At 68.0% G+C, this 55127-nt stretch carries 56 protein-coding genes, 1 tRNA gene and 2 pseudogenes (1 of these 59 running past the window's edge); 23 read left to right on the top strand and 36 right to left on the bottom strand.

Features of this window, described 5'->3' with window-relative positions; genetic code table 11:
- The 6 genes and pseudogenes from ribA to HB724_RS03605 all read right to left on the bottom strand — a co-directional run.
- Positions 1-420: the start of a GTP cyclohydrolase II gene (ribA, locus tag HB724_RS03630; protein ID WP_213979543.1), read on the bottom strand. Its footprint begins 639 nt before the window's first position; 420 of the gene's 1059 nt are visible here — the first part of the coding sequence; its start codon is at positions 418-420; the stop codon falls past the left edge of the window.
- Positions 417-1199, bottom strand: coding sequence for an exodeoxyribonuclease III (locus HB724_RS03625; protein ID WP_213979542.1), 783 nt, complete (start codon positions 1197-1199; stop codon positions 417-419). The genes ribA and HB724_RS03625 overlap by 4 nt, the downstream gene beginning before the upstream one ends.
- Before the next feature lie 39 nt (positions 1200-1238).
- Positions 1239-1667 (bottom strand): annotated as a pseudogene (locus tag HB724_RS03620) (ribosome-inactivating family protein); the annotation flags it as partial.
- Between the two features lie 15 nt (positions 1668-1682).
- Positions 1683-1847, bottom strand: coding sequence for a hypothetical protein (locus HB724_RS03615; protein WP_213979541.1), 165 nt, complete (start codon positions 1845-1847; stop codon positions 1683-1685).
- Positions 1848-2105: 258 nt separating this feature from the next.
- Positions 2106-2666 (bottom strand): outer membrane lipoprotein carrier protein LolA, encoded by a 561-nt coding sequence (locus HB724_RS03610; protein ID WP_213979642.1) that lies wholly within the window; start codon positions 2664-2666, stop codon positions 2106-2108.
- Positions 2667-2810: 144 nt separating this feature from the next.
- The gene (locus tag HB724_RS03605; RefSeq protein ID WP_213979540.1) at positions 2811-5117 is read right to left on the bottom strand and encodes a DNA translocase FtsK; all 2307 of its coding nucleotides are present in this window, start codon (positions 5115-5117) and stop codon (positions 2811-2813) included.
- Between the two features lie 128 nt (positions 5118-5245).
- On the opposite strand from HB724_RS03605, the gene HB724_RS03600 reads away from it, so the two are divergent.
- Positions 5246-6463: a UbiH/UbiF/VisC/COQ6 family ubiquinone biosynthesis hydroxylase gene (locus HB724_RS03600; protein ID WP_213979539.1), complete on the top strand. Its 1218-nt coding sequence runs from the start codon at positions 5246-5248 to the stop codon at positions 6461-6463.
- Between the two features lie 202 nt (positions 6464-6665).
- Here HB724_RS03600 and HB724_RS03595 read toward each other — a convergent pair whose 3' ends face one another.
- The gene (locus HB724_RS03595; RefSeq protein WP_213979538.1) at positions 6666-7286 is read right to left on the bottom strand and encodes an LON peptidase substrate-binding domain-containing protein; all 621 of its coding nucleotides are present in this window, start codon (positions 7284-7286) and stop codon (positions 6666-6668) included.
- Positions 7283-8179: a tetratricopeptide repeat protein gene (locus tag HB724_RS03590; RefSeq protein ID WP_213979641.1), complete on the bottom strand. Its 897-nt coding sequence runs from the start codon at positions 8177-8179 to the stop codon at positions 7283-7285. The genes HB724_RS03595 and HB724_RS03590 overlap by 4 nt, the downstream gene beginning before the upstream one ends.
- Positions 8180-8363: 184 nt before the next feature.
- Here HB724_RS03590 and HB724_RS03585 point away from each other — a divergent pair.
- Positions 8364-8438: transfer RNA gene (locus HB724_RS03585), tRNA-Gly, on the top strand.
- Between the two features lie 229 nt (positions 8439-8667).
- Here the strand turns inward: HB724_RS03585 and HB724_RS03580 are convergent.
- Positions 8668-9387, bottom strand: a complete 720-nt coding sequence (locus HB724_RS03580; RefSeq protein ID WP_213979537.1) for a FadR/GntR family transcriptional regulator — start codon at positions 9385-9387, stop codon at positions 8668-8670.
- 216 nt (positions 9388-9603) lie between these two features.
- On the opposite strand from HB724_RS03580, the gene HB724_RS03575 reads away from it, so the two are divergent.
- Together HB724_RS03575 and HB724_RS03570 are read left to right on the top strand one after the other, a co-directional pair.
- Entirely contained in the window at positions 9604-10005 is a 402-nt protein-coding gene (locus HB724_RS03575; protein ID WP_213979536.1) for a DUF2147 domain-containing protein, read from the top strand.
- On the top strand, positions 10002-10796 hold the full coding sequence (locus tag HB724_RS03570) for a DUF72 domain-containing protein (RefSeq protein WP_213979535.1): 795 nt from the start codon (positions 10002-10004) through the stop codon (positions 10794-10796). Before HB724_RS03575 ends, HB724_RS03570 begins: the two co-directional genes overlap by 4 nt.
- Here HB724_RS03570 and HB724_RS03565 read toward each other — a convergent pair.
- From HB724_RS03565 to hemC, 5 genes are read right to left on the bottom strand one after another with little or no spacing between them, the layout of a single operon-like run.
- Positions 10793-11311, bottom strand: a complete 519-nt coding sequence (locus tag HB724_RS03565) for a GNAT family N-acetyltransferase (RefSeq protein WP_213979534.1) — start codon at positions 11309-11311, stop codon at positions 10793-10795. The two genes, HB724_RS03570 and HB724_RS03565, sit on opposite strands and share 4 nt — an antisense overlap.
- Positions 11311-12495, bottom strand: a complete 1185-nt coding sequence (locus tag HB724_RS03560; RefSeq protein WP_213979533.1) for an acyl-CoA dehydrogenase — start codon at positions 12493-12495, stop codon at positions 11311-11313. Before HB724_RS03560 ends, HB724_RS03565 begins: the two co-directional genes overlap by 1 nt.
- A gap of 13 nt (positions 12496-12508) precedes the next feature.
- Positions 12509-13327, bottom strand: a complete 819-nt coding sequence (locus tag HB724_RS03555) for a hypothetical protein (RefSeq protein ID WP_213979532.1) — start codon at positions 13325-13327, stop codon at positions 12509-12511.
- A gap of 31 nt (positions 13328-13358) precedes the next feature.
- Positions 13359-14027 carry a uroporphyrinogen-III synthase gene (locus HB724_RS03550; RefSeq protein WP_213979531.1) on the bottom strand — a complete coding sequence of 223 codons (669 nt, stop codon included), beginning with the start codon at positions 14025-14027 and terminating at the stop codon, positions 13359-13361.
- Positions 14024-14929 carry a hydroxymethylbilane synthase gene (gene hemC / locus HB724_RS03545; RefSeq protein ID WP_213979530.1) on the bottom strand — a complete coding sequence of 302 codons (906 nt, stop codon included), beginning with the start codon at positions 14927-14929 and terminating at the stop codon, positions 14024-14026. The genes HB724_RS03550 and hemC overlap by 4 nt, the downstream gene beginning before the upstream one ends.
- 37 nt (positions 14930-14966) lie before the next feature.
- Between hemC and tsaD the strand changes: the two genes are divergently transcribed.
- From tsaD to HB724_RS03530, 3 genes are read left to right on the top strand one after another with little or no spacing between them, the layout of a single operon-like run.
- Entirely contained in the window at positions 14967-15992 is a 1026-nt protein-coding gene (gene tsaD / locus HB724_RS03540; protein ID WP_213979529.1) for a tRNA (adenosine(37)-N6)-threonylcarbamoyltransferase complex transferase subunit TsaD, read from the top strand.
- A complete protein-coding gene (locus HB724_RS03535; RefSeq protein WP_213979528.1) occupies positions 15989-16966 on the top strand; it encodes an NAD(P)H-dependent glycerol-3-phosphate dehydrogenase in 978 nt (325 codons plus the stop codon). The genes tsaD and HB724_RS03535 overlap by 4 nt, the downstream gene beginning before the upstream one ends.
- A complete protein-coding gene (locus HB724_RS03530) occupies positions 16963-17499 on the top strand; it encodes a DUF1697 domain-containing protein (protein ID WP_213979527.1) in 537 nt (178 codons plus the stop codon). The genes HB724_RS03535 and HB724_RS03530 overlap by 4 nt, the downstream gene beginning before the upstream one ends.
- A 3-nt stretch (positions 17500-17502) precedes the next feature.
- Here HB724_RS03530 and HB724_RS03525 read toward each other — a convergent pair whose 3' ends face one another.
- Positions 17503-18090 (bottom strand): TetR/AcrR family transcriptional regulator, encoded by a 588-nt coding sequence (locus HB724_RS03525; protein WP_213979526.1) that lies wholly within the window; start codon positions 18088-18090, stop codon positions 17503-17505.
- 139 nt (positions 18091-18229) lie between these two features.
- On the opposite strand from HB724_RS03525, the gene HB724_RS03520 reads away from it, so the two are divergent.
- On the top strand, positions 18230-19201 hold the full coding sequence (locus HB724_RS03520) for an SDR family NAD(P)-dependent oxidoreductase (RefSeq protein WP_213979525.1): 972 nt from the start codon (positions 18230-18232) through the stop codon (positions 19199-19201).
- 22 nt (positions 19202-19223) lie between these two features.
- On the opposite strand, the gene HB724_RS03515 is transcribed toward HB724_RS03520, so the two are convergent.
- Positions 19224-19382: a DUF1674 domain-containing protein gene (locus HB724_RS03515; protein WP_213979524.1), complete on the bottom strand. Its 159-nt coding sequence runs from the start codon at positions 19380-19382 to the stop codon at positions 19224-19226.
- 41 nt (positions 19383-19423) lie between these two features.
- On the opposite strand from HB724_RS03515, the gene HB724_RS03510 reads away from it, so the two are divergent.
- Genes HB724_RS03510 through purH form a run of 4 tightly spaced genes read left to right on the top strand, consistent with a single transcriptional unit; the run spans position 19424 to position 24761 of the window.
- Positions 19424-20704, top strand: coding sequence for an RsmB/NOP family class I SAM-dependent RNA methyltransferase (locus HB724_RS03510; protein WP_213979523.1), 1281 nt, complete (start codon positions 19424-19426; stop codon positions 20702-20704).
- A 48-nt stretch (positions 20705-20752) separates the two neighbouring features.
- Positions 20753-21412, top strand: coding sequence for a ribulose-phosphate 3-epimerase (gene rpe, locus HB724_RS03505; protein WP_213979522.1), 660 nt, complete (start codon positions 20753-20755; stop codon positions 21410-21412).
- A complete protein-coding gene (locus tag HB724_RS03500; RefSeq protein ID WP_256731302.1) occupies positions 21409-23142 on the top strand; it encodes a heparinase II/III family protein in 1734 nt (577 codons plus the stop codon). The genes rpe and HB724_RS03500 overlap by 4 nt, the downstream gene beginning before the upstream one ends.
- A 56-nt stretch (positions 23143-23198) precedes the next feature.
- Positions 23199-24761 carry a bifunctional phosphoribosylaminoimidazolecarboxamide formyltransferase/IMP cyclohydrolase gene (gene purH, locus HB724_RS03495; protein WP_213979521.1) on the top strand — a complete coding sequence of 521 codons (1563 nt, stop codon included), beginning with the start codon at positions 23199-23201 and terminating at the stop codon, positions 24759-24761.
- A 63-nt stretch (positions 24762-24824) separates the two neighbouring features.
- Here purH and HB724_RS03490 read toward each other — a convergent pair whose 3' ends face one another.
- From HB724_RS03490 to HB724_RS03470, 5 genes are all read right to left on the bottom strand, one after another.
- Positions 24825-26279 carry a lipopolysaccharide biosynthesis protein gene (locus tag HB724_RS03490; RefSeq protein ID WP_213979639.1) on the bottom strand — a complete coding sequence of 485 codons (1455 nt, stop codon included), beginning with the start codon at positions 26277-26279 and terminating at the stop codon, positions 24825-24827.
- A gap of 56 nt (positions 26280-26335) precedes the next feature.
- Positions 26336-29092, bottom strand: a complete 2757-nt coding sequence (gene polA, locus HB724_RS03485) for a DNA polymerase I (RefSeq protein ID WP_213979520.1) — start codon at positions 29090-29092, stop codon at positions 26336-26338.
- Positions 29093-29154: 62 nt separating this feature from the next.
- On the bottom strand, positions 29155-30267 hold the full coding sequence (locus HB724_RS03480; RefSeq protein ID WP_256731301.1) for a serine hydrolase: 1113 nt from the start codon (positions 30265-30267) through the stop codon (positions 29155-29157).
- A gap of 156 nt (positions 30268-30423) precedes the next feature.
- Positions 30424-32010, bottom strand: coding sequence for an L-aspartate oxidase (gene nadB, locus HB724_RS03475; protein ID WP_213979519.1), 1587 nt, complete (start codon positions 32008-32010; stop codon positions 30424-30426).
- Positions 32003-32926: an ABC transporter ATP-binding protein gene (locus tag HB724_RS03470; RefSeq protein WP_213979518.1), complete on the bottom strand. Its 924-nt coding sequence runs from the start codon at positions 32924-32926 to the stop codon at positions 32003-32005. Before HB724_RS03470 ends, nadB begins: the two co-directional genes overlap by 8 nt.
- Before the next feature lie 65 nt (positions 32927-32991).
- On the opposite strand from HB724_RS03470, the gene HB724_RS03465 reads away from it, so the two are divergent.
- The 6 genes from HB724_RS03465 to HB724_RS03440 all read left to right on the top strand — a co-directional run bounded on the left by HB724_RS03465 (position 32992) and on the right by HB724_RS03440 (position 37657).
- Positions 32992-33222, top strand: coding sequence for a zinc-finger domain-containing protein (locus HB724_RS03465; protein ID WP_213979517.1), 231 nt, complete (start codon positions 32992-32994; stop codon positions 33220-33222).
- Between the two features lie 54 nt (positions 33223-33276).
- Entirely contained in the window at positions 33277-34704 is a 1428-nt protein-coding gene (gene tldD, locus HB724_RS03460) for a metalloprotease TldD (protein ID WP_213979516.1), read from the top strand.
- Positions 34701-35630, top strand: a complete 930-nt coding sequence (locus HB724_RS03455) for a DUF5996 family protein (protein ID WP_213979515.1) — start codon at positions 34701-34703, stop codon at positions 35628-35630. Before tldD ends, HB724_RS03455 begins: the two co-directional genes overlap by 4 nt.
- Positions 35630-35833 carry a DUF2007 domain-containing protein gene (locus HB724_RS03450; RefSeq protein ID WP_213979514.1) on the top strand — a complete coding sequence of 68 codons (204 nt, stop codon included), beginning with the start codon at positions 35630-35632 and terminating at the stop codon, positions 35831-35833. The genes HB724_RS03455 and HB724_RS03450 overlap by 1 nt, the downstream gene beginning before the upstream one ends.
- 145 nt (positions 35834-35978) lie before the next feature.
- Positions 35979-36317 (top strand): P-II family nitrogen regulator, encoded by a 339-nt coding sequence (locus HB724_RS03445; protein ID WP_187730401.1) that lies wholly within the window; start codon positions 35979-35981, stop codon positions 36315-36317.
- A gap of 14 nt (positions 36318-36331) precedes the next feature.
- Positions 36332-37657 (top strand): ammonium transporter, encoded by a 1326-nt coding sequence (locus HB724_RS03440; protein ID WP_213979513.1) that lies wholly within the window; start codon positions 36332-36334, stop codon positions 37655-37657.
- A gap of 128 nt (positions 37658-37785) precedes the next feature.
- On the opposite strand, the gene HB724_RS03435 is transcribed toward HB724_RS03440, so the two are convergent.
- The 5 genes from HB724_RS03435 to recQ all read right to left on the bottom strand — a co-directional run bounded on the left by HB724_RS03435 (position 37786) and on the right by recQ (position 42933).
- Positions 37786-39366 (bottom strand): GMC family oxidoreductase N-terminal domain-containing protein, encoded by a 1581-nt coding sequence (locus HB724_RS03435; RefSeq protein WP_213979512.1) that lies wholly within the window; start codon positions 39364-39366, stop codon positions 37786-37788.
- On the bottom strand, positions 39300-40262 hold the full coding sequence (locus HB724_RS03430) for a sterol desaturase family protein (protein WP_213979511.1): 963 nt from the start codon (positions 40260-40262) through the stop codon (positions 39300-39302). The genes HB724_RS03435 and HB724_RS03430 overlap by 67 nt, the downstream gene beginning before the upstream one ends.
- Complete coding sequence (locus HB724_RS03425) at positions 40255-40662, bottom strand: hypothetical protein (protein ID WP_213979510.1); 408 nt, start codon at positions 40660-40662, stop codon at positions 40255-40257. The genes HB724_RS03430 and HB724_RS03425 overlap by 8 nt, the downstream gene beginning before the upstream one ends.
- Positions 40659-41087, bottom strand: coding sequence for a TIGR01244 family sulfur transferase (locus HB724_RS03420; RefSeq protein ID WP_213979509.1), 429 nt, complete (start codon positions 41085-41087; stop codon positions 40659-40661). The genes HB724_RS03425 and HB724_RS03420 overlap by 4 nt, the downstream gene beginning before the upstream one ends.
- A 76-nt stretch (positions 41088-41163) precedes the next feature.
- Positions 41164-42933 carry a DNA helicase RecQ gene (gene recQ / locus HB724_RS03415; RefSeq protein WP_213979508.1) on the bottom strand — a complete coding sequence of 590 codons (1770 nt, stop codon included), beginning with the start codon at positions 42931-42933 and terminating at the stop codon, positions 41164-41166.
- Positions 42934-43010: 77 nt separating this feature from the next.
- On the opposite strand from recQ, the gene HB724_RS03410 reads away from it, so the two are divergent.
- Both HB724_RS03410 and HB724_RS03405 read left to right on the top strand, forming a co-directional pair.
- Entirely contained in the window at positions 43011-44369 is a 1359-nt protein-coding gene (locus tag HB724_RS03410; RefSeq protein WP_213979507.1) for a glycoside hydrolase family 47 protein, read from the top strand.
- A 53-nt stretch (positions 44370-44422) separates the two neighbouring features.
- Positions 44423-45883: pseudogene (locus HB724_RS03405) on the top strand (ATP-binding protein); the annotation flags it as partial.
- On the opposite strand, the gene HB724_RS03400 reads toward HB724_RS03405, so the two are convergent.
- The 3 genes from HB724_RS03400 to HB724_RS03390 all read right to left on the bottom strand — a co-directional run bounded on the left by HB724_RS03400 (position 45880) and on the right by HB724_RS03390 (position 49654).
- Complete coding sequence (locus tag HB724_RS03400; RefSeq protein WP_213979505.1) at positions 45880-46812, bottom strand: alpha/beta fold hydrolase; 933 nt, start codon at positions 46810-46812, stop codon at positions 45880-45882. The pseudogene HB724_RS03405 and the gene HB724_RS03400 overlap by 4 nt on opposite strands.
- A 16-nt stretch (positions 46813-46828) precedes the next feature.
- A complete protein-coding gene (locus tag HB724_RS03395) occupies positions 46829-47674 on the bottom strand; it encodes a hypothetical protein (RefSeq protein ID WP_213979504.1) in 846 nt (281 codons plus the stop codon).
- A gap of 159 nt (positions 47675-47833) precedes the next feature.
- Complete coding sequence (locus HB724_RS03390; protein WP_213979503.1) at positions 47834-49654, bottom strand: ABC transporter ATP-binding protein/permease; 1821 nt, start codon at positions 49652-49654, stop codon at positions 47834-47836.
- A 92-nt stretch (positions 49655-49746) separates the two neighbouring features.
- Between HB724_RS03390 and HB724_RS03385 the strand changes: the two genes are divergently transcribed.
- A complete protein-coding gene (locus HB724_RS03385; protein WP_213979502.1) occupies positions 49747-49932 on the top strand; it encodes a hypothetical protein in 186 nt (61 codons plus the stop codon).
- A 54-nt stretch (positions 49933-49986) separates the two neighbouring features.
- On the opposite strand, the gene HB724_RS03380 is transcribed toward HB724_RS03385, so the two are convergent.
- The 4 genes from HB724_RS03380 to crtY all read right to left on the bottom strand — a co-directional run bounded on the left by HB724_RS03380 (position 49987) and on the right by crtY (position 53534).
- Complete coding sequence (locus tag HB724_RS03380; protein ID WP_213979501.1) at positions 49987-50193, bottom strand: hypothetical protein; 207 nt, start codon at positions 50191-50193, stop codon at positions 49987-49989.
- Positions 50194-50318: 125 nt separating this feature from the next.
- On the bottom strand, positions 50319-50900 hold the full coding sequence (locus tag HB724_RS03375; protein ID WP_213979500.1) for a TIGR00730 family Rossman fold protein: 582 nt from the start codon (positions 50898-50900) through the stop codon (positions 50319-50321).
- Positions 50901-50904: 4 nt separating this feature from the next.
- The gene (locus HB724_RS03370; protein ID WP_213979499.1) at positions 50905-52377 is read right to left on the bottom strand and encodes a phytoene desaturase; all 1473 of its coding nucleotides are present in this window, start codon (positions 52375-52377) and stop codon (positions 50905-50907) included.
- Positions 52374-53534, bottom strand: a complete 1161-nt coding sequence (gene crtY, locus HB724_RS03365) for a lycopene beta-cyclase CrtY (protein WP_213979498.1) — start codon at positions 53532-53534, stop codon at positions 52374-52376. Before crtY ends, HB724_RS03370 begins: the two co-directional genes overlap by 4 nt.
- Positions 53535-53665: 131 nt before the next feature.
- Here crtY and HB724_RS03360 point away from each other — a divergent pair, with 131 nt between their 5' ends.
- Both HB724_RS03360 and HB724_RS03355 read left to right on the top strand, forming a co-directional pair.
- On the top strand, positions 53666-53812 hold the full coding sequence (locus HB724_RS03360; RefSeq protein WP_213979650.1) for a hypothetical protein: 147 nt from the start codon (positions 53666-53668) through the stop codon (positions 53810-53812).
- Between the two features lie 24 nt (positions 53813-53836).
- Positions 53837-54145 (top strand): alkylphosphonate utilization protein, encoded by a 309-nt coding sequence (locus tag HB724_RS03355; RefSeq protein ID WP_213979497.1) that lies wholly within the window; start codon positions 53837-53839, stop codon positions 54143-54145.
- A 51-nt stretch (positions 54146-54196) separates the two neighbouring features.
- Here HB724_RS03355 and HB724_RS03350 read toward each other — a convergent pair whose 3' ends face one another.
- The 3 genes from HB724_RS03350 to HB724_RS03340 form a co-directional block, all read right to left on the bottom strand.
- Positions 54197-54397, bottom strand: a complete 201-nt coding sequence (locus tag HB724_RS03350) for a dodecin family protein (protein WP_213979496.1) — start codon at positions 54395-54397, stop codon at positions 54197-54199.
- An 87-nt stretch (positions 54398-54484) separates the two neighbouring features.
- The gene (locus tag HB724_RS03345; RefSeq protein WP_213979495.1) at positions 54485-54772 is read right to left on the bottom strand and encodes a DUF3175 domain-containing protein; all 288 of its coding nucleotides are present in this window, start codon (positions 54770-54772) and stop codon (positions 54485-54487) included.
- Positions 54773-54775: 3 nt separating this feature from the next.
- Positions 54776-55127: hypothetical protein (locus HB724_RS03340; protein ID WP_213979649.1), on the bottom strand; the 352-nt coding region annotated here is incomplete at its 5' end.

Genomic DNA, 55127 nt, shown 5'->3' with positions numbered 1-55127 from the left:
CGCCACGGCGAAGAAGGCAGGGAGCAGCCCGGCGATCCGCGCGAGGCGCAGCGCGGCCTGGGCGGCGTCGGGCGCTTCGACGGGAATCGCGCGGAACGGTCCCTTGAGCGGGGTGGCGAGATCGAATTGCGGGTCGGAGAGCGCGGTGGCGGTATCGAAATCGAGCCAGGGCGCGCGCTCGACCAGCACCGGGCCGTCGGGGGCCGCCGCCTCGCGCTGGTTGGCGAGCTTGAGCGTCGCCACGCGGCCGGCGGAGAGCAGGACCGGCGCGCGGGCATCGGGATCGAAGGCGCGCAGCCGCTCGGCATCGGCGGTCTCGATCGCGAGGAGGCGGAGCGTGCCGGCATTTCCCTCAATCGCGACCGGCCAGCCGCGCCGGAGCGCATCGATCGCCTCGGCCGCGGCGCGGGCGCCGCTCAAAAATCGAACTCGGTGACGATGGGGACATGGTCCGAGGGCTTGAGCCAGCTCCGGCACGGTTCGCAGACCTTGTGGCTGGTCGCGCGCTCGGCGACTTCGCGGCTGGCCCACATATGATCGAGGCGGCGGCCGCGATCGGAGGCCACCCAGTCCTTGGCGCGATAACTCCACCAGGTGAAATTGCGCTCGGGCGCGGGGATGAAGCGGCGGCCGAGATCGACCCAGTCATGCGCGGCCTGGAGGCGGCCCAGCGCCTCGACTTCGATGGGGGTGTGGCTAACCACGTCGAGCAGCTGCTTGTGGCTCCACACGTCGGATTCGAGCGGGGCGATGTTGAAATCGCCGGTCAGGATGGTGGGCTTGTCGAGCGCCGCGGCCCATTGCGTCATCCGCTCGATGAAATCGAGCTTCTGGCCGAATTTGGGGTTCAGCTCGCGATTCGGAATGTCGCCGCCGGCGGGGACATAGACATTTTCGAGCCGCACGCCGCCTGGCAGCCGCACGCCGACATGGCGGGCTTCTTGGTTCGCCTGCCAGTCGAACCGGTCGTCCTCGATCACGGGCACGCGGCTGATGATCGCCACGCCGTGGTGCATCCGCTGGCCGTGCTTGATGACATGATCGTAGCCGAGCTTGCGGAAGGGGGGTTCGGGGAAATCGCCGTCGATCACCTTCGTCTCCTGGAGACAGAGGATGTCCGGCGATTCCTCGCGCAGGAATTGTTCGACGATCTCGATGCGGAACCGGACCGAGTTGATGTTCCAGGAAGCGATCTTCACGAGGAGCGATGTAGCGATTTTGCGAAGCGGTTCCAGCCCTCAGCCGTGCGCGGTGAAGACCTTGTCCGGAAGCGTGCCGGATACCGGCTTGCCCGCGGAGAGATCCTCCCAGTTTTGCACATAGGGCTGCAGCTCGGCGAAGCTGAAGGCGCCGCCCCTGTTCTTGCAGGTCTCGACCATGCGATCATAGACGATGGTGAAGCGGATCGCCTCCGAGATCAGGAACACCATGGTCGCGAGCGGGATCTTGAGGTCCAGGTCGTTGCCGCCCGTGAAGGCGGCGAGCGCGCGCACCGATTCGACGATGTTCGCCATGGTGCGCCGGCGCTGGATCTCGGGGTTCTGCGAATCGGCGAAGATGCCGATCGATCCGCTGCCGACATAGCTGCAGGTGAATTTGAGCTCGCTGCCGCCTAGGCCCTCGCCCTTGAAATACCAGCGGCCGTGCTGGTTGCGGAAGCCCTTGGTATAGAGGCCGGATTCCTAGATCAGCATGGTGACCGAGAGCGTGCCCGCGATCACGGTGACTTCCGCGATTTCCTTGGAGCCGACGCGCTGGACGCGGCGTCCGCCGATCCTGGCATCGGTGAGCAGCGGCGCCAGCGCGCGCATGTCCTGCGCATAGCGATCGAGGTTCAGCGTCGGCATGTCCACCCCCGCATGGGTCGCGCGGGCAGGATAGCATGGCGGGGCGAGTCGCGCCATGTGGGGCAGGCGGTCCGGAAAAGGAAAGGCCCCCGCTCCGGGGGCATTGGAGCGAGGGCCGACCTAGCGTTCGTCACGCAGGCGGGATGTGGAGCGGCCCAGGCAACAGGGGGAAAAATCCCGGGTTCGATCCCCACATCCGCAATTACGCTTCTAGGCTCCGGAACCTGTCGCGCACATGAACGATATTTTCGGGAATGTTCAGCGTCTTCCCTGGGGGCGGGGATCGTTCCAGCGGAAGGTGCCGTCGGGCACGTTCGCGTTGAAGCGCTGGTTGGACAGCTCGATCCGGGTGCGGTTGTTCTGCGAATCGAGCGCGACCCAGCCCTGGAGCATCAGCCCGGCAGGCGCGCCGGCCTGTTTCTGGAAGATCATCGTGATCCGGCCATATTCGGGATGCTGCGGATCATGGATCTCGATCGAGACGATGCTCGGATTGCGCGTGGGCAGCAGCTTGGCGAATTTGGTGATGTCGCGCTTGGGATTGAGCAGCACCGCCAGCGGCGAATTGCCGATCGGCCAGCGATCGACCTGGCGCACCTGATAATCGATGAAATAGAGGCTGGAGCCGTCGGCGACGATGAGCTGGGGCACGCCCTTCTGATATTGAAAACGGATCTTGCCGGGGCGCTTGAGCGTCATCGTGCCGGTGAGGACATGGCCGTTGCGATCGGTCTGGGCGAAGGCGGCGACCATCGAGCTGACGCCCTGGAGATGCTGCTGGACCTGCGCGAGCTCGGGCTCGGCGGCCGAGACCAGCATCGGCGCGGCAAGGGCAAGCGTGAAGGCGAGGGGCCGTGCAAACACGTGAAATCTCTCCAATTGCGGGCTGATGTCGCTAGGCGGCGGGGATTGAATGTGCCCTGAACCCGCCGTGCCTGCGATTCGATCCCTTAGAGCGGCCCTTTAGAGCGGTCGCCCATCGGTATCCATCAGCACTTCGCGGCGGCCGACATGATCGGGGCGCGAGACCAGGCCGTCCTTCTCCATCCGCTCGATCAGCCGGGCGGCGCTGTTGTAGCCGACGCGGAGCTGGCGTTGCAGCCATGACGTCGACGCCTTCTGGCTCTCGGCCACAAGCTGGGTGGCGCGGCGATAGAGCTGCTCCTCGGGGCTGTCGTCGCCGTCGGGGCCGCCTTCCAGCGCGAAGCCGCCGTCCTCGGGCTCCTCGGTGACGGCCGAGATGTAATCGGGCGCGCCTTGCGAGCGCCAGAAATCGGAGACGGCCTGGACCTCGTCGTCGCTTACGAACGGGCCGTGGACGCGGACGATCTGCTTGCCGCCGGGCATGTAGAGCATGTCGCCCTTGCCCAGGAGCTGCTCGGCGCCCTGTTCGCCCAGGATGGTGCGCGAATCGATCTTGCTGGTGACGTGAAAGCTGATGCGGGTGGGCAGGTTCGCCTTGATGACGCCGGTGATGACGTCGACCGAGGGGCGCTGCGTCGCCATGATGAGATGGATGCCGGCCGCTCGTGCTTTCTGGGCGAGGCGCTGGATCAGGAACTCGACTTCCTTGCCCGCGGTCATCATCAGGTCGGCCAGCTCGTCGACGATCACGACGATCAGCGGCAGCGGCACCAGATCGAGCTCCTCCTCCTCGTAGAGCGGCTTGCCGGTATCGGAATCATAGCCGACCTGGACCTTGCGCCCGAGCTTCTGGCCCTTGGCCTTGGCGGCGCGGACCTTGTCGTTGAAGCTCGCCAGGCTGCGGACGTTGACCGATGCCATCATCCGGTAGCGGTCCTCCATCTGCTCGACCGCCCATTTGAGCGCGCGCACAGCCTTGGGCGGCTCGGTGACGACGTCGGCCAGCAGGTGCGGGATGCCCTTGTACATGCTGAGCTCGAGCATCTTCGGATCGATCATGATCATCCGGCACTGGTCCGGCGTCAGCCGGTAGAGCAGCGACAGGATCATGCAGTTGAGGCCCACCGACTTGCCCGAGCCGGTGGTACCGGCGACGAGGAGGTGGGGCATCGGCGCGAGATCGGCGATGATCGGATCGCCGGCGATGTTCTTGCCCAGCACCAAAGGCAGCGACGCGCCCTGGTCCTCGAAGCTCTGGCTGCCGACCAACTCGTGGAGATTGACCGATTCGCGCGTGGCGTTGGGAAGCTCGATGCCGATCACGCTGCGGCCGGGGATGGTCGCGATTCGCGCCGAGGTGGCGGACATGTTGCGCGCCACGTCGTCGGCAAGCTGGATCACGCGGCTGGCCTTGATGCCGCTCGCGGGCTCCAGCTCGTACATGGTGACGACGGGGCCGGGGCGGACCTCGACGATCTGACCCTTCACATGGAAATCGTCGAGCACGCTTTCGAGCAGCCGGGCGTTGCGCTCCAGCGCGGCCTTGTCGATCGCGGCGTTCTTGTTGGCGGGCGCGGCCTTGAGCAGGTCGAGCGAGGGCAGCGTGTAGCTGTCCTTGAAATCGAGCGACGACTGGACCGGCGGCTTGGCCTTGGCCGGTGAGGGCGCGATCGTGCGGTCGGCGATCACCGGGCCGGGGCGATTGTCGGGCACCACGACTTTGCGGGGCTCGCGGAGGGCGGCGCGTTCCTCGGGCTCGGGACCGCGGAGCAAGGGGAGCTTGGCGGGGCCGGAAAGGCTCGGCATGCGGATCGCCGGGCCGCCGCTGCGCTCGGGCAGGGTGAAATCGAAGCTGCACCACCAGATAAAGGCGCCCGCCAGCGCGAAGGCAAGGCCCAGGCCGCGTCCCGCCCAGAGGGCGATGGTCGGATCGCCGGCAAAGCCGATCAGCCAGTTGAACAGCCCGGCGATGCTGAGGCCGACGATGCCGCCCCAGCCGCCGGGCAGCGAGAGCACCGCGTCGCTGGAGAAGAAGGCGAGCGCGGTCGCGATCAGCACCACGCCGATCGCGGCGCCGCGCAGCATCTTCACCCAATGGCCGATCGGCCGATCGAGCCACAGCCGATGCGCGAGGATCAGCCCCACCGGCGCGAGCAGCGCGACCGGCAGGCCGAGCGCGGTGAGCAGCAGATCGGCCGCCCAGGCGCCGGTATCGCCCAGCAGGTTGCGCGCCGGCCCCGCCGCCGCGGTGTTCAGCGAGGGATCGGACGAATGATAGGTCAGCAGCGCGAAGACGAGCGCCATCGTCGCCAGGAACAGCAGGGTTCCGCCGATCAGCGCGCCACTGCGGCGCGCGCCAGCCTTCATCGTGTCGCGCCACAGCGGCGCTTGTGCCCGGGACGCCATGGCCCAGCCTCCAGATTTTCAGGGGTGCGGCGGAATCATCGCCGGAAGCGAGTCCCGCGTCAAGACGGACTTGTTTTGTACCGGCCGCACAGGGTGGCAGCCGGATGCGAAAGTGGTAGGGCGGGGGCATGGATTCAGCGGACATTCTCATCCTGGGCGGCGGGCTGGTCGGCAGCGCGCTTGCGGTGGCGCTCGATGCGCATGGCATTACGTCGATCGTCATCGATCCGGCCGATCCGAATACCATTCTCGCGGCGGGCTTCGATGGACGCGCCTCGGCGATCGCCAGCGCGCCGATGCGGATGTTCGAGGCGATCGGCGTCGATGCCCGGCTGGCGGGGAAGGGCTGCCCGATCGAGGGCATCCGCGTTTCGGACGGGCTGGCGCCGGGCAAGCTCGATTTCGCGCCGGGCGAGGGTGACAGCGCGCTGGGCCATATGTTCGAGAATCGCGTGCTGCGCACCGCCTTGCTCCAGGCCGCGCAGGCGGCGCCGGGCGTCGACCTCCGGATGCGGACCCGCGCCGTTTCGGTGGAGCGTGGCGAATTCGGGGTGACGGCGCAGTTCGATTCGGGAGCGACCGTCCGCGCTGCGCTGCTGATCGCCGCGGAGGGCCGTAATTCGCCGACTCGCGATGCGGCGGGGCTGAAGGTCGCGCGCTGGAGCTATGACCATGCCGCGATGGTCGCGACGCTGGGGCACGAGCGGTCCCACGAGAATATCGCGTTCGAGATCTTCTATCCCGAGGGGCCGTTCGCGATCCTGCCGCTGCTCGACGACGAGCACGGCCATCGCTCGGCGGTGGTGTGGACGGTCAATGCGCGCGATGCGGCGGGGATGAACAAGATTTCCGACCGTGCCTATCTGGCTGAGGCGGAGAAAAGGATGGGGGGCTTTCTGGGCAAGCTCGGACCGCTTTCCACGCGCTTCAGCCATCCGCTCGGCTTCCACCACGCTGCCTGGATCACCTCGAACCGGCTCGCGCTGGTGGGCGACGCCGCGCATGGCATCCACCCGATCGCGGGCCAGGGCGTGAATGTGGGCTTCCGCGACGTGGCGACCTTGGTCGAGGTGCTGGTCGACGGGAAAAGGCTCGGCATGGACCTGGGCGACCCGCAGCTCCTGGCGCGCTACCAGCGCTGGCGCGGGCTCGACACGTTCATGGTCGCCGCCGCGACCGACGGGCTGACCCGGCTGTTCGGCGTGCCGGGCAAGGCGGCGAGCGCGGTGCGCCGCTTCGGCCTGTCGGCGGTGGACAGGGTGTCGCCGCTCAAGCGCATGTTCATGGCCGAGGCGCGGGGCGAATCGGGCGATGTGCCCAAGCTGCTGCAGGGGCTGACCGCCTGATCCTCAGCGAAGCACGAAGCCGAGAGCCAGCCCTGCGAATATCGCCAGTGACAGGCCCGCGGTGAAGACCAGATCCGGTGCGCTCGGCAGCAATCGCTCTTTGGCGAGCGGTTCCGATTCGCGAATCGGCCTGGATCGAAATTCCCCCATCGGTCGAATTGCTAGCATGGACTTACGTCCATCCGATTAACGCCAGGGTCCGCTATTGCAGCGTTCCGTCCTCGTCGCCGTGGCGGCCGTAGAACTGCATGAGCTGGACGATCAGCGCGGCGCGATCACCCAGCGAATCGGCTTCCAGCAGCGCCTGTTTCGAAGCGACGTCGAACGGGGCGATCTGGGCGATGCCGTTGACGAGCGATTCGTCGTCGAGCCGGGTGACGGCTTCCCAATCGACCGCATAGCCCAGGCCGTCCGCGAACCGGCGCGATTCGACTTCCAGCGAGGCGCGCTCGCCGAGCGAGAGGAATTCGTCCTCGCGGCCTTCCTCCAACTCGGCTTCGACCTGGCGAAAGGGCGTGGTCACATCAAGCTCGCGCAGGACGGTGAAGCGGGCCAGCCCCTCCAGCACGATATCGAACCGGCCATCGGGCAGCGCCTCCACCTCGGCGATCCGGCCGACGCAGCCCATGTCGAACAATGCCGGCGGATCGCTGGCGTCGCGCGGCTGGATCATGCCGATACGCCGGTCGCGCGCCAGGGAATCGGCGATCATCGCGCGATAGCGCGGCTCGAAGATGTGGAGCGGCAGATGCATCCGCGGGAAGAGCAGGGCACCGCCCAGCGGAAATACCGAAAGCCGCCCGGTCTTCCCCGAAGCCTTCATCCGAACAGGATCGCCGAGAGCTTCCGGCGCTGCGCCGATACCCAGGGATCCTCAAGGCCCACGACTTCGAACAGCTTGAGCAGCCGCAGGCGGGCGGCGCCTTCGTTCCAGTCGCGATCGTCGCGAATCATCGCGAGCAGCGTTTCGGCCGCGCCGTCGCGGTCGCCCGCCGCCATCTGGCCGCCGGCGAGCTCGTAGCGCGCATCCATGTCCTCGGGGTGCGCGGCGGCCTGGGCGGCGAGGCCGGACAGATCCTCGACCGGCTGGGCCTCGCGGGCGAGCGCCAGCGCGGCGCGGGCGCGCTCGATCTCGGGCGCCTTGGCCGTTTCTTCCGGGAGCGCGGCCAGACCGGCCTCCGCCTCGTCGGTGCGGCCCAGCGCGACGAGCGCCCGGACGCGGCCGGCGGCCACCGCCGGATGCTCGGGCGCCATTTCGGCAAGCTGCTCGAAGATCGAGAGCGCGCGTTCATTGTCGCCGTCGTGCAGCACCTGCTCGCCCATCGCGATCAGCGGCTCCAGCTCGGCCTCGATCTGGGCGTCCTCGCTCTGCACCGGAAGCTGGCGCAGGATCTGGTCGAGCATCGTGCGGACCTGGGTCTCGGTGCGCGCGCTGGTGAGGTCGGCGACGAGCTGGCCCTGGAACATCGCATAGACCGTCGGGATCGACTTCACCTGGAACTGGGCGGCGATGAACGGGCTCTTGTCGACGTCGATCTTGGCGAGAGTCACGCCCTTGGTGGCATAGTCCGCAGCGACTTTTTCGAGCACGGGGCTCAGCGCCTTGCAGGGGCCGCACCATTCGGCCCAGAAATCGAGGATGACGAGGCTCGTCATCGAAGGTTCGACGATGTCGCGGCGGAATACGTCCACCGCTTCCTTCTCGGCGGGGCTCAGTCCAAGCGTGGCCAAAGGAGTGCTCCTGGGAATCTGTGAGGTTGGCCGCCTATGTGGGCGTTCGGGCCCACGCCGCCAAGCCTTTTCCGGAGATGCGCTTAGGGGCTTGCGCTGTCCGAAAGCCGCTGCTAGTGGCCGCGCCTCACCCGCCCGGTGCGCTTCGGCGACACAGGGCAACGCCAGAGCGGGCGTAGCTCAGGGGTAGAGCACGACCTTGCCAAGGTCGGGGTCGAGGGTTCGAATCCCTTCGCCCGCTCCAGCCGCCATTGTGGCGCGTGTATCTTGTAATCTCGCAGTTCCGTGCGAACCCTCGATTCCTTTGCTAGCGCTCCGCCCTGCCGGACTACGCGCGGGGTTCGAATCCCTTCGCCCGCTCCAGCGTTCGCGCGGAATTTAGCCGCGCTAAATTCCGTACCATAGCGAGAGCTCGGCCGGTGCGGCCCTCGCCGCGCCCGACGACGCGGCTTTGCTTCGTCGCGCGCATCCCGTCAGGGCATCAGCCGCTTGCGCCCCTGCGACAGATGCCAGCGCATTGCCAATGCGGCGCCATCGGCGTCCTGGGCGCGAATCGCTTCCACGACCATTTCATGCTCGCGCATCATCGCTTCGATCGCGTCGGGCGGGCGCGAGCGGGAGATATCGACGCCGGCCTTGAGGATGCGCATCACTTCGTCGTGCAGATGCTCGAAGGCCGAGACGAAGGCGGTGTTGGCGGTGGCCATCACGATTGCGTGGTGGAGTTCCCAATCCTCGTCATGCGCGGGAGCGTCCGAGAGCAGCGCGCGGCGCAGGCCCTGCAGCGCGCCCTCGATCGCGGCGAGCTGTTCGGACGAGCGGCGCATCGCCGCCAGCCGCGATGCCTCGGCCTCGAGCACGAATCGCACTTCATAGGTGCCGAGCGTCGCCGACAGGTCCGATAGCGGCATATGCGCGCCCAGCCGCTCCGAGGGGCGGCGCATCACATAGGAGCCGGCGCCGCGCCGCGCCTCGGTGATGCCGTCGGCGGCGAGGCGGACCAGCGCCTCGCGGATGATCGTGCGCGACATGCCGAACATCTCGGCCAGCCGCGATTCGGCGGGGAGGCGATCGCCGACGCGCAGATCGTCCTCGTTGATGATCTCGACGATCCGCGAATAAGCGCGGTCGGCCAGCCGCCCTTCGCTCCATCGGCGATCGGTTTCGGGGATCGGGCGGGGGCGCTGTGCCATTGCCGAAACGTTATCGTGCGAAGCTGCGCATGGCCACAGCATTGCGGCATTTCCGGTCAGACAAGTTTGCCGAGTAACCGGTTAGATCGATGCACGGGCTGATCGCGTTTATGGAATCGCCCGAATCTGTCGGACCAAAATGAGCCCTCCCAATGGGTAATTCCGCCATCGGCTTCGCTGGGGCATAGATGAGGCGATCGATTCGGGAGTTGCCAGATGTCGTCACGCCTTCGCTCCATTCTTGCCGCCGGCCTGTTTTTCGCGCTGGCGGGGGCGGCGCTTCCGCAGCCCAAGGTGTGGCGCAATCCCAGCAACAGCGTGCACATCCGCTCGCATCCCTGTGGTGAACAGGCGATGTGCGGCACCGTCATATGGGCGAACGACAAGGCCAAGGCGGATGCGGCGCGGGGCGGGACCAAGAACCTGGTCGGCACGCAATTGTTTCGCGATTTCAAGCTGATCCGGCCCGGCGTGTGGAAGGGGAAGGTCTTCGTCCCCGATATCAACGAGACTTTTTCGGGCACGGTGACGCTGGTCGGCACCGACCAGCTCATCGGGCGCGGCTGCCTGGCGCTGGGGATCGGCTGCAAGTCGCAGACCTGGACCCGGATCGAGTGAGCGCGCCCATCCATGTCGGCATCGGCGGCTGGACCTTCGAGCCGTGGCGCGGAACCTTCTATCCGCCGGGCCTGGCGCAGAAGAAGGAGCTGGAGTTCGCCGCGCGGGCGCTGACGGCGATCGAGATCAACGGCACCTATTATTCGACCTTCAAGCCCGCCAGCTTCGCCGGCTGGGGCGCCGCCGCGCCCGAGGGGTTCGTCTATACGGTGAAGGGCTCGCGCTTCGTCACCAATCGCAAGGTGCTGGCCGAGGCGGGCGAATCGGTGCAGCGCTTCGTGGGGCAGGGATTGGTCGAGCTGGGCGACAAGCTTGGGCCGATCTTCTGGCAGTTCATGGCGACCAAGAAGTTCGACGCCGCCGATTTCCAGGCGTTCCTGGATCTGCTGCCGCGTGCCCATGCGGGCGTGACGCTGCGGCATGCGGTGCAGGTGCGGAGCGACAGCTTCCATGTGCCGGAATTCGTCGCGATGTGCCGCGAGGCGGGCGTGGCGATCGTCTATGCCGATTCGCCGCAATATCCGGCGATCGCGGATATCACCGCGGACTTCGTCTATGCCCGGCTGGAGGCAGGGGAGGATGCTAATCCGCTCTGCTATCCGGAAGCGGATTTCCCGCGCTGGACCGAGGTGGCGAAGACCTGGGCGGCGGGCGGACGGCCCGAGGGGTTGCCCTATGCGAGCGATGAGGTGCCGCCGGCGATTCCGCGCGAGACCTTCGTGTTCTTCATCCATGGCGGCAAGGTGCGGGCCCCGGCTGCGGCGCAGGAGCTGATTAAGCGGCTCAGCTAGGGCCGGCGGATCTCGTAGAGGACATGGGGCTTCATTTCCCCGGCCATCAGCCGCGGCACCGTGCCGGGGCGCAGCTTGCCGCCGATCTTCTCCATCGCCTTGCGCGAGCGGATATTGCCCTCACCGACGGTGAAGACGGCGGTGCCGACATAGCCATGGATATGATCGAGCATCAGCCGCTTGATCTCGCGATTATAGGCGCCGCCCCAATAGGCGCGGGAGAGGTAGGTCCAGCCGATCTCGATCTCGTCGGCGGCCGCATCCCAATTGTCGAAGCGGGAGGAGCCGATCACCGTGCCGGCGGCGCGATCGAGAATGGTGAGTGCGCCCCCGCTGGCGATGCCGCTATCGAAATAGGCGCGGAACACCGGCTCCTGCCAGCGGTCATGCGCGGGATGGACTTCCCAGACCAGCGGATCGGAGGCGACGGCGAACAGCGCGTCCCAATCCTGGGGTGTGCTGGGACGCAGAACGACCAGTTCGCCTTCGAGCGTCGGCTGGCGCTCGGGTGGCATCAGAACGCGGCGATCCCGGTGATCGCCCGTCCCAGGATCAGCCCGTGCACGTCGTGCGTGCCCTCATAGGTGTTGACCGTCTCGAGGTTGATAGCGTGGCGGAGCACGTGGAATTCGGCCGAGATGCCGTTGCCGCCATGCATGTCGCGGGCGACGCGCGCGATGTCGAGCGCCTTGCCGCAATTGTTGCGCTTGATGATCGAGATCGCCTCGGGCGCGAGCGTGCCTTCGTCGAACATGCGGCCGCAGCGCAGCGCCGCCTGGAGGCCGAGCGCGATCTCGGTCTCCATGTTGGCGAGCTTGAGCTGCACGAGCTGGGTCGCGGCCAGCGGCCGGCCGAACTGGGCGCGATCGAGCGTGTACTGGCGGGCGGCATGCATGCAGGCTTCCGCCGCGCCCATCGTGCCCCAGGCGATGCCGTAGCGCGCGCGGTTGAGGCAGCCGAACGGACCCTTCAGGCCCTGTACTTCGGGGAGCAGCGCGTCCTCGCCGACTTCGACGCCGTCCATCACGATCTCGCCGGTGATCGAGGCGCGCAAGCTCAGCTTGCCCTCGATCTTCGGGGTGGTGAGCCCCTTCATGCCGCGTTCGAGCACGAAGCCCTTGATGCCGCCGCCATGGGCATCGGACTTGGCCCATACCACCATGACGTCAGCGATCGGCGAATTGGTGATCCACATCTTCGTGCCGGTCAGGCGATAGCCGCCGTCGACCTTCTCGGCGCGGGTGCGCATGCCGCCGGGATCAGAGCCGGCATCGGGCTCGGTGAGGCCGAAGCAGCCGACCCATTCGCCGCTCGCGAGCTTCGGCAGGTACTTCCGCTTCTGCTCCTCGGTGCCATAGGCGTAGATGGGGTGCATCACGAGGCTCGACTGCACCGACATGGCCGAGCGATAGCCCGAATCGACGCGCTCCACTTCGCGTGCGACCAGGCCATAGGCGACATAGCCGAGCCCTGCGCCGCCATAGGTTTCCGGAATCGTCGGGCCGAGCAGGCCGAGCGCACCCATCTCCGACATGATCGCGCGGTCGAACCGTTCCTCGAGGAAGGCCGACGTCACGCGCGGTAGCAACTCGCCCTGGGCATAGTCGCGCGCGGCGTCGCGGACCATGCGCTCTTCGTCGGTGAGCTGTGCGTCCAGCCCGAACGGATCCTGCCAGTCGAACCGGCCCATCTCTGCCATGATTTCAGTTCCTCTATTCCGCCGGTGAGGCCGGCCGTGCGGGGGCGGTCTCGATGGCCGCCCGCTCGATTTCATTGAGTCCGTTGCGCGCCGCGAGGAAACGGCGGGCCGCGCCGATCCAGCTCTCGGCATTGGCGGCGCCGGGCAGATGCGCGACTTCGGCGAGCGACGCCTCGACATCGCCCTGATCGAGCGCGCGCCGGGCGCGGCGCAGGCGATCGGAGGTGCGCGGGCTCGGCACCTCGGCCTGGCGCACCACCACCATATCGCCGATGAAGCCGCGGAAGCGCGCCCACAGGCTGTCGTTCGGCCCGCTCGCCAGCCGGGGCGCGATCGTGTCGAGCGCGAGGCGAAGGTCTTCCAGCGTCACCGGCTGGGCGGCCGCCGCGACGATCGCCGAGACGGCCTCGCCATGTTCTTCGCCGAAGCGGGCGCGGAGCTGGTTCTCCAGGCTGCCCATCGGCTGACCGCGCTCGATCGCGCGCCGGACGGAAAAGGCGATCATCAGCCGCTCGGCCTGGGTGGCATAGGAAGCGGCGTTGCGCGCGCTGCCCGCGCTTTCGTTGATGCGCTGCTCGAGCTGGTCGAGCCGGCCCGCCAGCTCGGCCTCGCGCGCGTTCAGCGTCGCCATGTCGGTGCCGGGCGGCAGGGCGGGCACGGTGAGGGCGCGCGGCGGGGGGCTGGCCTGGGGCGTGGGTTCCGGATGGAAGGGGGGCATGCCGGTCAACTGGATCAGGCCGGCGGTCAGCGCCACGCCGCCCAGAAAGCCTAGGCCGCCGATCAGTATCCGGTTGCGCAGCGGAGACTGCGGGGCGAGGGGCTCGTCGCTCATAAGGCCCTTTTCGCCGCGTGCGTGCGCCCGGTCAATCGGCCAGCGCGATTGCGGCGTCGATCAGCGCGGTTCCGCGGAAATCGCGGGGGACGATGATACGTTCCCAGCCGTCCCCCGCGGCGGCGGCGGCGCGGGCGCTGGGGGCTATCAGCGCGATGTCGCCGCGCATGGCCGGTTCGACGATTTCGGCGAGCCGCGCACCTGCCCGGGTCGATTGCACGAGCGCCACGGCGCCTGCGAGCTTCGCTGCCTCGTGCGGCGTCACCGGCAGCGCTTCGCTGGCATAGACGGTCAGCACTTGCGCGATGATTCCTCCGGCTTCCAGCGTCCGCTCGCGTCCCGCCAGATGCAGCGCGTGGCGCACGCCCAGCGCGGTGGCCTGCGCGACCAGCGCCTCGGCGCCTGCATCGCCCGTCGCGGCGACGGCGAAGCCTGCGCGGCGCGCCGCCTCGGCGGTCACGTCGCCCACCGCATGCACCGGCAAGCTGCGCAATTTCGACAGGCCCGGCCCGGCATGGCGGACGGCATTGGCGCTGGTCAGCAGCAGCGCGTCGAATCGGCTGGGATCGGGCACGTCCCACGCCAGCGGCCGCGCCTCGAACAGTGGCAGGCGAATCGCGTGGCGGCCCTGCGCCTCGATCGCCGCGGCGGTCACACGATTGCCGGGCTCGGGGCGCAGCACCGCGATGGCGCGGCTCATCCCTCGAACAGCCGGCGGACGCCGGGCGGCGCGCGGTCGAGCAGGTCGCGGGCGAGCGCGGCGGACAGCTCGGGATCGAGCGGCGCCCCTTCGATCTGGCCGTGGACATGCTCGGTGCCGTCCTCGGACAGCAATTCGGCCTCGATCGTCAGGATCGCGCCCTCCAGCGTGGCGAGCGCCGCCACCGGCGAATGGCAATCGGCCTTGAGCGCGGCGAGCAGCGCGCGCTCGGCGAGCACGCAGGCGTGGGTGTGCGGATCGTCGATCGCGGCGAGCAGCGATCGGGCATGCGAATCGCCGGCGCGGATCTCGATCCCCACCGCGCCCTGGGCCGGGGCGGGCAGCAATATATTGGTCGGGATGGCATGGCCGACGTCATGACGTCCGAGCCGCTCCAGCCCCGCTGCGGCGAGGAGGGTGGCGTCCGCTTCCCCGGCGGCCAGCTTGGCGAGGCGGGTATCGACATTGCCGCGGAACAGCACGGTCTCCAGATCGGGCCGCAGCCGCTTGAGCTGCGCGGCGCGCCGGGGGGAGGAGGTGCCGACCACGGCGCCCCGCCCCAGCGCGTCCACGCTTTCGGCGCCCACCAGCCGATCGCGCACATCGGCGCGCGGCAGCATCGCGGCGATGGCGATATCGTCCGGCCGGAAGGTCTCGACATCCTTCATCGAATGGACCGCGCAATCGATCTCGCCGGCCAGCAGCGCGCGATCGAGCTCCTTGGTCCACAGCGCCTTGCCGCCGATCTCGGCGAGGGCGCGGTCCTGCACCTTGTCGCCGGTGGTGCGGATGACGACGATCTTGGCGTCGAGTCCGTGCGCGGCGGCCAGCGCGTCGCGGACCATATGGGCTTGGGCAAGGGCGAGCGGCGACCCGCGGGTGCCGAGGCGGAACGGAGGCATGGCTTGTGCTAGCGGCTGGGCGGCCTAGATGGAAGCGATGGCATTGATCCTGGGGCTTGAATCGAGCTGCGACGAAACCGCGGCGGCGCTGGTGGAAAGCGACGGCACGATCCGCGCGCACAAGCTCGCGCGCCAGGAGGAGGCGCATCGCCCCTATGGCGGCGTCGTTCCCGAGATTGCGGCGCGCGCGCATGTCGAGGTGCTGGCGCCCCTGGTCGAGGCGGCGCTGGCGGAGGCGGGCGTGACGCTGGCCGATGTCGATGCGATCGCCGCCACGGCCGGGCCCGGGCTGATCGGTGGCGTCATGGTGGGCCTGGTCACCGGCAAGGCGCTGGCGCTGGCGAGCGGCAAGCCGCTGGTCGCGGTGAATCATCTGGAGGGACATGCGCTGTCGCCGCGGCTGAGCGATTCGACCCTCGAATTCCCGTATCTGCTGCTGCTGGTCTCGGGCGGGCATTGCCAATTGCTGTTGGTCGAGGGGATCGGCAGCTATCGCCGGCTCGCCACGACGATCGACGATGCGGCGGGCGAGGCGTTCGACAAGACTGCCAAGCTGCTCGGCCTGGGTTTTCCCGGCGGGCCGGCGGTGGAGGAAGCCGCCGCCCGGGGCGATCCGCGCGCGGTGCCGCTGCCGCGTCCGCTGGTGGGATCGGGCGAGCCGCATTTCTCCTTTGCGGGGCTCAAGAGCGCCGTCGCGCGCGCGGTGAACGATTACAGTGCCGAGGATCTGGCGGCCTCCTTCCAGCAGGCGGTGGTCGATTGCCTGCTGGATCGCACGCGGCTGGCGCTGGCGCGGGTGCGTCCCACCGCTTTGGTGGTGGCGGGCGGAGTCGCGGCGAACACGGCGGTGCGTTCGGCGCTCGAAGGGTTGGCGGCCGAGCATGGCCTGCGCTTCGTCGCGCCGCCGCTATGGCTCTGCACCGACAATGCCGCGATGATCGCCTGGGCCGGGGCCGAACGCTTCGCCGCCGGCTTCACCGATCCGCTCGACTTTCCGGCACGGCCGCGCTGGCCGCTCGATCCGGGGGCCGAGAAGGTGCGCGGCGCGGGGGTGAAGGCATGAGGATCGGCGTGATCGGCGGCGGTGCCTGGGGCACCGCATTGGCGGCGGTCGCAGCGCGGGGCGACCAGCCGGTGTTGCTCTGGGCGCGCGAGGCCGAAGTGGTGGAGAGCATCAATGCTTCCCACGAGAACAGCCAGTTCCTTGCCGGCGTGGCGCTTTCGCCCGCGATCCGCGCGACGGGCGATCTGGGGGAGCTTGCGGGTCTCGACGCGCTGCTGGTGGTCGCGCCTGCCCAGCATGTCCGCGCCGTGCTCGGCGCGACGCCGGTGGGCGGCACGCCGCTGGTGCTCTGCGCCAAGGGGATCGAGGCGGGAACGCGCCTGCTGGTCGGCCAGGTCGCGCGCGAGGCTGCGCCCGGCGCGCCGATCGCGGTGCTTTCCGGCCCGACCTTCGCGATCGAAGTCGCGGCGGGCAAGCCGACCGCCGTCACCCTGGCGTGCAAGAACGAGGATCTGGGGGCACGGCTGGCGGCGCGGCTCGCCGGGCCGGCCTTCCGGACCTATGCCTCCAGCGACGTGATCGGCGCGGAGATCGGCGGAGCGGTGAAGAATGTGCTCGCGATCGCCTGCGGGGTGGTCGAGGGCGCGGGGCTGGGGCTCAACGCTCGCGCGGCGCTGATCGCGCGCGGCTTTGCCGAGATGACGCGCTTCGGGCTGGCGCGCGGGGCGCAGGCGGAGACGCTGACCGGGCTTTCGGGGCTGGGCGACCTCGTCCTCACCTGCTCCTCGACCAATTCGCGCAACTTCTCGCTCGGGCTGGGGCTCGGCCAGGGGCGGAGCGCCGCCGAGCTGATGGCCGACCGCAAGACGGTGGCGGAAGGTGCCTTCACCGCGCCCGTGCTGCGGGAGGCGGCGGCGGACGCGGGCATCGACATGCCCGTCACCGAAGCGGTGAATGCGCTGCTGGAGGGGGCCGATGTCGGTTCGGTGATCGAGGCGCTGCTCAGCCGGCCCTTGCGCGCGGAGGCGGTGTGAAACGCTGGGCGGGCTTGCTCAAGGGCGTCAATGTCGGCGGGCGCAAGCTGCCGATGGCGGAGCTCAAGGCGCTGGCCGAGGGGCTGGGCTTCGAGGATGTCCGCACCTTGCTCGCTTCGGGCAATGTCGTCTTTTCGGCAAAGGGCGACGCGGCGGCGATCGAGCAGGCGCTCGAAGCGGCGCTGGAGACGCATGGCCTCAAGACCGACGTCGTGGTGCGCGATCTCGCCGAGCTGAGCGCGATTCTTGCCGCCAATCCCTTTCCGGACGCCGCGCAGGGCCATCCCAACCATCTGCTGGTCCATTTCCACCGCGATCCCGTGCCAGGCGAGCCTATCGCCAGGTTGCCCGAGCTCCATGACGGCCCCGAGCGGCTCCATGCGATCGGCCGCGAGCTCTATGTCGATTATCCCGACGATGTCGGCCATTCGAAGCTGCCCCAGTCCATGGCCAAGGCGAAATTCCCCAGGCTCGCCACCGCGCGCAACTGGAACACGGTGAACAAGCTCGTGGCGATGCTGGCAGGCGAATAGCCGCTACGCCGGCCCCGCCACGCGCGCGCCGGCGATCATCAGGTCGATAAGGCGTTTGGCGTTTTCCCGGCCTTCGCTGCCCGTGCCGGGCTGGGCGACGCCCACCACCGCGCGCAGCAGGTCGAGCGGATCCATGTCGAGGCGGATCGCTCCGCTCGCCACTGCGCGGTCGACGAGATCGGCGATCGCGGCCTTCAGCTGTATCCCCGAAGTTGCGTAGAGCGCGGTCGGGCCGCACACCAGCGCGTCCAGCGCTTCGGACATGATCTGTTTGGTCGCGAGATAGTCCACGAACAGCCGCATCCACAGTCGCAGCGCCTCCACCGGCGGCTGGGTCCGCGTCAGCTCTGCCGCCGTCTGGACGAGCTGCGCCAGCTCGTTGCGATAGACCTGCTCGATCAGCGCGTCGCGCGTCGGGAAATGGCGATAGAGCGTGCCGATCCCCACGCCCGCGGCGCGCGCTATCTCTTCGAGGCTGGTGCCTGCGCCCTTTTCGGCGAAGACCGTCTTCGCGGCTCCCAGCAGCCGCAGCCGGTTGCGCTCGGCATCGGCGCGGGGCTTGCGGGGATTCGAGGCATTTTCGTCGGACAATCTTTCACCAAGCCTTGAAAAGCGGAGGGTTCCTCCGTATTAAAAGCGGAGCTGTCCTCCTTTTATATCGAACCAGGCCCGGACGGCAAATGCCGCCCTGGCCGGGGCGGCTGTTCATGGATTTTCCAAGGAGTCGATCATGGCTGATTCGTTCGGCGCAACGTCCACCACCGACGAGGTGCTGGCAGGCGTGGATTTAAGCGGCAAGCGCGTGCTGGTGACCGGGGTTTCGGCCGGGCTGGGCGTGGAGACGGCGCGGGCGCTGGCGGCGCATGGCGCGACGGTGGTGGGCGCTGCCCGCGATCTCGCCAAGGCGGGGGCCGCGACGGCGCCGGTGCGGGCCGCTGCCGCGAACGGCGGCGGGATCGAATTGGTGGAGCTCGATCTTGCCTCGCTCGCCAGCGTGCGCGCCTGCGCCGATGGATTGCTCGAAGCGGGCAAGCCGTTCGACTTGGTGATCGCCAATGCCGGCGTGATGGCCACGCCCTTCGGCCACACGGCCGACGGCTTCGAGACGCAGATCGGCACCAATCATATCGGCCATTTCGTGCTGGTGAACCGCATCGCGCCGCTGATCGCGCCGGGCGGGCGGCTGGTGAACCTCGCCTCTTCGGGCCATCGCTATTCGGACGTCGATCTCGACGATCCGAATTTCGAGCATACCCCTTATGATCCGGGTGTCGCCTATGGCCGGTCCAAGACCGCGAACATCCTGTTCGCCGTCGAGTTCGACCGGCGGCATCGCGACCGCGGCATCCGCGCGACCGCCGTGCATCCCGGCGGCATCCGCACCGAGCTGGGGCGGCATGTCGGCGAGGACACGCTCAACGCGATGGTCGCCGCGATCAATGCCGATCTGGCGAAGCTGGGCCAGCCTCCCTACCAGTGGAAGACGATTCCTCAGGGCGCGGCGACTTCGGTCTGGGCCGGCGCGGTTGCCGATGGGGACGAAGTGGGCGGCCGCTATTGCGAGAACTGCCACGTCACCACGCTCGTCACCGACGGCATCATTACCCCGGTGAGCGAGGGCGTGCGCCCCTATGCGCTCGATCCCGAACACGCCAAGGCGCTCTGGGCGAAGACCGAAGAATGGGTCGGCGAGACCTTCTGACGTGATCGAGGGCGCGTGGCGGTCAGAAATCGACCGCCACGCCCTTCAGCTCCCAGTCGCCATAGCGCGTCGGATCCTTGCCCAGCGGATCCTCGGTGGGCCTGGCCGGCTCGGGTTCCGGCACCGGCGGGTTCGGCGTCAGATATTCGGGCGGTTTCACATGTTCGGGGCGATTGCCCATGGCATTGCCTTCAAGCTCGATGACGCCCAAATCGGCGCGCGATGAAGCAAGGTCAAGCCAAGCGCGTGCAAAACGCCGATGCCCCCGGCGTTCCCACGCGCCGCGCGGCCCTGAAACTCCTCGATGCGGTGCTGCGCCGCGGGCTCGCGCTCGAACAGGCGATGGACAATGCCGCGCAAGGACTGGCGCCCAATGATCGCGGGCTGGCGCACGCCATCGCGGCGGAGACGCTGCGGCGGCTCCCCGATCTCGACGCGCTGATCGACAGCGCGACCAAGCAGCGGCTCCCTGATGACGCCAAGGCGCGGTTCGCCCTCAGGATCGCGCTGGTGCAGGCGCTGGTGCTCGGCACGCCGGGCCATGCCGCGATCGCGACGGTGCTGCCGCTGGTCGATGGCGGGCCGCGAAAGCTCGTCCATGGCGTGTTCGGGACATTGGTGCGCAGCGGCGCGCTGCTGCCCGAGCCGCCGACCTTGCCCGACGCGGTGGCGCTGCGCTGGCATGCCGCCTGGGGCGACCAGATGATCGAGGATGCCGAACGCGCCATCGCCGTGCCGCCGCCGCTCGACCTGACGCTGCGCGATCCTGCCGCGGCGCCCGATCTGGCGGGCAGGAGCCTGATGCCGGGGCATCTCCGGCTCGACGAGAAGGGCGCCGTGCCCGGCCTCGAAGGCTATGCCGAGGGCGGCTGGTGGGTGCAGGATCTCGCCGCCTCGATTCCCGCCCGGCTGATCGGCAAGGGCAATGGCCGCGCGCTGGATCTCTGCGCCGCGCCGGGGGGCAAGACGCTCCAGCTTGCGGCGAATGGTTGGCGGGTGACGGCGGTCGATGTCTCCGAAAGTCGTCTGGCGCGACTTCGCGACAATCTGGATCGCACCGGGCTTTCCGCAGAAGTCGTCGCGGCCGACCTGCTCGAATGGGCGCCCGCCGAGCCCGCCGATGCGGTGCTGCTCGACGCGCCGTGCAGCGCGACCGGCATCTTCCGTCGGCACCCGGATGTGCTCCACCGCGTCCGTCCCTCGCTGATCTCCGAGATGGCCGAGTTGCAGACCAAATTGTTCGCCCGCGCGGCCGATTGGGTGAAGCCCGGCGGGGTGCTGGTCTTCTCCACCTGCTCGCTCGAACCGAAGGAAGGCGAGGCGCAGCTCGCCCACTTCCTCGCCGGGCATCCCGATTTCGCGATCGAGCCGGTGCTACCCGAGGAGCTGCCCCAGGGCGTGACACCGCGTGCCGACGGATCGCTCCGGCTGCTTCCCGGTGCGCTTGCCGATGCCGGCGGCATGGACGGCTTCTTCATCGCAAGGCTGCGTCGGCTCGGCTGAAGCGCAATCGCGCGTTGCGCGCGATTCGGGCCATGCTAAGGACTCATCATGCCCGCAGTCCGTATCGCCCCCTCGATCCTCTCCGCCGACTTCGCCCGCCTGGGCGAGGAAATACGCGCGATCGACGAAGCGGGCGCGGACTGGATCCATGTCGATGTGATGGACGGGCATTTCGTGCCCAATCTCACCATCGGCCCGGCGGTGGTGAAGGCGCTGCGCCCGCACACCGCCAAGCCGTTCGACGTGCATCTGATGATCGCCCCGGTCGATCCCTTCCTCCAGGCGTTCGCGGACGCCGGGGCGGACTGCATCTCGGTCCATCCCGAGAGCGGCCCGCATCTCCACCGCACGCTCCAGACGATCAAGGCGCTCGGCAAGCGCGCCGGGGTGGTGCTCAATCCGGCGACGCCGGTGGACGTGGTCGATCATGTGATGGACCTGATCGACCTGATCCTGGTGATGAGCGTCAATCCCGGCTTCGGCGGGCAGAAGTTCATCGAGAGCCAGCTTCCCAAGATCAGCGAGCTGCGCCGCCGCATCACCGCATCGGGCCGCGCGATCGACCTGGAGGTGGACGGTGGCATCGATCGCGAGACGGCGCCGCGGGCGATCGCCGCCGGGGCCGACGCGCTGGTCGCGGGCACGGCGACCTTCACCGGCGGATCCGGCCGATATGCCGCCAACATCGCGGCGCTGAGAGGCGGTTGAACGACCTGACTCCCGGCTCCGGCGCCGACGGGGTCGAGGAAGGCAAGCGGCTCATCCGGCTGGGCGGCGATCGCGGCCTGTCACTGGCCGAGCGCATCTCCGAGCGTTTCCAGCGGCTCACCTGGCGCACCCCGCTCCATGCGATGCGGCTGCGCGGTCGCCATCCCCTGAAGCTGATCGCCGTTGCCGACGATCCCTTTTTCGGCGACGCGCTGCGCGGCAATGCGCTGCTCGACGGCACCCTCCAGTTCCGGGGCGAGCGCCGCGCGATCGAGACGCTCGATTTCGCGCATCCCGACTGGTCGCCGGCGTTCGGCGATTATCTCCAGAGCTTCGCCTGGCTGCGCGACCTGTCGAGCGTCACGACCCGCGCGCGTGCCGCGCCGATCGCCGAGGAGATCATGCGGCGCTGGCTTGCGGCGCATGGCGAGAAGGTGTCCGATCCCGCCTGGCGGGCCGATCACTGGGGCTGCCGCATGCTGTTCTGGATCGCGCACGCCCCGCTGATCCTGTCGAGCACCGATCTCGTCTATCGCTCCTCGGTGCTCCACGCGCTGGCGCGAGGCGCGCGGCATCTCGATCGTACCGCCGACAAGGCCCAGGCGGGCGTGCCGCGGCTGGCGGCCTGGTGCGGCGTGCTGGTGGCGGGGCTGATCCTGCCGGGCGGCGATCCGCGCCGGGCGTTCGGCGAGGCCGGGCTCACCCGCGCGCTCGCCCATTCGGTGTTCGAGGATGGCGGCACCGTTGGCCGCTCGCCCGCCGGCCAGCTCGAGGCGGTCCAGCTCCTGACGATGCTGGTCGAGGCTTATCATGCCCGCCGCGCCGAAGTGCCGGCCTTCCTCCAGGGTGCGCTGGGTCGCATGGTCACTGCGCTGCTCGGCGTCTGCCACGGCGACAAGGGGCTATCGAGCTGGCAGGGATCGGGGCCGATCCCCGGCGACGTCATCGCCCAGACGATCGAGGCGACCGGCGTGCGCACCCGCCCGCTCAAGCAGGCGCGCGACTGGGGCTATCAACGGCTCTCGGCGGGCAGCACGGTGCTCATCATGGATGCGGCGCCGCCGCCAGTGGCGCGGCTGGTCGAGGGCGGCTGCGCCTCGACGCTGGCCTTCGAGCTTTCCGAAGGCGCGCATCGGCTGGTCGTCAATTGCGGCGGCGCGGGCATGGCCGATGCCCAGCTTCCGCGCGCGCTCACCGAGGCGCTGCGCACCACCGCCGCCCATTCGACCCTGGTGATCGACGACAGCAATTCGACGGCGATCCATGCCGACGGCACGCTGGGCCGCGGCGTCGGCGAAGTCGAGCTGGCGCGGCACGAGACCGACAATGCGAGCCGGATCGAGGCGAGCCATGACGGCTATGTCCGCCGCTACGGCTTTCTCCACCGCCGCAGCGTGGCGCTGTCGCATGACGGGCGCGACCTGCGCGGCGAGGACATGCTGCTGCCCGCCGATCGCCGCCGCAGCCGGGGCGACACGCCCTTCGCGATCCGCTTCCATCTGGCGCCGCATATCGAAGTGGCGCCGACCGCCGACGGCCAGGCGGCGATCTTGCGCACCCCCTCGGGCGCGCTGTGGCAGTTCCGCTGCAAGGGCGGTGCGCTTGGGGTCGAGGCGTCGCTGTGGATCGATGCGCGGGGGCGGCCGCAATCGACCGAGCAGCTCGTGGTCCGCGGCGAAACGCCGGCCGGGGGCACCAATATAAGCTGGGTGTTCCACCGCGCGAAATAAGCACGCGCGAAATAAGGACTTGCCCGCGCGGTCCCGATTCGGGAGAGGGCACGCCCATGGACCAGGTCAAGATCACCCGCGCGCTTCTCTCCGTCTCCGACAAGACGGGCATCGTCGAACTCGGGACCGCGCTGGCGGCGCAGGGCGTCGAGCTCGTCTCCACCGGCGGCACCGCCACGGCGCTGCGCGCCGCCGGGCTGGAGGTGCGCGACATCTCCGATCTGACCGGTTTCCCGGAGATGATGGACGGGCGGGTCAAGACGCTGCATCCCAAGGTCCATGGCGGGCTGCTCGCGGTGCGTGGCAATGCCGAGCATCAGGCATCGATGGCCGAGCATGAAATCGCCCCGATCGATCTGGTGGTGGTGAACCTCTATCCCTTCGCCCAGACGGTGGCGCGCGGCGCCGATCGCGAGACGATCATCGAGAATATCGATATCGGCGGCCCGTCGATGGTGCGCTCCGCCGCGAAGAACCATGACTCGGTCGCGATCCTCACCGATCCGGCGGACTATCCGCTGGTTTCGGGCGGCAACACCACGCTCGACCAGCGCAGGAAGTTCGCGGCCAAGGCTTATGCCGCCACCGCCGCCTATGATGCGGCGATCGCGAGCTGGTTCGCCTTTGCCGATCAGGGCGAGACTTTCCCCGCTACACTGCCAGTCGCGCTCACCAAGGGGCCGGAGCTGCGCTATGGCGAGAATCCGCACCAGTCCGCCGCGCTCTATCTGCCGCAGACCGGCACGCGCGGCATCGCCCAGGCCGAGCAGGTCCAGGGCAAGGAACTGAGCTACAACAATTATAACGATGCCGATGCAGCGCTGGAGCTGGTCAGCGAATTCCGCGACGGACCGCCGACCGTGGTGATCGTCAAGCATGCCAATCCCTGCGGCGTCGCATCGGCGGACACGCTGCTGGAAGCGTACAAGGCGGCGCTAGCCTGTGACAGCGTCTCGGCGTTCGGCGGTATCATCGCGGTCAACCGTCCGCTCGATCGCGTGACGGCCGAGGCAATGACCGGCATCTTCACCGAAGTCGTCGCCGCGCCCGCCGCCGATGACGAGGCGCGCGCCGTGTTCGCCGCGAAGAAGAACCTCCGCCTGCTCATCACCGGCGAGCTGCCCGATCCGGCGCGGCCGGGGCTGATGTTCAAGTCGATCGCGGGCGGCATGCTCGTCCAGTCGCGCGACAATGGCCGGGTCGGCGAATTGAAGGTCGTCACCAAGCGCGCGCCGACCGAGCAGGAGCTGGCCGATTGCCGCTTCGCCTGGACGGTGGCCAAGCATGTCAAGTCGAACGCGATCGTCTATGCCAAGGACGGCAGCACGGCGGGCATCGGCGCGGGGCAGATGAACCGCCTGGAATCGGCGCGCATCGCCGCGTGGAAGGCTAGGGACGCGGCCGAAAAGGCCGGCTGGGCGACACCGCGCACGATCGGTTCGGCGGTGGCGTCGGATGCGTTCTTCCCCTTCGCCGACGGGCTGCTGGCGGCGGTCGAGGCGGGCGCGACCGCGGTGATCCAGCCGGGCGGTTCGATCCGCGACGACGAGGTGATCGCCGCCGCCGATGAGGCGGGCTTGGCGATGGTCTTCACCGGCATGCGCCACTTCCGCCACTAAAATCGTCATGGATCCCGGCCTTCGCCGGGATGACGAGCATATAGGACGCTCGCGCCCTATGCTTCAGGCGGCTTCCTCGATCGGAAGCGCCGCGTTCGCCGCCGGTATCTTCTTGAACAGCGATCGGTCCTCGGGGCCGAAGCCGAACCGGATGATGACGAACAGATAGGTCACCAGGATCGCCGGCATGCCGAGGCTCAGCTCGGCCCATTCGAACTGGTGCGGCAGCGACATGAATGCTGCGCCGACCAGACTGGAGACGGCGATCGCGGCGAAGAAGCTGGGGCGGATGCTCACCACCGGCGCGCCGAGGATGCGGCGGAGCAGCACCGCCTTCACGGCCGATCCGATCGTCAGCGACACTGCCAGCGCGAGCGCCGGCCCGGCCGCCTGGACCGGCACCGACCAGCCCTGGCCGCGCGCGATGACGATGAAGGCGAAGCTCAACGCGATCTGGAGCCCCAGCACGCAGATCGAGACCGCCAGATTGGTGTGCCGGGCGATATAGACCAGGGCGGTCTCGCAGACCGCCCCGGTGGAAGCGAGCACCTCGGCCACCAGCAGCACGCACAGCGCGCCCGATCCGACCACGAACTCGCGGCCGATCAGCCCCATCACGCCTTCGGCGGGGATCGAGAACATCACCGCGAGCGCGGCCTGCGCGCCGACGATCCAGAAGCCCACTTGGCGCACCTGCTTCGCCACTGCCTTCCTGTCGTTCACCGCCAGGCTTTGCGTCACCACCGGCGCCAGGATCGGATCGAAGCTGGTCTTCAGCCGCTGCGGCACCGACGCGACCTGCTGTGCCATATAATAGATGCCGACCACGGTCGGCGCGAACAGCAGGGCGAGGATGAAGCGATCGACGTTGCGTGTCGCCCATTCGATTGCGTCGGCACCGGCCAGCGGCGCGTTGCGCCGGGCCAGCGACCAGATCGACGAAGGGCGCGGCCGCCAGCCATGGGGCAGGCCATATTCCCTCACGAACGGCACGATCGACGCGATCAGCGCGGCGGTCATCGACAGGACATAGGCGAGCATCAGCCCGTCGCGCGCGGCGAGATAGGAAAAGGCCCAGGCGGCGATGCTGATCGTCCAGGGCTCGATGATCGCCCGCGCCGTCACCGCCGCGCCGATATTGTGGCGATAGGCGAGCGCGGCGAGCGCCACGTCGGAAGCGGCGGTGGCGAGCACCACCAGCGGCAGCAGCCGTTCGAACCCCATCACCTGGCTGTTGGGATACATGGCCTGGGGGAAGGCGATCAGCAGCGCGCTGGCGATTAACGATGCGATGAGCGCGACCACCATCGCGTCCCACACGACATGCGCGTGCGGCCGATCGGTCGAGGCGAGCGCCTGCGCCAGGCCGCGCTTGAGGCCCAATGTCGCGAGCAAGGCCGCGAACTCGATCACCAGCACCGCGATCGCATAGCGGCCGACGATGTCCGGGCCATAGACGCGCCCGGCGATGAACAGGAACGGCAGCCGCGCGGCGAGGCGCAGCATGAAGCCGAGCATGTTGGTGCGCCCGCCTTTGGCGAGGGCGTTGATGTCTTCCGTAGCGGCCGGCTGGCTCAATGCGCGGCGCCCCAGCTCGGTCCTACGCCGATCTCCACGCCCAGCGGCACGCTGAGCCGAATCGCAGGCTCGGCGGCACTTGCCATCACGCGCTCGATGATCGGCTTCGCGGCTTCGACGTCGCTTTCGGGCAGCTCGAAGACGAGCTCGTCGTGCACCTGCATCAGCATGCGGACGCTAGGCAGCCCGGCTTCGGCCAGCGCCGGACCCATCCGCGCCATCGCGCGCTTGATGATGTCGGCGCTGGTGCCCTGGATCGGCGCGTTGATCGCCGCGCGCTCGCTGCCGGCGCGCTCGTTGGGATTGGAGGATTTGAGGCGCGGGAAATGCGTCTTACGGCCGAACAGGGTGGTGGTGTAGCCCTTTTCCTTGGCGCTGCTCAGCGTGTCGGCGATGTAGCGGTTGATGCCGGGGAAGCGCTCGAAATAGCGGTTTATCATCGCCTGCGCCTCGTCGGGCGTCACGTCGAGCCGGCCCGCCAGCCCCCAGCGCGAGATGCCGTAGAGAATCGCGAAGTTGATCGTCTTGGCCCGCCCGCGCGTGTCGCGGTTGACCTCGCCGAACAGTTCCTGCGCGGTCATGTTGTGGATGTCGTCGCCCCGCGCGAAGGCGTCGCGCAGCGCGGGCACGTCGGCGATATGCGCGGCGAGGCGCAGCTCGATCTGCGAATAGTCGGCCGAGAGGATGACATTGCCCGGCTCGGCCACGAAGGCGTCGCGGATCTGGCGGCCGACCTCGGTGCGGATCGGGATGTTCTGGAGATTGGGGTCGGTGGACGAGAGCCGCCCGGTCTGCGCGCCGGTCAGCGAATAGCTGGTATGGACGCGGCCAGTCTCCGAGTTGATCTGCGCTTGCAGGGCATCGGTATAGGTGGACTTGAGCTTCGAGAGCTGGCGCCAGTCGAGCACCTTGAGCACCATCTCGCGGCCCGGAGAATCCTTGTCCGCCGCGATCCGTTCGAGCTCGTTGACGTCGGTCGAATAGACGCCGGACTTGCCCTTGCGGCCGCCCTTGATGCCCATCTTGTCGAACAGCACGTCGCCCAATTGCTTGGGGCTGCCGATGGTGAACTTGAACCCGGCGAGCGCGTGGATCTCTTCCTCCAGCGCGGCGATCTGTCCGGTGAACTCGCCCGACAGGCGCGACAGCACCTGCGCGTCGACCTTGACGCCGGCGCGTTCCATGCCCGCGATCACCGCCACCAGCGGCCGATCGACCATCTCGTAGACGCACGTCACGCTCTCATAGGCGAGTCGCGGCTTGAAGCGCTTCCACAGACGCAGCGTGACGTCGGCATCTTCGGCGGCGTAGCGGGTGGCGGCCTTGAGATCGACCTCCTGGAAGCCGAGCTGGCTCTTCCCGGTGCCGACCACGTCCTTATAGGCGATGCAGCTGTGCGAGAGATGGGTCGCGGCGAGCTCGTCCATGCCGTGGCCGTGCAGGCCGGCTTCGAGATCGAAGCTCATCACGATCGTATCGTCATAGGGCGCGACGTCGAGCCCCACGCGCCCGAGCACGATCATGTCGTATTTCAGATTGTGCCCGATCTTGAGCACCGCCGGATCCTCGAACAGGGGCTTCAGCCGGGAAAGGGCGGCGGCGCGGTCGATCTGGATCGGCTTTTCGGCGAACATGTCGGTGCCGCCATGGCCGATCGGAATATAGCATGCCTTGTTGGGCGACAAAGCCATGCTCACCCCGACCAGCTCGGCGCGAGTCGCATCGACGCCGGTGGTCTCGGTATCGATCGCCACCCAGCCCTGATGGCGGGCCTCGGCGATCCAGCGGTCGAGTGCGTCTTCGGTGACGACGGTTTCATAGGCGTCGTGATCGCAGGGCGGATCTTCCTCGACGCCCGGTGCTTCATGGATCTCGACCGGCGCATCGGCGACCGCCGAAAGCCGGGCGATCAGCGACTTGAAGCCGTGATGCTCGAGGAAGGCGCGCAGTGGCGCGTCGGGGATGCCCTGCAGTTCGAGTTGTTCGAGCGGATCGGGCAGTGGCACGTCGCTGGCGAGCTCGACCAGCTTGCGCGACAGCCGCGCCATCTCGGCATACTCGATCAGATTGTCACGCAGCCTGGACGGCTTCATCGACGGGGCGGCGGCGAGCACGCTTTCGACATCGCCATATTCCAGGATCAGCTTGGCTGCGGTCTTGGGGCCGACGCCCGGCACGCCGGGGACATTGTCGACGCTGTCGCCCATCAGCGCCAGCACCTCGCCGACCTTCTCGGGGCCGACCTGGAACTTCTCGATCACCTGCTCCCGCCCGATCCGGCGGTTGTTCATCGTGTCGAGCATGTCGAGGCTGCCGTCCTCGACCAATTGCATCAGATCCTTGTCGGAACTGACGATCGTCACCTGCCAGCCCTGCGCCAGCGCCGCCTTGGCATAGGAGGCGATCAGGTCGTCCGCCTCCCAGCCTTCCTCCTCGATGCAAGGCAGCGAGAAGGCGCGAGTAGCGTCGCGGATCATCGGGAACTGGGGGATCAGATCCTCGGGCGGCGGCGGCCGCTGCGCCTTGTATTTGTCGTAGAGTTCGTTGCGGAAGGTGTGGCTCGATTTGTCGAGGATCACCGCCATGTGGGTGGGGCCGTCGGCCTTGTGCAGCGCGTCGGCGAGCTTCCACAGCATCGTGGTGTAGCCATACACGGCGCCGACCGGCTCGCCATGCTTGTTGGTGAGCGGGGGCAGCCGGTGATAGGCGCGAAAGATATAGCCGGAGCCGTCGACGAGATAGAGATGGGGCATTGCCCGATCAGATAGCAGCGCCCGCGTTCAACCCCAAGCCGTGATCGGGGTGGAAATGCGGTTCAGGCGCCGTGCTGCGCGATGATCGCCTGGACGACGGACCACATCAGCCTCTGCCGCTCAGGGATCGGGCGCGGCGTGTCGCCGATCATCACCGCCAGCGCATAGGAGCGGCCATCGGGCGCGGTGAGGATGCCGACATCGTTATAGCCGGCGGTGCGGCCGAACAGATCCTGGCCGGTGCCCGTCTTGTGGCCGAACTGCCAGCCCGGCGGCACCGCGCCGCGCAGGCGTTGCTTGCCGGTGTGCGATGCCTGCATCGTCGAGATCAGCCAGGTGGTGGACGTGGGCGAAAGGAGCTCGCCGCGCTTCAGCCGCGCCAGCGCGCCCGCGATCGCCAGCGGCGCTGCGCCGTCGGGCGGATCGGCGACATAGGAATCGAACGCGGCGACGCGCACCGTCCGGGGAAGCTGCGCTCGCGCCACGGCGAAGCTGTTGCCCATCGAATATTGGGGCTTCCACTGGAGGCCCGCGGTGCCGGCCTGCAGCAGCTTCTCGCCGGGGCCGAAGCGGATCGGGCCGAGCGCGTTGCGGGCGATGAACGAGCGCACCGCCTCCGGCCCGCCGACCAGCCGCAGCAGCTTGTCGTTGCAGGTATTGTCGCTCATCGTCAGCGCGCGCTTCAATATCTCGCCGACGGTGCTCTGATAGCCCTGATCGCCCTTCACCAGCGACGCGACCGGCTGATGGAACAGCGTGAAATCGGCCTTGGTGATGACGAGCGGGTCGCTCAGATGGATGCGGCCCTGATCGACTGCGTCGAGCACGGTCATCGCCACCCAGAGCTTACTCACGCTCTGCTGCGGCAGTTTCCGGGCGCCGCCGGACGAGGCGATCCAGCCGGTATCGACGCTGGTCACTGCGACGCCGACCACGCCGTTGAAATTGCGGGTGATCGCGCTCAGCGACGACACCAGGCTCTCCGGCGCAGGCACCGCCGGATGCACCGGCGCGGCAGTCGCAGAGGGGATGGGCATCAGCACGCGATAATTGGGGGCGGGCAGATAGGCGGCGAGCTGGGGATTCTCATGCACCGCGCAACCGAGCAGCATCGCGGGGCCAAGCCCTGCGACGGTCAATGCCCGCTCGATGCTCGAGAAACCGAATTTGCTCAAACTTACAACCCCTTGCCCATATGGAACATGCGGTCTCCACCGGGCTCGGCAAAGTGCGCAGGTGCAGCAATGCGACGAGCCGACTCATCATAGCGACGAAGCGTGAACCTAGGAGAAACAAGCGCGCCGTAAATCCCGGGATTCCCCCGGGACGGATTACGGAACCAGGATCGTGTCCACCGCCACATCGAGCGTTTCGGGATAGTCGAGCGTATAGTGCAGCCCGCGGCTCTCCTTGCGGTGGAGCGCGGAGCGGACGATCAGATCGGCGGATTCGAGCAGGTTGCGCAGCTCGATCAGGTCGGGCGTCACGCGGAAATGGCCATAATAGTCGCCGATCTCGTCGCGCAGCACCTTGATGCGGTGCGCCGCGCGCTCGAGCCGCTTGGTGGTGCGGACGATGCCGACATAGTTCCACATGAAGCGGCGGATCTCGGTCCAGTTCTGCTTGATGACGACTTCCTCGTCCGAATCGGCCACGCGGCTCTCGTCCCAGGGGCGGATCGCCGGCGGGGGCGCGAAATCGCTCCAATTGGCGGCGATGTGGCGTGCCGCCGCCTCGCCGAATACGAAGCACTCCAGCAGGCTGTTGGAGGCGAGACGATTGGCGCCGTGCAGGCCCGACTGGCTGACTTCGCCCGCCGCATAGAGATTGGGTAGATCGGTGCGCCCGTCGCGATCGATCACCACGCCGCCGCAGGTATAATGCTGGGCGGGGACGACGGGGATCGGCTCCTTGGTCATGTCGATATCGAGATCGAGCAACCGGGCATGGATCGTCGGGAAGTGATGCTTCACGAACTCGGCGCCCATCTGGCTGATGTCGAGATGGACGTAATCGAGGCCGAGCCGCTTGATCTCATGGTCGATCGCGCGGGCGACGATGTCGCGCGGCGCCAGCTCGGCGCGGGGGTCGAAGTCCGGCATGAAGCGATAGCCGGAGCCGGGGATCTTCAGATGCCCGCCTTCGCCGCGCACCGCCTCGGTGATGAGGAAGTTCTTGACGTCGAGATTGTAGAGGCAGGTCGGGTGGAACTGCATCATCTCCATGTTGGAGATGCGGCATCCCGCGCGCCACGCCATGGCGATGCCGTCGCCGGTCGCGCCGCGCGGCGCGGTCGAGAAGAGATAGGTGCGCCCCGCACCACCGGTCGCCAGCACGGTCGCGCGGGCTGTGAACAGCGCGACGCGGCCGGTGGCGCGATTGAAGGCATAGACGCCCCACACTTCGCCCGCGCCCGAATAGCGGATCTCGTGCCGGCTGGTCGCAAGGTCGATCACGACCAGATCGGGGACCAGCGTGATGTTGGGATGCGCGCGCGCGGCCTTGAGCAGCGCCTCCTGCACCGCCCAGCCGGTCGCGTCGTCGACATGGACGATGCGGCGATGGCTGTGCCCGCCCTCGCGCGTCAGGTGCAGCGTGTTGCCTTCGGTGTTGAACGGCACGCCGAGCTTGGCCAGCCGCGCGATCGCGGCGGGGGCGTTCTCCACCACCATCTCGACGGTGGCGCGGTCGTTGAGCCCCGCGCCGGCGATCATCGTGTCCTCGATATGGCTCTCGAACGTGTCGCCGGGCTCCAGCACCGCGGCGATCCCGCCCTGTGCCCAGGCGGTGGAGCCTTCGTTGAGCGCCCCCTTGGCGAGCACGGTGACCTTGAACCGCTCGGCCAGGTTCAGCGCCGCGGTGAGCCCCGCCGCACCCGAGCCGATGACAAGGATATCGCTGCTGTGCGCCTCAGCCATTCGTCGCTCGCGTCAGATTGAGGAACACGTCCTCCAGATCCGCCTCGCGGGTGGAGACGTCGACGATGCCATAGCCGCCGCCCTGGACCGCGCCCAGCACCTCGCCGGCATTCGCCTGGTCCTTGCGATAGGTGATGACCAGCGTTCGCTCGCCCTTCACTTCGATCTTCTGGAAACAGGCATTGTCCGGCGTCGCGCCCAGGTCGCGATCGACGGTAACCTCGACCACCTTTTCCTGCGCCATGCCGACCAGCTCGCGCGTCGGCTTGTTGGCGATCAGCGTGCCGTGGTTGATGATCGCGATCCGGTCGCAAAGCTGCTCGGCCTCTTCGAGATAATGGGTGGTGAGCACCACCGTCACGCCGCGTGCGTTCAATTGCTTCACATAGGCCCAGAGCTGCTGGCGCAGCTCCACGTCCACGCCCGCGGTCGGCTCGTCGAGCACCAGCACCGGCGGCGAATGGACCATCGCCTTGGCGACCATCAGCCGCCGTTTCATGCCGCCCGAAAGCGTGCGCGAATAGGCATCGGCCTTGTCCTCCAGATGGACGGCGCGCAGCAGCGCCATCACATCGGCCTTCTCCTTCGAGACGCCGTAGAGCCCCGCCTGGATCTCCAGCGTCTCCTTCGGCGTGAAGAAGGGATCGAACAATATCTCCTGGTTGACGATGCCGATGCTCGCCTTGGCGTTGCGCGGATGCTGGTCGATGTCGAAGCCCCAGATCGTCGCGCGCCCGCCGGTCTTGTTGACCAGCCCCGCCAGAATGTTGATGAGCGTCGACTTGCCCGCGCCATTGGGGCCGAGCAGCCCGAATATCTGGCCGCGCGGCACGTCGAAGGTCACGCCGTCGAGCGCCCGCTTGCCGCCCTGATAGGTCTTGCAAAGACCGTCGATCTCGATTGCCGCCTGGGTCATGCCGCTCGCATAGGACTGCGCGCGGACGATTGCGAGCCCCCTCCGCCTTTGCTAACCGCAGGGGCATGAGCCACCCGCCCGAAATCATCCGCACCACCCATGCCCGAGTCGCCTGCGACGGGACCGGTCCCGGCCTGCCCGCCGCGCTGGGCCATCCGCGCGTGTTCCTGCAGATCGACGAGCATGGCTATGTCGATTGCGGCTATTGCGACCGGCGCTTCATCCTGATCGGCGGCCCGGCGGACGGCGCTGACCAGAGCGCGCTTCCCGACATCGCGTCCGGCGCGAGCCGGTAAGCGCAACAGGAACGCCCGGCTGGCGCCAGCATTTAAGGCGCCTATATCTGGGGGATGAGTATTCCTTCCGATCCCCGCGCGTTCCTCTATCGCGACAGCCTAGATCCCGACACGGCCGCGAAGCTGACCGCCGAGGCGCTCGGCAAGGCCGAGGATGGCGAACTCTACCTTCAGTATCGCAAGACCGAGGCGTTCGGCTTCGACGACGGCCGGCTGAAGACCGCGTCGTTCGACACGCAATCGGGCTTCGGCCTGCGCGCCGTCTCGGGCGAGACCACCGCCTTCGCCCATGCCAATGAGATCAGCCCGGAAGCGATTCGCCGCGCCGCGGAGACGATGGCGCTGATCGATCCCGCCAAGGGCCCCAAGGCCGCGCCGCCGCGCCGGAACAACCGCCATCTCTATACCGATGCCGATCCGCTCGATCTGGTGCCCTTCGCCGACAAGGTGAACCTGTGCCAGTCGATCGATGCCACGGCGCGGGCGCGCGATCCGCGCGTCGTGCAGGTATCGGTGTCGCTCACCGGGCAGTGGAGCGTGGTCGAGATCGTCCGGCCGGACGGCTTCGTCGCCACCGATGTCCGCCCGCTCGTCCGGCTCAACGTTTCGATCGTGGTCGAGCAGAACGGTCGGCGCGAGACCGGCAGCTTCGGGCTGGGCGGCCGCACCCTCTACGACAATCTCTTCCTGCCCGAGACCTGGAACCGCGCGATCGACCAGGCGCTGGCCCAGGCGCTGGTCAATCTCGATGCCGAGGATGCGCCCGCCGGCGACATGACCGTGCTGTGCGGCCCCGGCTGGCCGGGCGTGCTGCTCCACGAGGCGGTCGGCCACGGGCTGGAAGGCGACTTCAACCGCAAGGGCACCAGTGCCTTTTCGGGCCGGATCGGCGAGCGGGTCGCGGCGCCGGGCGTGACGGTGGTGGACGACGGATCGCTCGATGCGCGCCGCGGCTCGCTGTCGATCGACGACGAAGGCACGCCGACCCAGGAGAATATCCTGATCGAGGACGGCGTGCTCAAGGGCTATATCCAGGACCGGCTCAATGCCCGGCTGATGGGCGTCGCGCCCACCGGCAACGGGCGGCGCGAGAGCTTCCAGCACGCGCCGATGCCGCGGATGACCAACACTTTCATGCGCGGCGGCAATGACGATCCCGCCGAGCTGATGAGCCGGGTGAAGAAGGGCATCTATGCCAGGAGCTTCGGCGGCGGGCAGGTCGACATCGTCTCGGGCAAGTTCGTCTTCTCCTGCACCGAGGCCTATCGCATCGAGAACGGCAAGCTCGGCCGCCCGATCAAGGGCGCCACGCTGATCGGCGACGGGCCGACCGTGCTCCATAAGGTGGCCGGCATCGGCAACGATTTTGCGCTCGACGAGGGCGTCGGCATGTGCGGCAAGGGCGGGCAGTCGGTGCCCGCCGGAGTCGGCCAGCCGACCCTGCTGGTCGAGGGGCTGACGGTGGGCGGCACCGCGGCGTGAGTGGGGACTGGCCCGAACTCGATTGGGCCGCCTGGCGCGGGACGGCGCAGCATCTCCATTTGATGACGCAGGTCGCGGGCAAGATCCGCCTCGCCGGCACGCCCTGGCTCAACCATAGCTGGCATGTGGTGCTCTATCCCACGGCGCGCGGACTGACGACCGGGCCGATCCCGTTTCCGGACGCGACGCTCCAGCTCGATTTCGATCTGGTCTCCAGCCACCTGACGCTGGCGACGGGCGAGGCGATCGAGCAGATCGATCTTGCCCCCGGCAGCATCGCCGACTTCTACGCCGCAGTGATGGCGGCGCTCGACCGGCTCGGCGTTTCCGTCAGCATCGTGACGAAGCCGAGCGAATTGCCCGATGCCGCGCCCTTTCCCGAAGACACCGCGCACCGCCCCTATGACGCCGATGCCGCCCGCCGCTTCCACCGCGCGCTGCTCTCGGCCGAGCGTGTCTTCCAGAAATTCCGCACCGGCTTTCTCGGCAAGGCGAGCCCGGTCCATTTCTTCTGGGGCAGCTTCGATCTCGCGGCGACGCGCTTCTCGGGCCGCAGCGCGCCCAGGCATCCCGGCGGCTTTCCCGGTTTGCCCGACGACGTGACCTGCGAAGCCTATAGCCATGAGGAAGCCAGCGCCGGTTTCTGGCCGGGCACCGATGCGTTCCCCAGGGCGGCCTTCTACGCTTATACCTATCCTGCCCTGGACGGGTACGGCGATGCCGCGATCCCGGCGCCGGCCTATTGGGAGAGCGCCATGGGCGAGTTCATCCTCGACTATGACGATGTCCGCGCCGCGCCCGATCCTGAGGCGATGCTGCTCGGCTTCCTCCAGGCGACCTATGCCGCCGCCGCCGATCTGGGGAATTGGGATCGCGCCGCCCTGGAATGCGCGCCCGGCGTGCCCCGCCGACCGAGGCAGGTCTGATGGCATTGGTCGAGCTCGGCCGGTTCGATCGGCAGGAAGCCTATATCGTCCAGAGCCGGCTCGAGGCGGAGGGCATTCCCTCCTTCGTGTTCGATGCCGGCACCAGCATCGCCGACGGCAGCTATTTCCTGATCCCGGTGCGCGTCATGGTCGATGACGAGGATTATGCGCCCGCCCGCAAATTGATCGAGAACCCTGCCTGATTTTTGGGCAACGTTTCGCATCTGCACAAAAATTCACGTTTCGGTAATATTTGATTGCGCGAAAAGCCGCGGAATCGTGGGCTTCCTGCTGCTGGCACGACCCTTGCTGAGTTGATCTCCGGGACAACCGCCAAGAGGGGGCGAAATGAAACTCATCATCGCCATCATAAAACCGTTCAAGCTGGATGAGGTCCGCGAAGCGCTGACCGCGGTCGGCGTGGCCGGCATGACCGTTACCGAGGTGAAGGGGTTCGGCCGGCAGAAGGGCCAGACCGAGATTTATCGCGGCGCCGAGTACAGCACCAACATGGTGCCGAAGATCAAGATCGAGGTGGCCTGCGGCAGCGACGTCGCGGATCGCGTCGTCGAGGCGATCCAGGCAGCGGCGAGCACCGGGGCGATCGGCGACGGCAAGATCTTCGTCCTCGATCTGGGTCAGGCGGTGCGCATCCGCACCGGCGAGACCGACGAAACCGCGCTGTGATGAAGGGGGTCACGATGAACAAGGCAATGAAATTCGCAGGCGCAGCGGCGATCGCCGGCCTGTTCGTGGCGGTGCCCGCGCTCGCGCAGGGCGCCACGCCGCCGCCGACGGTCAACAAGGGCGATACCGCCTGGATGATGACCTCGACCGTGCTGGTGCTGATGATGATCCTGCCGGGCCTGGCGCTGTTCTACGGCGGCCTTACCCGCGCGAAGAACATGCTTTCCACCATGACCCAGATCGGGGCCGTCGCCTGCCTGGCGATGCTGGTGTGGGTGGCGTGGGGCTATACGATGGCGTTCGGTGACGGCGGCAACGCCGTCATCTCGGGCTTCGGCAAGCTCTTCCTCAAGGGCGTCACGCCCGATTCGACGGCGGCGACCTTCACCGCGGGCGTCGCCATCCCCGAATATGTCTTCATCTGCTTCCAGATGACCTTCGCCGCGATCACCGTGGCGCTGGTGTTGGGATCGGTGGTGGAGCGCATGAAGTTCTCCGCCGTGCTGGTGTTTGCGCTGATCTGGCTGACGATCGTCTATTTCCCGATCGCGCACATGGTCTGGGCGTCGAACGGCTATTTCTTCGGCCTGGGCGCGCTGGATTTCGCCGGCGGCACGGTCGTCCACATCAATGCGGGCGTCTCCGCGCTGGTGGCCGCGCTGATCCTGGGCAAGCGCGTCGGCTATCCCAAGGAGCCGATGCCGCCGCACAGCCTGACGCTCACCGGCGTCGGCACCGGGCTGCTGTGGGTGGGCTGGTTCGGCTTCAACGCCGGCTCGGCGCTGGAAGCGAACGGCTCGGCCGCGCTCGCCATGATGAACACCTTCGTCGCCACGGCTTCGGCCGGCCTGTTCTGGATGCTCGCCGAGCGGCTTGCGGGCCACAAGGCATCGGCGCTGGGCTTCTGCTCCGGCATCATCGCCGGACTGGTGGCGGTCACCCCGGCGGCCGGCAATTCGGGTCCGTTCGGTGCGATCGTGCTGGGCGCCGTCGCCTCGATCATCTGCTTCATCGCGGTCAGCAAGCTGAAGCCGGCGCTGGGCTATGACGATGCGCTCGACGCCTTCGGCGTGCACGGCATCGGCGGCATGATCGGCGCCATCGGCACCGGCATCGTCTATGCCCCCGGCTTGGGCGGCCCGGGCAAGCCCGATTACGACATGGGGCACCAGCTCATCGTCCAGATCGAGGCCGTCGCGGCGACGATCGTCTGGGCGGCGATCGGCACCGCCATCGCGATCTTCATCGCCAAGCTGGTCACCGGCCTCCGGGTCAGTGCCGAAGTCGAGCAGGAAGGCCTCGATATCGGCGAGCATGGTGAGCGTGCCTACAATTATTGACGAATTCGGGCGCCGCGCCCGCCTCTCCTGAGCGCGGCGCCCACACGATGTTCCTCCTGCGGACGACTGGGCCGGTGGTTTCGACCACCGGCCCATTTTTTATCCGAGAACAGGCCGGGAAAAGTATTTCAGCCCAGATCCTCGCGCACGAACGCCGCGCAGCGCTCGCCGATCAGGATGCTGGGCGCATTGGTGTTGCCACCGATCAGGCGGGGCATCACCGAGGCGTCGGCAAGGTAGAGCCCATCCACGCCGCGCACCCGGAGCCGGGGATCGCATACCGCCTCCGCATCGCCGCCCATCCGCGCGGTGCCGACCGGATGATAGACGGTGTCGGCGCGGTTGCGGATCATTGTCTCCAGCGCTTCCTCGTCTCGCAGGTCGACCGGCCAGCGATCGCGGCCCTCGAACTTCGCGAGCGGCGGCGCTTCCAGGATCCGGTACATCGCCCGCACTCCGCGCTTGAGCGTCTCCATATCGGCCGGCGCGGTCAGGAAGGCGGGGTCGATCAGCGGCGCGTCGTCCGAGCGAGGCGATTGCAGCCGGACGGTGCCCCGGCTCCGGGGCCGGAGCACACAGGCATGGCAACTGAAACCATGGCCCTTCAGCACGGTGCGGCCGTGATCCTCGACCACCGCGATCAGGAAATGGAGCTGCACATCGGGGCGCGGATCGGCGGGATCGGTGCGCAGGAATCCGCCCGCCTCGGCATAGGGCGTCGTCATCCCGCCCTTTCGCGTGAGCAGCCAGCGCAGCAGCGCGCCCGTCGACTTGAGCGATCCCAGCGCCGATCGACCGACGAAGAAGCTGCCTCCGGTCTCGAAGCTCGCGACGTAATCGATATGATCCTGGAGATCGGCGCCCACAGCGGGTCGGTCGACCCGCACCTCCAGGCCCATCTCCTTCAGATGCACGGCCGGGCCGATGCCCGAGAGCATCAGCAATTGCGGTGTCTGGAAGGCCCCGGCAGCCAGCACCACCGCGCGTCGCGCCCGGATCTCGCGCGCCTCGCCACCGCGGCGATAGGCGACGCCCGAGGCACGGCCATCGGTGAACAGGATGCGATCGACCATGGCATTGCAGAGGATTTCGAGATTGGGCTGGTTCCCGGCGAGAAAGGCGCGGGCCGCGCTCCAGCGCTCGCCGTCCTTCTGTGTCACCTGATAGAGGCCGACGCCCTCCTGCCGGGCGCCGTTGAAGTCGGGGTTGACCGGAATCTGGAGCGATGCCGCCGCGTCGAGGAAAGCCTTGCTGCCGGGATGCGCGTAGAGCTGGTCGCTCACCCAGAGCGGGCCGGCATCGCCGTGAAACGCATCGGCGCCGCGCGTGTTGTGCTCGACGGTCCTGAACCAGGGGAACACATCGTCCCAGCCCCAGCCGGCGCAGCCCAGATCGCGCCACTGGTCGTAATCGGCCGGAAGCCCGCGGATATAGAGCATCGCGTTGATCGCGCTCGATCCGCCCAGCCCGCGCCCGCGCGGCTGATAGCCGCGCCGGCCGTTCAGCCCGGGCTGCGGCACCGTCTCGAATGCCCAATTGGTCTCCGGTCCCTGGAACGGCATCATGCCCGGCATGATCGTCTTGAGCCCGGTGTTGCGCCCGCCCGCCTCCAGCACAGCGACCGAATAGCGGCCTCCCTCGCTCAGGCGGCCTGCGGCGGCGCTCCCTCCGGACCCTCCGCCGATGACGACGATATCGGCTTCCTCCACGCGGACCTCCCCTGTTCGCGCGCCTGCCAGCGCGTCCTTATCGTCTCGGACGTGTCGCGGCTGCCGTCGTGGCTCCAGCCCGGCGGCGCGGCCATGTAGAGCCATCGCGCCTTCCAGCTTGGCGCGTGCCACACGTCCTTCGCGATCCCGATCCACTCATGCGTGGCGGCCCACAGCAGGTTGAAGCTGCCCAGATCCTTGACGATGCCGTAGCGCGGCCGATCACCGTCGCGTTCGGGCTCGAAGCTGCCGAACCACTTGTCCCAGACGATGAAGACGCCGGCATAATTCCGGTCGAGATAGCGCGGGTTGGTCGCGTGGTGGACGCGGTGGTGCGAGGGCGTGTTCATCACCGCTTCGAACCAGCGCGGCATCCGGTCGATCACCTCGGTATGGATCCAGAACTGGTAGATCAGGTTGATCCCCCCGACAAAGAAGACCATCGCTGGCGGAAAGCCGATCAGGAACAACGGGATACGGAAAAGGAAGGAAAGGCTGATGAAGCCCGTCCAGGTCTGCCGGAGCGCCGTCGACAGGTTATAATGCTGGCTCGAATGGTGGATGACATGGCTCGCCCAGAACCAGCGGACGCGGTGCGCCGAGCGATGGAATGCGTAATAGGCCAGGTCGTCGATCACGAAGGCGAGGACGAACCAGTACCAGGCATAGGAAATGTCGAAGAGGCGGAACTGCCACAGCCACATCGCCATGGCATAGACCGCGCCGCCGGTGATGAGGCCGGCGATCGTGCTGCCCAATCCCAGCGCCAGCGAGGTCAGCGTGTCGCGCGGGCAATAGCGCCGGCGGTCCCTTGCCCATGCGACGACCATCTCGGCCAGCACCAGCAGCACGAAGGCCGGTATGGCGAAATCGACGGGATCGGGCAGGCTATCCATCCGGCACGGCGCTTCCTAACAATGATGTAAGTAAGCGCGCTTCTTCCGCCGATGCAAGGGTGATGACGAAGGGCTTGAGCAGCCGCTCGCCGCTGGCGATGACGACCACGGTGCCGCTGGCATCGACTTGCGCGGGGCGGGGCAGCCGCCGCGCGATGAAGCGCGCGCCGTGGCGCCGCACCAGCGCATGGTCGCCCCGCTTTCCCGTCACTACCGCGCTCTGGCCGTCGATATCGAGCCAGGCCCGATCCGCCTCGAAGTCCGCGAAGGTCGCCTCCGCGATTTCGCGGGCCTCGCTTTCGCTCGCCAGCCGCGCGCCGCCGAGCCGGAGGAACCGGGCCGCCAGCGCCAGCAGGAGGATTGCCGCCAGCGACCCGCCGAGCAGCGCGAGCTGGTTCATTTGCCCGCGGAAAGCGTTTCGAGCAGCGGGCGGATGCCCGAAATGTCATAGCCCGCGCCGGCCGCCTTCTCGATCAGTTCGTCGGGTGTGCCGCCGGTATGCGCCGCCGCCAGCGCCCACAAATTGCACGAGCGCGTCCCCGATCGGCAAAAGGCGAGCACCGGGCCGTTCGCCTCGGCCAGCGCCTTGGCCATCGCCTCGACCTGCGGGCCCGAAAAGCCGCCGGGCGTGACGGGAATAGCGGCATAGCCGAGCCCGGCCGCCGCCGCCGCCCGGGCGATCGTCTCGCCCGAAGGCTGGCCGGGTTCCTCCTCGTCGGGGCGATTGTTGATGACATAGGCGAAGCCCGCCGCGGCGAGCGCGGGGATATCCTCGGGCGAAATCTGGGGGGCGACCGAAATCCGGTCGTCGATGGTCCTCGGCATGGGCATCCTCCTAGGGGGCTTTGGAGGATGATCTAGCCCAGGATCGCATCCTTTCGAAAGCGGGAACGGAGACCCGTCAATTCTGGCGGATGACTTCCAGGAATTCCGCGCCATAGGCTTCGAGCTTGCGCGCGCCGACGCCCGAGATGCGCCCCAGCTCGCCCAGGGTCGCCGGTCGCGCGGTGGCCATGTCGCGCAGCACCGAATCGTGGAAGATCACATAGGGCGGCAGGCCGGTCTCCTGGGCGATGTCGCGGCGCTTGGCGCGTAGCGCCTCGAACAGCGGATTGCCGACCGGGTTGGCGCCGCCCCCCGTCCGGCCCCGCTTGCTCCGGCGTTCGCGCCGGGGCGGCAGGACAAGCGACAATTCGGCCTCGCCCTTCAGGATCGCCCGCGCCTCCGGCCCGAACTCCAGCCCGCCATGGGCATTGGTGCGCAGCGCATCGCGCAGCAGCAGCGCGCGCGAGACCGGCTTGAGCAGCGCCGCCTCCTCGCCATCGACGATGCCGAACACCGATAGCTGCTCGTGCCCGTTCATCAGGCTGCGCTCGGTCGACTGGCCTAGCAGGACCGATTCGACATAGCCCAGCCCGAACATCTGGCCGGTGCGGAACACCGCCGACAGGAATTTCTGCGCGGTGACGGTCGCATCGATCGCGGCGGGCGGAGTGAGGCAGTTGTCGCAATTGCCGCACCGTTCGGGCAGGTCGGTCTCGCCGAAATGGCGCAGCAGGATGCGGCGGCGGCAGCCCCCCGTCTCGACCAGCGCGCCGAGCGCGCTCAGCCGCGTGCGCTCGCCGGCCTGGCGCGCGGGCTCGACTTCGCCGATCCGCTGGCGCGCGCGGGCGAAATCGTCGGCACCCCAGAAGAGGTGCGCCACCGCCGGATCGCCGTCACGCCCGGCGCGGCCGGTCTCCTGATAATAGGCCTCGATCGACTTGGGCAGCCCGGCATGGGCGACGAAGCGCACGTCCGGCTTGTCGATTCCCATGCCGAAGGCGACGGTGGCGACGACCACCATGTCCTCGCTCGCGACGAAGGCGGCCTGGTTGCGGCGGCGGACGGCAGGGTCGAGTCCGGCATGATAGGGCCGCACCGGGCGCCCCGTTTCGGCGAGCTTCTCCGCCAGCTTCTCCACGCCGGCGCGCGTCTGGGCATAGACGATGCCGGGGCCGGGCTGCTCGGCGATCAGGTCCAGGATCTGGCGCGTCGTGTTCTCGCGCGGGGTGATCGTGTAGCGGATATTCGGCCGGTCGAAGCCCGCGACGATCAGCCCCTCCGCCGGGATGCCGAGCTGTTCGAGGATATCGGCGCGGGTATGTGCGTCCGCCGTTGCAGTGAGTGCGAGCCGCGGCACCTCCGGGAAGCGATCGAGCAGCGGGCGGAGCAGCCGGTAATCGGGGCGGAAGTCATGCCCCCATTCGGAGACGCAATGCGCTTCGTCGATCGCGAACAGCGAGAGCTTCGCCTGGCCCAGCAGGTTGCGGAAGCCTTCGCCCGATGCGCGCTCGGGGGCGATATAGAGCAGGTCGAGATCGCCAGCACGGAAGCGCGCGATCGTCTCCTCGCGATTGTCGTCCGCCGACGTCAGCGTCGCGGCGCGGATGCCCACCGCCTCGGCCGCGCGAAGCTGGTCGTGCATCAGCGCGATCAGCGGCGAGACGACGATGCATGTCCCCTCCAGCGCGAGCGACGGCACCTGGTAGCAGAGCGACTTGCCCGCGCCGGTGGGCATCACCGCCAGCGTGTTGGCACCGGCCATGACGCGGCCGATCACGTCGCTCTGGACGCCGCGAAACCCGGCAAAGCCGAAGGTGGTGTGGAGGATTTCGAGCGGATCGGCCATCTCCACGCGCCTAGCGGGGTGGGGCGTGCCCTGTCGAGGCGATTGCGCGGACGCTCGTCGCAACCTAGCCTTGGGCGATGCATCGCCGTTCCTTCCTCGCCGCCAGCGCCACCGTCGCGCTTCTCCCCAATCCTGCCCACGCCGCCGGGGACTGGCATGCGCTCGCCGAGGACGTCCGCAGCGAGATGCGCTGGGCTTGGGGCCAGTATCGCGAACGGGCCTGGGGCAAGGATCAGATCATGCCCGTCTCGGGCGGCGCCGAGAGCTTTTCGGTCAAGGGTCATCATGTCGGGCTCAGCCTGGTCGAGGCGCTCGACACGCTCTGGCTGATGGAGCTCGATGACGCATTCGCGGAGGGCGTCGCCTGGGTGAAGGCCGATCTCGATTTCGACATCGATGGCGAAGTCTCGGTGTTCGAGACGATCATCCGGTTGGTCGGCGGGCTGCTCTCGGCCTGGGTCGCCTGCCAGGATCCGGCGCTGCTCGCCAAGGCGAAGGACTTGGCCGACCGGCTGATGCCCAGCTTCGAGGTGTCGCCGCTCGGCCTGCCGCATCGCTATGTGAACCTGCGCACCGGGGCGGTGCGCGGGCCGGAGAGCAATCCGGCCGAGATTGGCACCTGCCTCCCCGAATTCGGGCTGCTCAGCCAGGCCACCGGGGACGATCGCTATCGTGCCGCTGCGAAACGCGCGCTGGTCGCGCTCTACGATCGCCGTTCGAAGATCGGGCTGATCCCCGACAAGATCGATGTGATGACCGGCGAATGGCGCAGCCGCCGCGCGACGATCGCGCCGCCGTCCGACAGCTATTACGAATATCTGTGGGACGGCTGGCAGTTGCTGGGCGATCGGGACTGCCTGGCCATGTATCGCGCCTGCACCGCGTCGATCCTCAAATATCAGCAGGCGAAGCTGGGCGACCGGCTCTGGTTCGTCGATGTCGATTTCGAGACCGGCAAGCGGATCAGCTGGGAGCAGGACGAGCTCGCCTCCTTCTATGGCGGGCTGCTGGCGCAGGGCGGGGCGGGCGCCACGGGTGCCGCCTATACCTGCTCGTGGCAGGGCGTGCAGGATCGCTTCGGCATCCTCCCCGAAGGCTATGATCCCTCCACCGGCAAGGCCGATATCGTCACCAACGATCTGCGCCCCGAGCTGGCCGATGCCGCCTTCAATCACTGGCTGCTCGATCGCGACGAGCGTTGGCGGCATCTGGTGCGCGATCATTATCTGGCGATGAAGCGCTGGAATCGCGCGCCCTATGGCTATGCGGTGATGGCCGATGTCATCACCAAGGCGCAGGGCGATCATTGCCCAGGATATTGGTGGTCCGAGCAGATGAAATATTACTGGCTGATCTTCTCCGATTGCCTGCGCTTCGATTATACCCGCAACTATCTCTCGACAGAGGGTAATGTGCTGCTGGGGATGAAGCGCTAACAGCTTTTCGCCGAACCGAGCTTGCCCCGCATGCCCCGCATCCGGCAAAGCCCGCGACGATGACGGTTCGCGTGGACATGGGGGTGGACGGCACCGGTAACGGGGTGTCGATGGACCTGGAGGAGCTGCTCGCCACGCGGCTGCTGGTCCAGGGCAATTCGGGCTCGGGCAAGTCGCATCTGCTGCGCCGCCTGCTCGAACAGTCGGCGGGCCATGTCCAGCAGGTGGTGATCGATCCCGAGGGCGATTTCGTCACGCTGGCGGACCGCTACGGCCATGTCGCGATCGAGGCGGTCGATCATAGCGAGCGCGACGTCGCCCGCTTCGCCGCGCGGATTCGAGAACACAGAGCATCGGTGGTGCTCAGCCTGGAGGGGCTGGAGGCGGAGGGGCAGATGAAATGCGCCGCCGCCTTCCTGTCGGGCATGTTCGATGCGCCGCGCGATCATTGGTATCCCGCGCTGGTCGTTGTCGACGAGGCGCAGCTCTTCGCCCCCGCGGGCGGCGGCGAAGTGGCCGAGGAAGTCCGGCGTGCGTCGCTGGGCGCGATGACCAATCTGATGTGCCGCGGCCGCAAGCGCGGGCTGGCCGGGGTGATCGCCACGCAACGGCTGGCCAAGCTCGCGAAGAATGTCGCCGCCGAGGCATCGAATTTCCTGATGGGCCGGACTTTCCTCGACATCGACATGGCGCGCGCCGCCGACCTTCTCGGCATGGAGCGCCGCCAGGCCGAGGCGATCCGCGACCTCGAGCGCGGCACCTTCCTCGCGCTCGGTCCCGCCGTGGCGCGCCGCCCGGTCGCGATCCGCATCGGCACGGTCGAGACGAGCGCACGCAGCTCCAGCCCCAAGCTCACCCCGCTGCCTCAGGCGCAGGCCGAGGACATCAAGGATCTGCTGCTCGCTCCCGCCGAACCGACCTGGACGCCGCCCGCGCCGTCGCCGGCGCCGAAGCCGCTCGCGTCCGAAACGCTGATCGAGGCGCTTGCGCGCTCCACGCCGATGGCCGCCGAGCCCGAGCCGGATCGCGATCCCGGGGAAGTCGCTGGCCTGATCGCCGATGTGCTGCGCGACATCGTCGCGGACGGCGAATCCGCGCTGCGCTCGCCGGCGGTGCTCTATCAGGATTTCCTCGTTCGTTGCCGCATGGTCGGCCTCGCGCGACCGCCGCTCGATCTGTCGCATTTCGTCCGCCGGCTCTCGGCGGCGCGGGCGGGCATCCATGGCGATCCCGACGACGACTGGAGCCAGGCGCTCGATGCCGCCGGCGCCCTGCCCGACGACATGCTCGGGCCGTTCCTGCTCGTTGCCCGCGCCGCGCGCGAAGGGCTGCCTTGCCCGAGCGATACCGAGATCGCCGCGAGCTACGGCACCAGTTCGCTCGGCCGGGTGCGCCGGCTGATGACCTATATCGAGAGCCGCGAGCTGTTCGTCACGCGGGTCGATCTCTCGGGCAAGCGCTCGATCACGATCCCGCGCCTCGGCTGGACCACCCAGCCCGCCGAGGTCGGCTAGGCCGCCAGTACGCGCCGCAGCCAGGCTTCGGTCTCGGCGGCATGGGCGACCGGCAGCATATGGCCGCCCTCGATCATCTCGATCGTCGCGCCGGGGATCGCCTGTGCTGTCTTCGTGCCGTGCAGCGCGGGATCTAGCAGCGCGTCCTGCCGGCCATAGAGGATCGCCACCGGCATCCTGATCTCGCCATAGCGCAGCGCCTGGCGTTCCATCTCGGGCTTGGCGATGCCGATCTCGAACGTGCCCTGCAGGAACGAGGCGGGCCGCACGGTCAGCGCACCGCCGCCGCGCGTTGCGAAATCGGCGGGCACCGGATCGGGGGAGAAGACCTCGATGCTCTTCGCCTTGCCCGTCCGCATCGCGATCGGCACCGCTACCGTCCAGGCCAGCGGCCCGCGCAATACCGCGGGTACCATCAGCCCCTTGAACACCTCGGGCGGCCGATCGACCGGCTGGGCATAAGGCGCGATCAGCGCGAGGCCGCGCACCAACTCGGGATGGTCCAGCGCCAGCGCGAGCGACACGGCGCCGCCCATCGAATGGCCGACCAGCAGCGGCTTTTCGAGCCCGAGCTGCTCGATCAGCGCCGCGATCATGCCGGCTTGCGCCGCGATGCCGGGCCGGGGGCCGGTCAGCGTCGAATAGCCCCAGCCCGGTCGGTCGACCAGGATCACGCGATGGTCCTTCGCCAGCCCTTCCGCAAGCGAATGCGAGAAGTTGCGCATCTGGCCCATCAGCCCATGGACCATCACGATCGGCGGGCCCTTCTCGTCCTCGGGCCGCAAGTCGAGGAAATGCAGCCGCGCGCCCGGCACATCCGCGAAGCTCCCGTCGGGCGGCACCGCTTCCTCGACCTTGCGGGCGACAAAGGCGGACCAGCCGGCGAGGCCCAGCACCAGTATGCCGGCAATCCCGAACGGTATCAGCATTATCCTCTCCCTGTTTTCAGGAGATATAGCCCGCCCGCACCAGGAACGCATGGAGCGATTCGGGGAAGGTCCGGTAGTTGCTGCCCTTGCCCGGCGGGCAGCGATGATCGGTCCATTCGGAATAGGGCACGTCGCAGCTTTGCCAGAGGTCGTTCTCCTCGCGGTCCCAATGGTGCAGTATTTCGGCCCAGGCGGAATGGAAGCCGCCGATCCGCGCCGCATCGGCAACATAGGCGGCGCAGGCGCCGTTGCGATAACGGGTGTTCGATAGGCATATCGGCCGCAGCCGCGCCATGTCTTCGCGGAACACCGCCGCATAGGCGGGCTCGCGCGATACGTCGACCGATATGCCGCCGCGCACCGTGAGCACTACAGGGGGCCGAGGCGTGCAGGCATTGCAGCCGAAGACGTCGCCGAAGCCCCCGTCGCGCAGTATGAAATCGACTGCGCCGTCGCCTGAAATGTCGGTCAGCGTCGCTGGAAGTTCGCCCTGGAGATAGCCGGGCAGCGTGGCTTCGCGGTATCCGGAGCCGGACGGGAGGAGCAATTGCACGCGCACATTGCCAGCCGAACCGCCGGATTCATTCTCGATCACCACGCCCGGCCGCGGATCCGTGGCATCGAAGCGCACCACCGCCACGCGATAAAAGGAGGACTGGTCGTCCGTCCGCACCGTGACGGGTGCGACTCCCGTTGACGTCACCGTCACTTCCGCCTGGTTGTTCTGCGGATCCCAGCGGCATCCCTCGGTTTGTGGCGGCATGCCGCAGGGCGCCGGGGCGATTGCGATGCGCACGCCGTCCGAAGTCCAGATCGCACGTCCGTCGCTCGGCTTCCAGAAGCGGAAGGTAGCGGGTGCCACGTCGCCCACTTCGGAGCGAGCTGGGGCGGTCGCCGCTGCGAGAAGCAAAAGCGGCAGGCAGGCAAGCAGCTTCATCGGCGCGAATCCGACTGGAGGAGTGCCCAGCCTATGGCGCGATCGGAACTCCGTCCATCGGCAAAATGCAACGCTTCGTCGCAGTTATTGCACCGCGACTTCCTCGCCGGCTTCGCGTTCCTGCGCCTGGCGTGCCCACATCTCGGCATAGAGGCCCTGGCGGCGCAGCAGCTCGGCATGGGTGCCCTGCTCGGCGACGCGGCCCGCCTCCAGCACGACGATCCGGTCGGCATGGACTACGGTGGAGAGCCGGTGCGCGATCACGATCGTCGTGCGGCCGTGCTCGATCGCCTCCAGCGTCGCCTGGATATCGGCCTCGGTGCGGCTGTCGAGCGCGCTGGTCGCTTCGTCGAGGATCAGGATCGGCGGGTTCTTGACCAGGGTGCGGGCGATCGCGACGCGCTGCTTCTCGCCGCCGGACAGCTTGAGGCCACGCTCGCCCACCCGCGTATCGAAGCCTTCGGGAAGCGACTGGATGAAGCCGGCGATCGCGGCGCCGCGCGCGGCCGATGCGATCTCGTCCGGCCCGGCGCCTTCGCGGCCATAGGCGATGTTGTAGCCGATCGTGTCGTTGAACAGCACCGTGTCCTGCGGGACGATGCCGATCGCGGCGCGCAGGCTCGCCTGGCGGACCTGCGAGATGTCCTGTCCGTCGATCGTGATCCGCCCGCCGGTCAGGTCGTAGAAACGGTACATCAGCCGCGCGAGGGTGGACTTGCCCGCGCCCGAGGGGCCGACCACCGCCACGGTCGCGCCCGGCGGTATGTCGAGGTCGATGCCCTTCAATATCTCCCGGTCCGGGCCATAGCCGAAATGCACGCCCTCGAAGCGGACATGGCCTTTCTCCACCACCAGCGGCGGCGCGCCGGGCATGTCCTTCACTTCGGCATCGGTGTCGATCAGGTCGAACATCGAGCCCATGTCGATCACCCCCTGCCGGATCGTGCGATAGACCATGCCGAGCAGGTCTAGCGGGCGGAAGAGCTGGGCGAGCAGCGTGGATACCAGCACCACGTCGCCGGGGGTGAACCTGCCGTCCGCCCATCCGAACACGACCAGCGCCAGCCCCGCGCCCATCATCAGGTTGGTGATGAGCGCCTGGCCGATATTGAGCCAGGCGAGCGAATTCTCCGATGTCACCGCGGCATCGGCATAGGCCGACACGGCCTTGTCGTAGCGCGCGGCCTCGCGGTCTTCGGCGTTGAAATATTTGACGGTTTCGAAGTTCAGCAGCGAATCGACCGCATGCGCCACTGCGCCGGTGTCGAGATCGTTCATCTGCTCGCGCAGCTTGGCGCGCCAGTCGGTCACCCAGCGGGTGAAGGCGATGTAGACCACCACCATCGCCAGCGTGCCGGCCACCAGCCACACGCCGAAGCGCGTCCAGAAGATGCCGAGCACCAATGCGAGCTCGAGGATCGTCGGCGCGATGTTGAACAGCAGGAAATAGAGCATCGTATCGATGCTCTTGGTGCCGCGCTCGACAACCTTGGTGATCGCGCCGGTGCGCCGCTCGAGATGGAAGCGCAGCGAGAGCCGGTGGAGATGACGGAACACGTCGGACGCCAGCCGCCGCGTCGCATCCTGGCCGACGCGCTCGAACACGGCGTTGCGCAGATTGTCGAACAGCACGCCGCCCAGCCGCGCGGCGGCATAGCCCGCCACCAGCGCCGCCACGAGCCACACGCCGTCGCGCGATCCGCTCGCCATCCGGTCGATCGCGCCCTGGAGCGCGAAGGGCGCGCCATAGACCTGGACCAGCTTCGAGCAGACCACGAGCAGCAGCGCGATCACGATCCGCACGCGCAGCCCCGGCGAATCCTTGGGCCAGAGATAGGGCAGGAAGCGCTTCATCGTGCCGAGCAGCGGGCGCTCGGGCGCGGAAGTCGAAGTTTGGGGTGGCATTCGGCGGGATTTGGGACGTCCGGCGCCTGGATGCAACGGCTTGCCGGAACGGGCATCGCCACGCTTCGTTGAATCCGCCGGAAGGAAGGATGATGCAGCAGGTCTTCTATGTGCTGGCGATCATGGGCTGCGGCGACGATTCGACCGCGTGCAGCCAGGCGCGGGTGGAGCCGGTGCGCTACACTTCCTATGTCGCCTGCCAGGAGGCGATGCCCGATGCGCTCCGGCGCAACAGCGATCTTTCCTATCCGGTGATCGGCGGCGCCTGCCAGCGCTAGGGCGAGCGCATGGTCGATCGCGAACCGCCGCGCCAGCGCCGCGGCGGCTGAGGCTCAGTCGTTCGCCCCGACCTTGTGCATCGGCAGCGCCCAGCGGATCTGGTCGCGCAGCAGCGTTTCGAGATCCTCGGCACCGACATTGTGCGCGGCGGCGCGCTTGCGGAGCAGCGTCACCAGCAATTCCTCGCGCGACTGGGGGCGAGGCGGCGTGGAGCGGCCCTTGGCGAGCGCCTTCGAAAGCGTGAGCGACAGCATGGTCATAGGCAATTCTTGCCTAGCCGCTGCTTGCGGCCTGCTTGCCGGGAATGGTTGGCACGGCGTTATTCATGAATTTTCCGGCACCGATGCAGTCGGATAGCGCCGATTCCGCACAAACGCCCCGCGTCCTAAAGGTCGTCGCGCTTCATGCGGATGATCGGGACGGTCGGCTCGAAATCGGCCATCCGGGCGAGCAGCCGGTCGAGATCGTCGTCGGTCAGCAGGATGTTCTGGTGCTGCGGCCGCAGGAAGCCGACGTCGCCCATCTTGCCGACGAACGCGATCAGTCCGTCATAAAAGCCGGCGACGTTGAGCAGCCCCACCGGCTTGGCGTGATAGCCGAGCTGCGCCCAGCTCATCGCCTCCCACAATTCGTCCATCGTGCCGGTGCCGCCGGGGATCGTCAGGAATCCGTCCGAAAGCTCGGTGAAGCGCGCCTTGCGCTCGTGCATCGTGTCGACGACATGGAGCTCGCTCAGGCTCCGGTGCGCCACCTCGGCGTTGACCAGCGCCTGGGGAATCACGCCGATCACTTCGCCGCCGGCCGCCAGCGCGGCATCGGCCACGGCGCCCATCAGCCCCAGCTTGCCGCCGCCATAGACCAGGCCGATGCCCCGCGCGGCGAGGGTGCGCCCCACCATCCGTGCGCTTTCGATATAGACCGGATCGGCCGGCGTGGCCGATCCGCAATAGACAGCGATGCGCTTCACTCGTTCAGTCTCCCAGGATCAGTGCTGCGGTCGCCTTGGCGCTGGCGACGACACCGGGGATGCCGGCGCCCGGATGCGTGCCCGCACCCACGAAATAGAGGTTGGCGATCGCGTCGTCGCGATTGTGGACGCGGAACCAGGCGCTCTGCGTCAGGATCGGCTCCAGGCTGTATCCCGATCCCAGATGGGCGTTCAGGTCGTCGCGGAAATCGCTGGGCGCATAGCTGAATTTGGCGACGATCCGCTCCTTCAGGTCCGGGATCAGCCGCCGCTGCACTTCGGCAAGGATGCGCGCTTCCAGCACCGGCCCGATCTCGCTCCAGTCGATCGGGAACTTGCCGAGATGCGGCACCGGCGCCAGCGCGTAGAAGGTCGAATGTCCCTCCGGCGCCATGCCCGGATCGGTCGCGCTTGGATGGTGGAGATAAAGCGCCGAATCCTCGCTCAGCACGCCGTGGTCGTAAATGTCCTCGAGCAGCCCCTGATAGCGCGGGCCGAACAGGATCGAATGGTGCGGGATCTCCGGGAAGCTGCCCTTGACCCCGAAATGCACCATGAACAGCGATGGCGAATAGCGTTTGTGCAGCAGGGCGCTCGCGGTCCGCTGGGCGCTGCGCGATCCCTTGAGCAGGTCGCGATAGCTGTGGACGATGTCGGCGTTGCTCGCCACGGCATCGACCTGCATGTCGAAGCCGCTCGCGGTCTTCACCCCCGTCACCCGATCGCCCAGCGTGTCGATCGCCGTCACCGGATCGCCGAGCCGCACCACGCCGCCCAGCCGCTCGAAATGCTTCACCATGCCGGCCACCAGCCGGTTGGTCCCGCCCTCGGCCCACCAGATGCCACCGTCGCGCTCCAGCTTGTGGATCAGCGCATAGATCGCGCTCGCGGTCATCGGATTGCCGCCCACCAGCAGCGTGTGGAACGACAGCGCCTGGCGCAATTTCTCGTTCTTCACATGCGACGAGACGATCGAATAGACCGATCGCCAAGCCTGGTGCCGCACCAGCGCCGGCGCCGCCTTCAGCATCGACTTGAAATCGAGGAACGCCGTGGCACCCAGCTTCCCATAGGCTTCGCGATAGACTTCCCCGGAATATTTGAGGAAGCGGGCATAGCCGCCGACATCCTCCGGGCTCAGCCGGGCGATCTCGGCGTTCAGTTGCGCATCGTCGTTGCCGAGGTCGAAGCGCTCGCCGTCGGGCCAGGACAGCCGGTAGAAGGGCGAGACCGGCACCAGCTTCACGTCTTCGGAAATATCGTGGCCCGAGATCCGCCACAGCTCGCCCAGCGCCGCGGGATCGGTGATGACGGTCGGCCCGGCATCGAAGGTGAAGCCGTCGCGCTCCCAGAAATAGGCGCGGCCGCCGGGCTTGTCGCGTGCCTCGATCAGCACGGTGTCGACGCCCGCCGATTGCAGGCGGATGGCGAGCGCCAACCCGCCGATCCCTGCGCCGATCACCGCGACCCTTTTCATGCGATATGTCTCCGCATTGCCTGCATCGCCCGTCCGATCGGCACCGGCCTGCCGTTCAGCACGCGCAGCCGGTCGACCAGCGTCGACTGGCCCGCATAGAAGCGTGCGATCAGCCCCGCGTCGAGCCGATAAAAGCGTTCGAGCACGCGATAGCGCTCGTGCGGGTCGGCGGCGCGGAACAGCATGGCCGCCAGCATGCGGTAGAAGCGGCGGCTGCGCCAGGCATAACGCGCCGCATTGCGGGTCAGCTCGTGCAGCGCCGCGCCGCTGAGGCTCCGCGCATCGGCGATCGCCGCCGCCAGCCGCACCGCATCGGCCAGCGCATGGCCGGTCATCGGGTGGAACAGCCCGGCACGCATCCCGGCCTTGGCGACGCCGCGGCCACCCGATTCCCAATAGCCGTCGAAATCGCCGCCCATCGCCACCGGCAGGCTGGCGGCCTCCTCGCGCCGCACGCGTTCGACCTGCCAGCCCTGCGCGGCGACATAGGCATCGATCCGAGTGCCGATCTCGGGCAGGTGCAGCTCGGGCGTGTCGCTGTAATAGCTGTCCTCGACGAACATCCGCGTCGCCGAGAAGGGCAGGCAGGACGCGAAGCGATAGCCGTCGAGCTGCTCGACCATGGCATCCGCCAGGATCGGGCGCGCCAGCTCGTGGGCCTCGCCCAGATCGAGCTCGCGGCCCAGCGACTTGCGCCAGCCGAGATCGAGCTTCGCCAGGTCGCCCGTGCCGCGGCAATCGATCACGCCGTCGGCCTGGACCAGGTCGCCGCCCGAAAGCGCCACCGCGGTCGGCGTCACGTCGATCGCCTTGCGCCGGAGCATCAGCGCCTTTTTCGGCAGCGCCTCGCGCACCAGCCGGTCGAACCGATCGGATTCGATCGCATAGCAGGGCGCCTTCAGCGAGCGGGCATGCGCCGGGAAGGCGACGTCATAGCCGGTCCAGCCATGGCTGATGAGCGGGGCGGCCAGCCAGCGGTCGGCGGGGGCGATGTCGCTGCCGAAGAACGACCAGAGATGGTTGCCGCCGATCCGTCCCGATCCCTCGATCAGGCGGATGTCGCAGTTCGGTTTCTTCTTCTTGAGCGCCAGGGCGATAAGCCCGCCGGCAAGTCCGCCGCCGACTATGGCGACGTCGCAACTGATGGTGGACGGCATTCGACGCCGCCTAGCCCAAGCGGCCGGCGGGGGAAACCCCGCGCACCGGCGCCGGTCGCCGCCCAGCCTCGCTTCGCGCGAATTGATGCGGGCTTCGGCGCGCCTTTGCGCTATCAGCGCGGGCGGGGCATATGGCCCCCGAAGGACAGATCATGGCCAAGAGCCAGAAGAAGTCGAACCGCGAAGTGCGCAAGCCCAAGGCGGAAAAGGTCAAGACGATTGCCGCCAATGCCTCCACCAAGGACAAGCCGGTGAACATGGTGACGATCAAGAGCTGATTTAGGCAAGAGCTGAGGAACCGAATGAGCGGAGAAGAAGACGCGTTCGTCTATGACGAGGCGAGCGGCGAGTGGATCAGCGCGGCGGAGGCGGCGGCCAAGGCCGGCGCCGAGAATGCCGTGGAAGTGCGCGACGCGGTGGGCAACCTGCTCGCGGACGGCGACCAGGTGACGCTCATCAAGGATTTGACCGTGAAGGGCGCGGGCCAGACGCTCAAGCGCGGCACGCTGATCAAGTCGATCCGCCTCACCGGCGATCCCCAGGAGATCGACTGCAAGTTCGAAGGCATCAAGGGCCTGGTGCTGCGCGCCGAGTTCGTGAAGAAGCGCTGAGGTCCGGCGCCCGACGGAGCGAGCGCCTTCCCCCCCCCCCCCCGAGGGCGCTCAGCTCACGATGAAGGTCACCGCCAGCGTGACCCGCCATTCGGCCACCTTGTCGTCGCGGATAACGGCCTTGGTATCCTTCACCCAGGCGCCCTCGATGCCGGAGATGGTCTCGCCCACCTTGGCGATGCCCGTCTGGACCGCATCCTCGATGCTGGTGGCGGAACCCGCGACAATTTCGATCGTCTTCGCAACGGCCATGACATGCTCCTGCTCGGGCGGGATGCCCGGGGCGATCCGGGAGGATCGTCGGCCGTAACGAACGGAAATCGATATGGTGCCGGGCGGTCAGCGTTTGGGCGGCTTGCCGAACGCCTCGCGCAGCTCGTCCTTGGCGTCTTCGAGCACGCGCTTCTGTTTCGCGTCGAGATCCTTGCCGGCGCGGTTGATGTAGAAGCTCAGCATCGACATCGCCGACCGGAAGGGCGAGGATTTGCGCCGGTGGCTCGCCTCGGCCGATTTCTTGAGGCTGGCGGCGATCCGCTTCGGATCCTTCAGCGTGAAGACGTCGCGCTCCAGGTCGAGCGCGTCCGAATGCCCGGTGACGTCCTGCGACCATTTCCTCGCGGCGGCCATCGCTCAGTGCCGCTTGAAATATTGCACGTCGCGCTCGTGCTTCTGGGCGGCGGCCTTGGTGTCGAAGGTGCCGAGATTCCGGCGCTTGCCGGTGTCCGGATCCTTCTTCTTCGAATAGAGGCGATATTCGCCCGAGGCCAGCTTGCGGATCATGCCCGGCAAAACGCGCCGGCGCCGCATGGGTTTCCGCGCGGGGTCGCGCCGGGGCTGGAGATGTTCGCGAAGCGGCGGCGGATCGGTTGACCAAATTGCCACCACAGCGGCTTTTTTCGCGGCAGGCGCCCGCAAGGCGACGGCGAGGCGCCCGTATCGCGACACCGGCGCGCCGCCGACGCGACGGGCACGCGCCACCTGC

This window comes from Sphingomonas sp. dw_22, assembly GCF_018449795.1.
In the GTDB taxonomy this organism is placed as follows: domain Bacteria; phylum Pseudomonadota; class Alphaproteobacteria; order Sphingomonadales; family Sphingomonadaceae; genus Sphingomonas.
The sequence above is the reverse complement of the archived record's forward strand: the minus strand, read 5'-3'. Positions and strand labels throughout refer to the sequence as shown.

Excerpts from the sequence above, each read along its gene's own strand:
- HB724_RS03615 (WP_213979541.1), bottom strand. The coding sequence starts at position 1,847 with ATGCCGACGCTGAACCTCGATCGCTATGCGCAGGACATGCGCGCGCTG.
- HB724_RS03610 (WP_213979642.1), bottom strand. The coding sequence starts at position 2,666 with ATGCTGGTCTCGGCCGCCGAGCCCGAGCTCGCGCAGGTCCAGCAGCAT.
- HB724_RS03605 (WP_213979540.1), bottom strand. The coding sequence starts at position 5,117 with ATGGCGTCCCGGGCACAAGCGCCGCTGTGGCGCGACACGATGAAGGCT.
- HB724_RS03600 (WP_213979539.1), top strand. The coding sequence starts at position 5,246 with ATGGATTCAGCGGACATTCTCATCCTGGGCGGCGGGCTGGTCGGCAGC.
- HB724_RS03595 (WP_213979538.1), bottom strand. The coding sequence starts at position 7,286 with ATGAAGGCTTCGGGGAAGACCGGGCGGCTTTCGGTATTTCCGCTGGGC.
- HB724_RS03580 (WP_213979537.1), bottom strand. The coding sequence starts at position 9,387 with ATGGCACAGCGCCCCCGCCCGATCCCCGAAACCGATCGCCGATGGAGC.
- HB724_RS03575 (WP_213979536.1), top strand. The coding sequence starts at position 9,604 with ATGTCGTCACGCCTTCGCTCCATTCTTGCCGCCGGCCTGTTTTTCGCG.
- HB724_RS03565 (WP_213979534.1), bottom strand. The coding sequence starts at position 11,311 with ATGCCACCCGAGCGCCAGCCGACGCTCGAAGGCGAACTGGTCGTTCTG.
- HB724_RS03560 (WP_213979533.1), bottom strand. The coding sequence starts at position 12,495 with ATGGCAGAGATGGGCCGGTTCGACTGGCAGGATCCGTTCGGGCTGGAC.
- HB724_RS03555 (WP_213979532.1), bottom strand. The coding sequence starts at position 13,327 with ATGAGCGACGAGCCCCTCGCCCCGCAGTCTCCGCTGCGCAACCGGATA.
- HB724_RS03550 (WP_213979531.1), bottom strand. The coding sequence starts at position 14,027 with ATGAGCCGCGCCATCGCGGTGCTGCGCCCCGAGCCCGGCAATCGTGTG.
- hemC (WP_213979530.1), bottom strand. The coding sequence starts at position 14,929 with ATGCCTCCGTTCCGCCTCGGCACCCGCGGGTCGCCGCTCGCCCTTGCC.
- tsaD (WP_213979529.1), top strand. The coding sequence starts at position 14,967 with ATGGCATTGATCCTGGGGCTTGAATCGAGCTGCGACGAAACCGCGGCG.
- HB724_RS03535 (WP_213979528.1), top strand. The coding sequence starts at position 15,989 with ATGAGGATCGGCGTGATCGGCGGCGGTGCCTGGGGCACCGCATTGGCG.
- HB724_RS03520 (WP_213979525.1), top strand. The coding sequence starts at position 18,230 with ATGGCTGATTCGTTCGGCGCAACGTCCACCACCGACGAGGTGCTGGCA.
- HB724_RS03515 (WP_213979524.1), bottom strand. The coding sequence starts at position 19,382 with ATGGGCAATCGCCCCGAACATGTGAAACCGCCCGAATATCTGACGCCG.
- HB724_RS03510 (WP_213979523.1), top strand. The coding sequence starts at position 19,424 with ATGAAGCAAGGTCAAGCCAAGCGCGTGCAAAACGCCGATGCCCCCGGC.
- rpe (WP_213979522.1), top strand. The coding sequence starts at position 20,753 with ATGCCCGCAGTCCGTATCGCCCCCTCGATCCTCTCCGCCGACTTCGCC.
- purH (WP_213979521.1), top strand. The coding sequence starts at position 23,199 with ATGGACCAGGTCAAGATCACCCGCGCGCTTCTCTCCGTCTCCGACAAG.
- HB724_RS03490 (WP_213979639.1), bottom strand. The coding sequence starts at position 26,279 with ATGCTCGGCTTCATGCTGCGCCTCGCCGCGCGGCTGCCGTTCCTGTTC.
- polA (WP_213979520.1), bottom strand. The coding sequence starts at position 29,092 with ATGCCCCATCTCTATCTCGTCGACGGCTCCGGCTATATCTTTCGCGCC.
- nadB (WP_213979519.1), bottom strand. The coding sequence starts at position 32,010 with ATGGCTGAGGCGCACAGCAGCGATATCCTTGTCATCGGCTCGGGTGCG.
- HB724_RS03470 (WP_213979518.1), bottom strand. The coding sequence starts at position 32,926 with ATGACCCAGGCGGCAATCGAGATCGACGGTCTTTGCAAGACCTATCAG.
- HB724_RS03465 (WP_213979517.1), top strand. The coding sequence starts at position 32,992 with ATGAGCCACCCGCCCGAAATCATCCGCACCACCCATGCCCGAGTCGCC.
- tldD (WP_213979516.1), top strand. The coding sequence starts at position 33,277 with ATGAGTATTCCTTCCGATCCCCGCGCGTTCCTCTATCGCGACAGCCTA.
- HB724_RS03450 (WP_213979514.1), top strand. The coding sequence starts at position 35,630 with ATGGCATTGGTCGAGCTCGGCCGGTTCGATCGGCAGGAAGCCTATATC.
- HB724_RS03445 (WP_187730401.1), top strand. The coding sequence starts at position 35,979 with ATGAAACTCATCATCGCCATCATAAAACCGTTCAAGCTGGATGAGGTC.
- HB724_RS03440 (WP_213979513.1), top strand. The coding sequence starts at position 36,332 with ATGAACAAGGCAATGAAATTCGCAGGCGCAGCGGCGATCGCCGGCCTG.
- HB724_RS03430 (WP_213979511.1), bottom strand. The coding sequence starts at position 40,262 with ATGGATAGCCTGCCCGATCCCGTCGATTTCGCCATACCGGCCTTCGTG.
- HB724_RS03425 (WP_213979510.1), bottom strand. The coding sequence starts at position 40,662 with ATGAACCAGCTCGCGCTGCTCGGCGGGTCGCTGGCGGCAATCCTCCTG.
- HB724_RS03420 (WP_213979509.1), bottom strand. The coding sequence starts at position 41,087 with ATGCCGAGGACCATCGACGACCGGATTTCGGTCGCCCCCCAGATTTCG.
- recQ (WP_213979508.1), bottom strand. The coding sequence starts at position 42,933 with ATGGCCGATCCGCTCGAAATCCTCCACACCACCTTCGGCTTTGCCGGG.
- HB724_RS03410 (WP_213979507.1), top strand. The coding sequence starts at position 43,011 with ATGCATCGCCGTTCCTTCCTCGCCGCCAGCGCCACCGTCGCGCTTCTC.
- HB724_RS03400 (WP_213979505.1), bottom strand. The coding sequence starts at position 46,812 with ATGCTGATACCGTTCGGGATTGCCGGCATACTGGTGCTGGGCCTCGCC.
- HB724_RS03390 (WP_213979503.1), bottom strand. The coding sequence starts at position 49,654 with ATGCCACCCCAAACTTCGACTTCCGCGCCCGAGCGCCCGCTGCTCGGC.
- HB724_RS03385 (WP_213979502.1), top strand. The coding sequence starts at position 49,747 with ATGCAGCAGGTCTTCTATGTGCTGGCGATCATGGGCTGCGGCGACGAT.
- HB724_RS03380 (WP_213979501.1), bottom strand. The coding sequence starts at position 50,193 with ATGACCATGCTGTCGCTCACGCTTTCGAAGGCGCTCGCCAAGGGCCGC.
- HB724_RS03370 (WP_213979499.1), bottom strand. The coding sequence starts at position 52,377 with ATGAAAAGGGTCGCGGTGATCGGCGCAGGGATCGGCGGGTTGGCGCTC.
- crtY (WP_213979498.1), bottom strand. The coding sequence starts at position 53,534 with ATGCCGTCCACCATCAGTTGCGACGTCGCCATAGTCGGCGGCGGACTT.
- HB724_RS03360 (WP_213979650.1), top strand. The coding sequence starts at position 53,666 with ATGGCCCCCGAAGGACAGATCATGGCCAAGAGCCAGAAGAAGTCGAAC.
- HB724_RS03355 (WP_213979497.1), top strand. The coding sequence starts at position 53,837 with ATGAGCGGAGAAGAAGACGCGTTCGTCTATGACGAGGCGAGCGGCGAG.
- HB724_RS03350 (WP_213979496.1), bottom strand. The coding sequence starts at position 54,397 with ATGGCCGTTGCGAAGACGATCGAAATTGTCGCGGGTTCCGCCACCAGC.
- HB724_RS03345 (WP_213979495.1), bottom strand. The coding sequence starts at position 54,772 with ATGGCCGCCGCGAGGAAATGGTCGCAGGACGTCACCGGGCATTCGGAC.